Here is a 54259-nt window from a genome sequence, read left to right on the forward strand (position 1 = left end):
TGACGCAGGTGACCGGGGTCTGCGGCATTGCCCAGGTGGTGGTGTTGACTGGTTGCAGTTCGATCATCATCTGGTCTTCGCAGTTGCCGATCATGACAGTGCGGCTGCAGATCGCGGTCTTCAGCTTGTCGGCGGTCGGCTCGTCGACCAGTCCCAGCCGCAGCTCGCGGATCGACAGGTCCAGCGCGTGATCCAGCATGACCGATTTGATCGAGATGATCCCCAGCTCTGCCGCCCAGAAGAACAGGCCCAGATACAGCGGGAAGAACAGGGCGAATTCCACCGAGGCGAGGCCGCGTTCGTCCTTGCGGAACCGGCGGAAGTGGGTGCGGATGCGGCGGGTCATTGGGTCAGTTTCAGCTGGCTGATGTTGGTGGCAATGGAGCGGAAGGCGGTGCTGATCTCCAGCCCGCTGGCGTTGAAGTAATGCGCGGGCGAGCTGGCACATTTCTCGATCTCGGCGCGGCCGTTGGACGGGGCCTCAAACGCAATGCCATAGATCATCACATTGCGCGCGCCGGCCAGAGTGCAGACCTGTTGCAGCTGGGTGTTCATGGTGCCGGTGGGGGTCTGGGTGCGCATGAGGTTCATCCGGGCCGCCTGTGTGCCGCCGATGGCCCGAACGTAAAGCTGCTGCGCGACCCAGGACATGCGCAAGTTGTTTTCACTGGATGACCACATGCTTTGCCACGTTTGTCTCGTGGATCCGCTGTAGGTGGTTGTTGTCGCACTATAGCAAGCGGAGCTGGACGGCGTGGAGCCGTTCCAGGGCCGGGAATGCCAGGCGTTCAGATGCGGCACGTAGAACGGGCGGCTGTTGCACAGCTTGGTAGATGTTGACGCGTCAACCTTGGTCGAATGAAAGATCGAATACTGGTTGACCGAATTGGCGCGCCAGATCGGCGAGTCGCCGTGGCGGTAGTCTGCGGTCACCCGCTCTTCGGCGAAGTGTTCGCCATCGGTCATCAGCACGATGATTTTCATCGCATCTTCTGCGGTGTAGTCAAACGGCCGGTCGCTGAAATACGACGGCGTGTGCCCGGCCGCCACCAGCCCGGTGTACAGCCCTCTGGCCGACGGGTCGAGCAGGGCCATGCCCCATTTCATCCCGGCGTTGATCGAGGTGGCACCGATGGCGGTCAGGTTCGATATATGGCTTTTCAGCTGGGTCTTGTTGTTGGTCGGCGCGCGGATCACGTTGACCTTTGAGGGCGGGCACCAGCGGTTGCCGGTGTCCACCACTGCGTTGCTGTGGGTGGGGGCGATGTAGCTGCCGGTGGTGGTGCTTGAATAGGTGTCGGCATGGGCGGTGACCGGCATCGGCGTGGTGCGCGACAGGGTCAGGCTGTTGTAGGTCGAGGCGGGCAGGTCAAAGCAATTGACGTCTTCGACCCCATGATCGTCTTCGGCGTTGAACAGGTCCTGCATATACTGCGGCAGGTTTACTTGACCGTTGTACGGCACGATCCCGATCGAGACCCGGTTCTCGAAATCCTGATCAAGCACAGTGTCAATAAACTCACGCGCCGCCGATTTCAGGTTGGTCAGCTTGCTGCCGGCCATCGAGCCGGACACGTCAAGCACCAGCATGATTTCAATGTTGTTGATGCGCTGTTCGGCCTGCGATGCGCCTGCCGCGCTCAGCCCTTGGCCGTTGGTCAGGTCATAAAGGTTCATGAAAACCGGGTTTACGAGGGTTGCTGCCTCGGCCCGCACGGTCGAGCCGTTGAAGGTCCGCTCATACTGCACCATTTTCAGGTTGTCGCTCAGCCCGGCCTTGGCGAAATAATCGCGCACCACGTCTTCGGCCTCCAGCTCCTGCGTCAGCGAGGCGGCGGCCAGTGTGGCGCGGTCCAGCGTCTGTTGCTGCTTGGTGCGGACCGTTTCAAAATGGATGATATCCACCCCGATCCCGGCCAGCGTCAGCATCAGCGTCAGCATGACAACGGTGAAAGCGATGATATGGCCGTCCTCGTTCCTGACGAAGCGGGTCACCTGGCGGCGCGAAAGTCTTTTGGCAGCACTCAACATTCTGTGGCCCATCTCAATGTCCCTGAACGCCATGTCTCCGCCCCCACGGGGACCTGGCTGGCATAATCTGGACATAGAAAGCCTATGCAGCGCGGCAAAATTGTGGCGCTGGCCCGCGACAGGGTGTTGCACCGGGGTCGCAGGAAACGATGGCGGGAAAAGTGGCGGAATTGTCGTCCGTATCGCAACACAAGGACCGCCAAAGCAGTCTGCCACAGCTTTGATTTCGCCGTCCAGCGCGATGTCAGAGCGATTCGATTCGCTTTTTCATCACTTCGCAGCGACGTTTTGCGGTGAACTGTTCACAAACAGCCGTTAGGTTGGGGCCGGGTGCGGGTATTCGCGCCCTGCCTGACAGGAGGAATGGCATGACCAGAGATGGTGAACTCAGCTTTCGGGACTCGGTAGATCTGATGTTCAACCGCGCCGTGCGGCTGATGGATCTGAGCCCCGGGTTGGAACAGAAAATCCGGGTCTGCAATTCGACCTATACCGTGCGGTTCGGCGTGCGTCTGCGCGGCAAGATCGAGACGTTTACCGGCTATCGGTCAGTCCATTCCGAACATATGGAGCCGGTCAAGGGCGGCATCCGCTATGCCCTGTCGGTCAACCAGAACGAGGTTGAGGCGCTGGCCGCGCTGATGACCTACAAATGCGCGCTGGTGGAAACGCCGTTCGGCGGGTCCAAGGGCGGCCTTTGCATCGATCCGCGCGCGTGGGACGAGCACGAGCTGGAACTGATCACCCGGCGTTTCGCCTATGAGCTGATCAAGCGCGACCTGATCCACCCGGCACAGAACGTGCCCGCGCCCGACATGGGCACGGGCGAGCGCGAAATGGCCTGGATCGCCGACCAGTACAAACGGATGAACACCACTGACATCAACGGCAATGCCTGCGTGACCGGCAAGCCGACCTATGCGGGCGGCATTCAGGGCCGGGTCGAGGCGACGGGGCGCGGCGTGCAATACGCGCTGCAGGAATTCTTCCGCCACCCCGAAGACAAGGCCAAGGCAGGCCTGACCGGCGGGCTGCAAGGCAAGCGTGTGATCGTGCAGGGGCTGGGCAATGTGGGCTATCACGCCGCCAAGTTCCTGTCGGAAGAAGACGGCTGCATCATCACCGCCATCATCGAACGCGACGGCGCGCTGCAATGCGACACCGGGCTGAACGTCGAAGAGGTGCACCAGTGGATGGCCAAGCAGGGCACGATTCAGGGCTACCCCTCGGCCGCCTTTGTCGAAGACGGCACCTATCTGCTGGAAGCCGACTGTGACATCCTGATCCCCGCCGCGATGGAGGGGGTGATCCACAAGGACAATGCCGCCAATATCAAGGCCCCGCTGATCATCGAGGCCGCGAATGGCCCGGTGACCTTTGGCGCGGATGAGATTCTGCGGACCAAAGGCGTGGTGATCATTCCGGATATGTATGCCAATGCCGGTGGTGTGACGGTGTCATATTTCGAATGGGTCAAGAACCTGTCGCACATCCGCTTTGGCCGGATGCAGCGCCGCGCCGAAGAGGCGCGGTCGCGCCTGCTGGTCGAAGAGCTGGAGCGGTTGTCGGCCGATCAGGATCTGGGCTGGACGCTGGCCCCGGGGTTCAAGGACAAGTTCCTGACCGGTTCGGACGAGCTTGCACTGGTACGCTCGGGTCTGGAAGACACGATGCGCACCGCCTATCAGGCGATGCGCAAGGTCTGGCACGAACGCGATGACGTCGATGATCTGCGCACGGCGGCCTATATCGTGTCGATCAGCCGGGTGGCGACGGCGTACCGCTCCAAAGCCTTGTAGCCTGATATGGCCATCTGCGACAAAGCGTGTCGCAGATGGCATTGGCTTTGGCGGCGAACCTTGATTATCTGGCGCAGACCCGGTTGACTGCCGCAGGTCAGGGAAAGGTCTGCCATGCGCTATTCGGGTTTCAGGGTGATCGCTCAGGGTCTGGCTGGCAACACCGGGTGGAAACCGGCGTGGCGCGATCCGGCCCCCAAGGCCGAATATGATGCGCTGATCATCGGCGGCGGCGGGCATGGGCTGGCGACCGCCTATTATCTGGCAAAAAACCATGGGCTGACCAATATTGCGGTGCTGGAAAAGGGCTACCTGGGGTCCGGCAATATCGGGCGCAATACCACGATTGTGCGGGCGAATTACTTTTTGCCCGGCAATTCGGAATTCTACAGCCATTCCCTGAAACTGTGGGAGGGGCTGGAGGCGGACCTGAACTACAACGTGATGCACAGCCAGCGCGGGCTGATCAACCTGTTCCATTCCGACGGGCAGCGCGATGCCTTTGCCCGGCGTGGAAATGCGATGATCAATCAGGGCGATGATGCGGTGCTCTTGGACCGCGAGGGCGTGCGCGAGCTGCTGCCCTATCTTGATTTCGACAACACCCGGTTCCCGATCTACGGCGGGCTGCTGCATCCGCGCGGCGGCACGGCCCGGCATGATGCGGTTGCCTGGGGCTATGCCCGCGCGGCGGACCGGCGCGGGGTGGATCTGATCCAGAATTGCGAAGTGACCGGGATTGATATCGCTGATGGCCGGGTCACGGGCGTGCAGACCACGCGCGGGGCGATCCGGGCGAAAAAGGTCGGTATGGTGGTCGCGGGCCGGTCGGGCCAGGTGGCGGCGATGGCGGGGATGCGGCTGCCGATTGAATCACACGTGCTGCAGGCTTTTGTCACCGAAGGGCTGAAGCCGGTGATCGACCATGTGATCAGCTTTGGCATGGGACATTTCTACATCAGCCAGTCCGACAAGGGCGGTCTGGTGTTCGGCGGCGATCTGGATTTCTACGCGTCCTATGCCGCGCGTGGCAACCTGCCGATGGTGGAACATGTGATGGAGGCCGGCATGACGCTGATGCCGATGATCGGCCGCGCCCGCGTGCTGCGGTCCTGGGGCGGGATCATGGACATGACACCGGACGGATCACCCATCATCGACAAAACGCATGTCGACGGGTTGTTCATTGACGCCGGATGGAACTACGGCGGGTTCAAGGCGGTGCCGGCGAGCGGCTATTGCATGGCGCATCTGATGGCGACGGGGGAAAGCCATGCCGTTGCCGCGAAGTTCCGGCTGAACCGATTTGCAACGGGGCATCTTCTTGACGAAGAAGGCACCGGCAGCCAGCACAATCTGCATTGAGGGCGTGATGGGTCTGACCGCTTGTTCCCCTGCTCTGGCACCGGATGCCTCCGGCGGGAGTATTTCAGAAAGGTGCAAATCGCACAGGGAGCTCTTTGCATTGCAGCTTTTAAAAATACTCCGGGGTGAGGCCGCAGGCCGGGGGGCATCGCCCCTGACGACGCTGACCATAAAGAGAGGCTTTTCAAGATGCGCCTGACCTGCCCGCTGTGCGGACCGCGTGACCGGCGGGAGTTCTATTATTATGGGGCGGCGGAGTATCTGAACCGGCCCGCCGCTGATGCTGCGCCGGAAGCCTGGGATGACCATCTGCACAACCGCGACAACCCTGCCGGGGTGACGCAGGATCTTTGGTATCATGAACAGGGGTGCTGTTCCTGGCTGAAGGTCACCCGCAATACGGTGACGCATGAGATTCTGGCGGTGGAAAGTGTTGCCGGTGACAGCACCGCAGGGGGTGGGGCATGAGGATTGATGGCAAGGGCCGGATCGACCGGACGCGGCCCGTCACCTTCAGCTTCGACGGGCGCAGCTATGCCGGGTACAAGGGTGATACGCTGGCCTCGGCCCTGATGGCCAATGATGTGCGGGTGGTGGGGCGCAGTTTCAAGTATCACCGCCCGCGCGGGATTTTGACCGCCGGGTCGGAAGAACCCAACGCGCTGGTCGAGATTGTCGGCCCCGCCAACCAGACCCCGAACACGCGGGCGACCGTGCAGGAGCTGTTTGAGGGGCTGGTGGCGCGCAGCCAGAACCGTTGGCCATCTTTGCGCTTTGACGCGCTGGAGGTGAATGATCTGGCCGCGCCTTTGCTGTCGGCGGGGTTCTATTACAAGACCTTCATGTGGCCGCGCCGGTTCTGGGAAGGTATTTATGAGCCGCTGATCCGCCGGGCGGCGGGCTTGGGCAGCCTGTCGGGGCACCATGATGAGGGCGTCTATGAAAAGGCCTGGGCGCATTGTGATTTGCTGGTGATCGGGGCGGGGCCTGCGGGGCTGATGGCGGCGCTGACGGCCGCGCGCGCCGGGGCGGATGTTATCCTGGCTGACGAGTCATCCGAGCCGGGGGGGCGGTTGCTGGCGGATGACGGCGTGATCGGCGATCTGCCCGCCGCGGGCTGGGTGGCCGGGGTGCTGGCCGAACTGGCCAGCCTGCCCAATGTGCGGGTGATGACGCGCACCACGGTGACCGGGGCCTATGATGACGGCACTTACGGTGCGCTGGAGCGTGTGGGGCTGCACCGCCGCCCGCGCCCGAACCTGCCGCGCGAATGTTTCTGGCGGATCGTGGCCAAACGGTCAGTGCTGACGACGGGGGCTCTGGAGCGCGGGATTGCGTTTGAGGGCAATGACCGGCCGGGCGTGATGCTGGCATCGAGCCTGCCCGCCTATCTGAACCGCTATGGCGTGGTGCCGGGGCAGCGGGTGACGCTGTTTGGCAATAATGACAGCCTGCGCGGCGTCGCCCGCAGCCTGATGGCGGCGGGGGTGACGGTGGCGGCGATCATCGATCCGCGCGAGGATGCGCCGGACGAGCCGGGAACCACGGTACACAAGGGCGCGCAGGTGACGCGCGCCCGGGGCCGGATGGGCCTGCGCGAGGTTGTGGTGCGTGTGGGGGAGCGTGAGATTACGGTTGAGACGGATTGTCTGGGGGTATCAGGCGGCTGGAACCCGACGCTGCACCTGACCTGCCATCTGAACGGGCGGCCACGCTGGTCGGAAGAGTTGGCAGCCTTTGTGCCGGTTGATGGCGCTGTGCCGGGGATGCTGGTGGCCGGGGCGGCGAATGGCAGCTTTTCCACCCATGGCTGTCTGGCGGCGGGGGCAGAGGCGGCGCGGGCTAGTCTTGAAGCGCTGGGCCGGTCGGTCGCGGCGGCGGATCTTCCGCAGGCCGAGGATGCGCCCTACCGCATTGCACCTTTGTGGGCGGTGCCGGGCAAGGGGCGTGCCTGGCTCGATTTTGCCAATGATGTGACGGTCAAGGATGTGGCCCTGTCGGCGCAGGAGGGGTTCCGCAGCGTTGAGCATATGAAGCGCTATACCACGCAAGGCATGGCACCGGATCAGGGGAAAAACTCCAACGTGGCGGCGCTGGCGGTGCTGGCGGATGCCACCGGGCGCGGCATTGCCCAGACCGGGACCACAACCTTCCGCCCGCCCTTTGCGCCGGTGTCGATTGCCGCGCTGGGGGCCGGGGGGCGCGGCGCGGGGTTTGCGCCGCAGCGGTTCCTGACCAGCGATCAGGCCAGCCGCGACCGGGGCGCACCGATGGTGGAGGCGGGGCTGTGGTACCGGCCCGGTTATTTCCCCAAACCGGGGGAGACGACGTGGCGCGAGTCCTGTGACCGTGAGGTGCGCATGGTGCGGGCGTCGGTCGGGGTGACAGATGTCTCGACCTTGGGCAAGATCGACATTCAGGGGCCGGATGCCGGGCGGTTTCTGGATTTCGTCTATACCAACACCCTGTCCTCCCTGCCGGTCGGCAAGGTGCGTTATGGGCTGATGCTGCGCGAGGATGGGCATGTGCTGGATGACGGCACCTGTGCGCGGCTGGGGGAAGACCATTGGCTGATGACCACCACCACTGCCGCCGCCGGGCTGGTGATGCGGCATCTGGATTTTGTGAGCCAGGCGTTTTGCGCCGGGTGGCAGGTGCGCTTTGTGTCGGTGACGGAAAGCTGGGCACAGTTTGCCGTGGCCGGGCCGCTGGCGCGGGATATGGTGACATCCGCCCTTGGCCATGCGCCTGACCTGCCATTCATGGGCTGCGCGCCGGTGGTGGTGCAAGGCGTGGCGGGGCGGTTGTTCCGCATCTCCTTCTCCGGCGAGGAGGGGTATGAGCTGGCCGTGCCCACCCGCTATGGCGAGGCGCTGTTCCGAGACCTGACGGCGCGGGCCGAAACCATGGGTGGCGGGCTCTATGGGATGGAGGCGCTGAATGTGCTGCGGATCGAGAAAGGGTTCATCACCCATGCCGAGATCCATGGCCGCACCACCGCCTTTGACATCGGTATGGAAAAGATGATCAGCGGCAAGAAAGACTGTATCGGCAAGGCGTCGGCGGCGCGCCCCGGCATGACCGGGCCTCTGCGCGAGCAGATGGTGGGGCTGATGCCGCTGACCGATACCGTGCTGACGGCGGGGGCGCATCTGTTTGCCCAAGGCGCGGAGCTGACGCGCGAAGGCTCGGCGGGTTATGTCACATCCGTGGGCTATTCGCCGACCCAGCAAAGCCATCTGGCGCTGGGGTTCCTGAGGAATGGCCGCGCCCGCATGGGTGAAACGGTGCGGCTGGTCGACCGGCTGCGCGGGGTGGACGTGCTGTGCCGGGTGAGCGACCCGGTGTTTCATGATCCCAAGGGGGAGAAGCTGCGTGCCTGACCTGATTGCCAAACCCGCGCTGGGCGCGGCCCCGGTGACCCATGCCGGCACCACGCTGGCAGAAGCAGCGATGCCGCAGATGACGTCGATCGCGCCCTGGCCGGGGCACGCGGCGGCGGTAGGGCTGGCACTGGGGATGGCGTTTCCGGCCCCGAATTGCATGACCGAAGCCGGGCGCGCAAGGCTGGTCTGGGCCGGGCGCGACATGGCCTTTCTGATCGGTGAGGTGCCGCCCGATGGTCTGCCCGCAGCGGTGACGGATCAGGCTGACGGCTGGGCCGCGCTGCACCTGTCGGGCGTGCGGGCTGTGGAGGTGCTGGCGCGGCTGGTGCCGCTGGATCTGCGCGACATGCGGCGGGGGCAGGCGTTGCGCACCGCGCTCAACCACCTGCCGCTGCTCCTGATTGCCGAAGGGGAGGGGGCGTTTACGCTGCTGACCTTCCGCTCAATGGCGCGGACCGCATGGCATGAGGTTGAAGATGCGATGGTGAAGGTTGCGGCAAGGGTGGCGCTGACCCCATAAACTTTCGCGGTGGTAGGTGGCAGGAGCGCGCCGCGCTCTCTATGCTTTGCAGCTTTCACAAATACTCCCGGGGGTCCGGGGGCAGGCAGCCCCCGGGGGTGGCCGCAGGGCCTACCAGTGGCCGGTATTTTCCATGCTGACCCAGGGCTCTGCGTGGGCCAGCGCCTCACCCTTCTGCAGCAGTTCGACCGAGATGTTGTCGGGGCTGCGGACAAAGGCCATGCGGCCGTCGCGCGGCGGACGGTTGATCACCACGCCATTGGCCTGCAAATGGGCGCAGGTGGCGTAGATGTCGTCCACCTCATAGGCCAGATGGCCGAAATGGCGGCTGTCCGAGGGCAGGCCATCATCGCCGTCCCAGTTATAGGTCAGCTCGACCGGGCATTCCGGCTGGCCGGGGGGGGCCATGAAGATCAGCGAGAACCGCCCGGTTTCGCTTTCATGACGGCGGGTTTCTTCCAGCCCGAGCAGGCGGTAAAACGCCATCGACGCCTCCAGATCCAGAACCCGGACCATGGTGTGCAGGTATTTCAAAGCCATCGCAATTTCTCCTTGTACTTCCGCACCTATCTTAACGCGGTTGCCGGGAAAGGCGAGGGGCGCGGTGGCCGCTGTTCCTGTGCCGATACCCCAGCCCCCGCCTTTGCGTCGCCCCCGCCTTTGTATCAATGAATCCATGCCCCTGCAGGATGACCTGCAACAGAATGGACGCGCACCCTTGCGAGGGTTCCCCAACCTCTCGTATCCTGCGCGCCAATACGACCCACATCTTGTGAACGCCCGGATTCGAAAGGCCACCCCTATGCCGCTGTCCCCTGATCAGATCGCTGAAATCGAAGCCGCGCGCAGCACCCCGCGCCAGACCCTGCGGGCGGTGTCCGACGGGATGGAGGCGCATCTCTACCGCGCGCATGAGGTGCTGGACCACGGCTTCATCCGGGTCATCGACTATATGGGCGATGACGCGGCCATCGTGCAGGCCGCACGCGTCAGCTATGGCGCGGGCACCAAGCATGTGTCGAATGACGAAGGGCTGATCCGTTACCTGATGCGGCACTGGCATTCGACCCCGTTCGAGATGTGCGAAATCAAGCTGCACGTCAAACTGCCGGTCTTTGTCGCCCGCCAGTGGATCAGGCACCGCACCGCCAACGTCAACGAATACTCCGCGCGCTATTCGATTCTGGACCGCGAATTCTACATCCCCGCCCCCGACCAGCTGGCCGCGCAAAGCACGGTCAACAATCAGGGGCGCGGGGCTGTGCTGGAGGGCGAGGAGGCCGCCCGGGTGCTGGAGATCCTGAAACGCGACGCGGGGCAGGCGTTTGACAGCTACGAGTCGATGCTGAGTCAGGACGGCCAGCAGGGGCTGGCGCGCGAACTGGCGCGGATGAACCTGCCGATGAACACCTATACCCAATGGTATTGGAAAACCGACCTGCACAACCTGTTCCACTTCCTGCGCCTGCGCGCCGACGCCCATGCGCAATATGAAATCCGGGTGTTCGCCGACGCGATTGCGGCTTGTGTGAAGGACTGGGTGCCTTTGGCCTTCGCCGCGTTCGAAGATTACCGGATGGGCGGGGTGACGTTGAGTGCGAAGGCGGTGGAGGTGTTGAAGCGGCGGCTGGCGGGCGAAGTCGTGGGCCAGCCGGAGAGCGGGATGAGCAAGGGGGAATGGCGGGAGTTTGAGGGGGTTTGGGGGTGAGTTGCGGCCCCGGCATCGCGGGGGCGAAAGCGATCAAGCGAAGCGTTTTCAGCGGCTCGCAATTCTGTGCGCCGTTGGTTGTAGGATAGGTGCAAATGAAGCTGGAGATCACACAGGTAAGTCTTTCAACTTCAGATTTGTACTATATCTGCCAGATGGTAGATCAGGTAACGAGTGATCCATTTGGCTGGCTGAGACATATTGAAGACTTCGCTGGAGATATGTCCTGCTCACGACTGTTAAACAGCTTCCCCAAATGGACTCCCTTGCATGAGTTCATCGAGTTTGTAGTTTTGAGTGTAGCGCATGAAGATGCTATTTTAACTGCCGATGATTTTCTTGTTTCTGAGGGAGATCCAATCGAAAAGGCGCGCCGAGGTAAAATTCCTTGGATCGATACGCTTCTTGCATCAAACGGCTTCCAGCACTCGTATCGCAAGTATGTTTCTTCAGGCGGGGAAGAGTCATTTCAAGACTACTTGGACGAGATGGGGCTTGCTGGCCCGCTCGACGAACTATTGTACGGCGTGTCTCGGCAAGTCTTCCATGTTCTGTTCCAGAATCGAAAGGTGCTGCGGAACTTTGGTGAAATGATGGTACATTACGTTGCTAGTACTGGCCTTTCCCTTTATCCTGATAGCTACACTGAGCGTGGAGCGCTTAAAAGAGCTCGGCCACCAGTTTGGGCGCGAAATGCAGTGTTTCATAGAGACAAAGGATGCTGTGTGGTTTGTGGAACTGATTTAACCAAATTGATTAATCAGCGAACTCAACTCCATTTTGATCACATCATTCCTCTTGTTTCAGGTGGAATGAATGACATAACCAACCTTCAATTGCTTTGCTCTTCGTGCAATTTGTCAAAGGGAGGCCGCAACCGGAACACAAGTTTTCGTGTGGATGAGTGGTATTCCATTGAGGACGAGGAGTAACGTGACGGCTTCACCCCACCATCCTTCCCCACCTCGAGCACCATCCATCCGCCGCATCGGCGGGGTGAACCCCGCCCTACGCATGGTGCAAATGGCGCGCCCAACCTCCCCCTATCCCCCTAACCCGAATCGCCCTATGCTGCAGCGCAGAAACGGGGGTCCCTATGGGTCAGGTCATCACGGTTGCGCAGCAGAAGGGTGGGTCGGGCAAGACCACGCTTTCGGTCAATCTGGCGGTGGAGCTGGTGCGGCGGGGGGTGTCGGTGGCGTTGCTCGACACCGATCCGCAAGGCTCACTTGGCCGCTGGTTCATGGCGCGGCGCGACCGGCTGGGTGATCCGGGGATGGATCTGTCGACCGCTTCTGCCTGGGGCGTGGGCTATGAATGTGAAAAGCTGCGCAAAACCCATGACGTCGTGATCATCGACACGCCACCCAAGATCGACGCCGATCTGCGGCCCAGCTTGCGCGAGGCGTCACTCGTGCTGATCCCGGTCTCGGCCAGCCATGTCGATCTGTGGGCGACCGACGGGGTGCTTGATCTGGCCGCGCGCGAAAGCCGACCCGTCATGATCGTGCTAAACCGCTGCAAGGCGGGCACGCGGCTGGGGGAAGAGGTGGCCAATGCCGCCGGCGATCTGGCCGAGGTGGCAAGCGCGCGGCTGGGCCAGCGGGTCGGCTATGCCGAGACGATGGGCAACGGGCTGGCCGTGGCGGAGGTGGGCAAATCGCCCGCTGCGGGCGAGATTGCAGCGCTGGCCACGGAAGTGATGGCGCGGCTTCAGTCCTGAAGCGTCTTGGCCTGAGGCGATTTGGCCTGAGCCTTCAGTCCTGAGGCGTTTCGCCCTGAGGTTTGCCGGGGTTCACCGGCGGCTGATCCGACGGCGCATCCGGCCCGCGCACGATCAGCACCCAGAAGGCAAAGGCACCCAGCGCGGCCGAGATCAGGCCCCAGCCGGTGCTGCCATTCACAAACTCCACCGCCGCCCAGACCACGGGGACCAGCGCGGACAGCCAGCGCACCAACGGTCTGGCAAAGAACGGGTGATTGGGGTCGAGGAACTTTTTCATGCGCGCCTTTCCGGTGTTGTGATGGAGGTAGCGATTAAGTCCGCGCAATCCAACCCCTGAATGCCGTGAAATCTGCGCGAAGGTGCCGTTATGTTGCCCAGATCAAAGCGTCAGGCTGGTGGCATGCGTGTGCCCTTTATCCTCTTCGTGCTCTCTTTTCTGGCAGCTCTGGCGGGGCTGTGGCTGACCGGCGCGTGGGATGCCCCGCCGGTGCTGCTGGCGCTGCTGTCGGCCTTTGCCGCGATGATCCTGATGCTGCTGGCCAAGCCGGAAGCTGCGCCAAAGGTCCCGCCGCGCAGCATTGTCATCGACGGGTCCAACATCATGCACTGGAAGGATGACACCCCGCAGATGGCCACGCTGCGCGAGGTGGTGGGTTTGCTGAGCGATCAGGGGTATCAGCCCGGCGTGGTGTTCGATGCCAATGCCGGATACAAGCTGACGGGCCGCTATATGGACGACCGCCCGCTGGCGCGCGCGCTTGGCCTGCCCGCCGACCGGGTGCTGGTGGTGCCGAAGGGCGAGGCGGCGGACCCGGTGATCCTGACCGTGGCGCGCGAGCTGGGGGCGTCGGTGCTGAGCAACGACCGCTTTCGCGACTGGGCCGCGGATTTTCCCGAAGTGGCGCAGCCGGGTTACGTGCGGCGCGGTGGCTATCGCGACGGGGTGCTGTGGATGGACACCGCGCGCTAACAAACGGCGCGCTAACGCTTGCGCCGTTTGACGCCGCCGCGCTGGCCGGGGCGGCCTGCGGTGGACCGGCCCGCCATTTTCTGCGCCTCATCCACCGCATCCTCGATCACCGATTGCCGGGCCATCGGGTCATCGTGGACCGCCAGCTCTACCGCTTCCAGCCGCTTGACCTCATCGCGCAGGCGGGCGGCCTCTTCAAACTCCAGGTTTTCGGCGGCCTTGCGCATCTGCAGGCGCAGGGCATCGAGGTGGGCGGCAAGGTTCTGGCCGACCATGGGCTTGCCGACCTTTGCGGTGACGCGGGCCATGTCGGTATCGCCCTGCCACAGGCCTTGCAGCACATCTTCAACGTTTTTCTTCACCGTCATCGGTGTGATGCCGTGTTCAAGGTTATAGGCGATCTGCTTGTCGCGGCGGCGGTTGGTTTCGCGCAAGGCCCGCTCCATGCTGCCGGTGACGCGGTCGGCATACATGATGACCCGGCCTTCGGAATTGCGCGCGGCACGCCCGATGGTTTGGATCAGCGAGGTTTCAGAGCGCAGGAAGCCTTCCTTATCCGCGTCCAAGATCGCCACCAGCCCGCATTCGGGGATATCGAGACCCTCACGCAGCAGGTTGATGCCGACCAGCACATCGAACGCGCCAAGGCGCAGGTCGCGCAGGATCTCGATCCGTTCGATGGTGTCGATGTCGGAGTGCATATAGCGGATGCGGATGCCCTGTTCGTGGAAATACTCGGTCAGGTCTTCGGCCATGCGTTTGGTCAACGTGGTGACCAGCACGCGCAGATCCTGAGCCGCCACTTTGCGGATTTCGTCCAGAAGGTCATCGACCTGCATCTCAACTGGGCGGATCTCGACCATGGGGTCGACCAGCCCGGTGGGGCGGATCACCTGTTCGGTGAAGACGCCGCCGGCCTGCTCCATCTCCCACGCTGCCGGTGTGGCACTGACGAACACCGATTGCGGGCGCATCGCATCCCATTCCTCGAACTTCAATGGCCGGTTGTCCATGCAGGATGGCAGTCGGAAGCCGTGTTCGGCCAGCGTCATCTTGCGCCGGAAGTCGCCCTTGTACATGCCGCCGATCTGCGGGACGGAAACGTGGGATTCGTCGGCAAACACGATGGCATTGTCGGGAATGAATTCGAACAGGGTCGGTGGCGGTTCGCCGGGGGCACGGCCTGTCAGGTAGCGCGAATAATTCTCGATGCCGTTGCAGACGCCGGTGGCTTCCAGCATTTCCAGATCGAAACTGGTGCGCTGTTCCAGCCGCTGCGCTTCCAGCAGCTTGCCCTCACTTACCAGCTGGTCCAGCCGCTGGCGCAGCTCCTTTTTGATGCCGATCACCGCCTGCTGCATCGTCGGGCGGGGGGTCACGTAATGGCTGTTGGCGTAGATACGGATCTGTTTGAAGCTGTCGGTTTTCGCCCCGGTCAGCGGATCGAATTCCACAATCGCCTCAAGCTCTTCGCCAAAGAAGCTGAAGCGCCATGCACGGTCATCAAGGTGGGCGGGCCAGACCTCAAGGCTGTCGCCGCGCACCCGGAAGCTGCCGCGCTGAAACGCCTGATCATTGCGGCGGTATTGCTGGGCCACCAGTTCGGCCATCACCTTGCGCTGGTCGTAGGACTCGCCCACCAGCAGATCCTGCGTCATCGCCGAATAGGTCTCGACCGAGCCGATACCGTAGATGCACGACACCGAGGCGACGATGATCACATCATCGCGCTCCAACAGCGCCCGCGTGGCCGAGTGGCGCATGCGGTCGATCTGTTCGTTGATCTGGGATTCCTTCTCGATATAGGTGTCAGAGCGGGCGACATAGGCTTCGGGCTGGTAGTAATCGTAATAGCTGACGAAGTATTCCACGGCATTTTCGGGAAAGAACCCCTTGAATTCGCCGTATAATTGCGCCGCGAGGGTCTTGTTGGGGGCAAGGATAATTGCCGGTCGCTGGGTTTCTTCGATGATCTTGGCCATGGTAAAGGTCTTGCCAGTGCCGGTGGCCCCCAGCAGCACCTGATTATGCTCGCCCGCCCGCACGCCTGCGGACAGTTCGGCAATCGCCGTCGGCTGGTCACCTGCAGGCTGAAACGGTGTGGACAGCACAAACCGCCGCCCGCCTTCCAGCTTTGGCCGGGTCAGCACCTCGGGGCGTTCGGTCAGGGCGTTGGCATTGTTGTGGGGCATGGCAGCTTTCCGGTCGGGACGATTCCTTGGCAAGGCCCCAATGTATTCCGTTTTTGTTCCCATAAAAGGGGGGTGGCACCGGAAGATTAACCCTCATTGCGGCAGGGTTAAGGTATGTGATTCAATTTTAGCGAAAACAAGCCGCAAGCTTGCATCTTTTGGTTGAAAGACGGGGGCGGCTTTGGCACAGTGATCCGGCAAGCAGCAAACTGAAGCTGTCGGTTGATCGCACCACACCCCACCCACACCCCGTGATCAGCCGACAGCGGCTTGCTTGGCCCTTGCGCCCTGTGGTGCTTTTCCTGCATATATCCCCTGTCTGTACCGGAGGTTTTCCCTATGCGCGCCCGCATCTATCAGCCCACCAAGACCGCGATGCAATCGGGCACCGCCAAGACCAAAGGCTGGGTGCTGGATTTCGCCCCCGCCTCGGCGCGGGAAGTTGATCCGCTGATGGGTTGGACCTCATCAGGTGACACGCAGGCACAGGTGGTGCTGCACTTTGACACGCTGGACGCGGCCGAAGCCTATGCGCAGGCCAAGGGCATCAACTATGACGTGCAACTGCCCAAGGCGCGCAAACCCCTGATCCGGGCGCGGGGCTATGGCGAGAACTTTGCCACCGACCGCCGTGGGGTCTGGACTCACTGACGTTTGTTGTAAATCGGGACATAGTTGCTGCCGTTTGGGGTAAGGTTTTGCCGGTTACGGGCAAAGGTTTTTAAGTCGTTATTTTTGTTGGGGCTGGATTCGGAAGTCGCTCTCGCACTGCAGGTGCATTTGAACGAGTGGCCAAACAGGCGTGCAGCGTCCGAAAGTTAGATCTGGCTGGGCGCGGTCTGCCCCGAGAACGGGCGAAAGTCAGGTGAAATCCTTGAATTTGCCTGGGACCGTGCCTCAACAAGGCAGCCTGCTGGGATATGGCGCACACTGATACCCCGGTCATCAGTCGCAACGGGCTGAGATGGTGTGACCCGCCTCGGGAGTATGGCCCGCCGAAGACCCTCTACAATCGCTGGAAGCGTTGGGGCGACATGGGCGTTTTCGCACGGATGAAGGGGCTAGCCTCCGAAGGCGGCGAAGAGAAGGTCGTCATGATCGACGCGACGTACCCGACGCGACCGTTGATCGGGAAGGCCGGATCACGCCCCAAGAGTTACACGTTCCGGGGGGCAAAGTGCCAAAAAATCAGACGCACGGATATGCCGGGCCACCCGTGATCATCGCTCGGCGAAGGGCGGGCGGGCAGGATGACCGGACGCAATCACTGGCCCGATGTCGCAAACCCTGCACCCACAAGCAGGGAGGGGAGCATACACCCGCACACATTGAGCCGATGCTACGGGCCTGCGTTGGCGGCCTTGTCTCAGGGAGGAATAACATGAAGCGACATATTATCGGAACCGTTTCGGCTGCGGCGCTGCTGCTGCCGGGGGCGGCATTTGCGCAGGACACAATCAAGGTCGGCATTCTTGTGGCATTGGAGGGTGCCTTTGCCGAAGGGGGTGCGGACGCTGTGCGCAACGTCGAACTGGCGCTGCAGCAGGCGGGTGGCATGGCCGGGGGCAAGACGATTGAAACCGTGATTGCGCCCACCGACACCACGCCTGACACCGCCGTCCGTCAGGCCCGCCGGCTGATTGAGCAGGATGGGGTGGATATCATCCTTGGCCCGCTGTCCGGATCGGAAGGCATCGCGATGCGCGACTATGCCAAGACCATTCCGGACAAGACGGTCATCAACGGCATCTCCGGCGCGCTGGAGACAACATGGGTTGACCCGGCACCGAACTTCTTCCGCTTCAATCTGGACGGGGCGCAATGGGGATCGGGCCTTGGGGCCTATGTGGTCAATGAAAAGGGCTGGAACCGGGTTGTGACGGTCGCGGCCGACTATTCGTTCGGCTACACCAACTTTCTCGGCTTTGCCGTCGACTTCTGCAAATCAGGCGGCGAAATTGTCGAAAAGTTTTGGGTACCGCTGGGCAGCAGCGACTTTGGCGGCGTGATCGCGGCCCTCCCGGATGATGTGGATGCCATCTATCTGGGGATGGGTGGCACGGATGCCATCAACTTCCTGAACCAGTTCGAACAGGCGGGTGCCGAGACCAATCTGATCGGCGGTTCGATCATGGCAGATGCCACGGTTCTGGGCTCGCGCGGGCGGGCAAAGGAGGCGCTGATCGGCACGCCGACTTCGGGTCCGCTGGCCAATGACAACCCCGATGAGGCGTGGCAGACCTATCTGCAGGCCTATCAGGAGGCCTTCCCTGAAAATGAGCGGCTCCCGACGCCTTCGCTGTTTGGCGTCGGCTACTACAATGCCACGCTGGCGATGATCGCGGGGCTGAACGCTGTGAACGGCGATATGGGCGAGGGTCAGGCGGCACTGCACGAGGCCTTGTCGTCGCTGTCGCTCGACACACCGCTGGGCAATGTGACGCTGAACGAAAACCGTCAGGCGACCGGGTCGGTCTTTGTGACCGAGGTGGTCGAGGGGGCCGATGGCAATCTGACCAGCACGTTCAAGGCCCGCACCGATGGTGTGACCCAGACGCTGGGCATGACGGCGGAAGAATTCACCGCCATGGGCCTGCCGTCGCGCGACAATCCGGATTGCACCGCATTGGGCGGGAAAGGCTGATCTGCCGCTGCTGCGACGACTTGTCCGGGCGACCTTCAGGCCGCCCGGCCATTTCAGCAAGGCCGGTCGCAGAAAGCGGTTCCCAAAAGGCCGCGTCCCATGTCCCTGATCACCTATCTCACGCGCATCCATTTTGCTGACCGCGTCCTGGAAGACGCGTTGTCAGAAGAATTGCGCATTCTTAAGGTCCACCGCCCTCTTGTGGTCACAGACGATTCGAGCGGGATCGAGGATGCTTATGACCGGCTGCAGGATGCCATGCCGCGCGGTTGCACGCCGAACCGGGTCGCCGTGACGGCGGCAACCGGGGCTGTCGCGCGGTCGCTTGCGTCAACGGTTCACGGTTTTGCCTGTGATGCGGTGCTGGCCCTTGGCGGCGCGGTGGCACTTGGTCTTGCCCGCCGCGTGGTGCAGGGTCTTCCGCACCGGCCGGGCGCGCCCGAATGGCCACTTATCACCATTCCGATGACGACCGAAACCGTGGGTCTCGGGCCGTTGCCGACCTCGCTGGCCGAGGCAGGGCCGCGTCTTGGGACCGGCAAGTCCCGGCGCGGTCCGGGCATGGTTCCGACCATGGTCCTTTGCGATCCGACGCTGACGCTGGGGGCCGGGCAAGAGGCAACGGCGGCGGCCGGCATGGATGCGCTGACCCATTGTATCGAGGCCTATCTGGGCGCGGGATGGAACCCGCCCGCCGATGGGATTGCGCTGGATGGTGTGCGCCGGGCGGCGGGGCATCTTGAGCGGGCTGTCAGCGATGGCAACGACCTGGGCGCGCGGCGTGAACTGCTGGCGACCGCCCTGAATGCCGGTCTGGTCACGCAAAAGGGGCTTGGCGCGGTACACGCACTGGCCTACGCTATCGAGGCAGAGACCGGATCGCCGTACCGGCACGGCTGGCTGCATGCGTCGATCCTGCCGCCGGTGCTCAAGTTCAACGCGCCCGCAGTCGGGGACCGCTACGATCTGGTGTTGCAGGCGATGGGTGCGCCGCCGGGGGCGTCTCTGTCCGATGCGCTGGCAGCGCTGGGGGCGCGGTTGTCGCTGCCGCTCTGCCTTGGCCCGATTGCCGCGGATGTCAGCCACCGTATTGCCCGCCGGGCCGAGGAAGACCCCGCCACACGCACCAATCCGCGCCACATCACGGCGGCAGATTATCAGCGGATGCTGGAAGGGGCTCAGCGATGAAAGGGGGCATCGCACCGCAAACAGGGTTGTTTAACTGCGTCGTTACCCTAAGCTTTAACGCGGACTGCATCGCAAGATTGCGGGAGGGAGGAGAATGAGTTCTGCACTCGCCGTGTTTCACGGGCCGTTCGGTCGTGTCTGCCTGTATGGTATGGACCGGTCGATGGTGCCTCATGCCCACCGCGAAGGGCATCTGATCTTTCATGTTCAGGGCCCCCCCAGCCAGGTGGTTGTCGAAGGGCGCACATTTCCGTTTTCGGCCGGGCAGGCGGTGGCGATCAGCCCCTGGCAGCCGCATTATTACCAGACGCTGGACCACAGCACGCCCACGCTCGCGCTGGTGTGTTATATCCGCCCTGCATGGTTTCTGGAAGCCAGCCGCCGGTCGACAGCATCGCTGCGCTTTGGCCGTGTGGGGATAGAGGTGACCGATCCGCTGGCAAGGCTGGTCTATGCCAACGCCCATGCAATGCTGGATGCCGAACACGACGATCCGTTCATCGAAGAGCGTCTGTGTGCGCTGACCCAAGGGTGTTTCGACCAGTCCTGGCAATGGACCGAGCGCGGGGCGGGGTTCGTCGGGCAAGACCTGCCGATGCGCGATTTTCGTGTGCGCAAGGCCATGCGCCTGTTCCGCGACCAGCTTGGCGAGCCGTTCGACATGGACGCCGTGGCGCGCGAGGTTGGTCTGTCCCGTCCCCATTTCTTCAAACTGTTCCGCCTGCAGATCGGCGTGACGCCGAACGTCTATCTGAACGCGCTGCGGATGGAGCATGCCATCGAGCGGCTGTCGGCAGGGCAGGCTGCCGTGGCCGAGATCGGGTTCGACCTGGGGTTTTCCAGCCAGGCGAGTTTTTCGCGGTTCTTCATCGCCAATGGGGTGGTGGCACCCAGCGCCTACCGGCGCAGCGTGCAGGTCTCTGCCGCCCTGTAACGGGCTGATCTTTTCCCGACACAGGCGCATTTGCCGACCCCGGGGGCAAGGAACAGACTGTCGGGTATGCCCTTTCTTCGCCCCGCAGCCTAGCGTTTTACGGGGGAACGGCCATCCGCAGGATCGCCAAGAGGAGCAACAACGTCACCAATGCACAGGTTTGCCACGCGCCATCCGGTCTGGGCCTTCGTCATCGCCATTGCGGCGGTGCTTGTGCTGTGGCTGATCTTCGCCCCCTGGCCTGCAGGTCTGGAACAGGTGATGGGCCGCAAGCGCGTCTTTCTGAATGCAGTGTTTGGCGGCATCACGCTTGGGGCCCTTTATTTTCTGGTGGCGTCCGGATTTACACTGATCTTCGGGCTGATGCGGAATGTGAACCTGGCGCATGGGTCGCTGTACCTGATCGGCGGCTATCTGGGATATGAGGTTTCCGATGCGACGGGGTCATGGCTGCTGGCCTTTCCGGTGGTGTTTGTCGTCGTCGCGGCGCTGGGCCTTGTTTTGCAACATCAGGTGTTTCGCCGGATGGAGGGACAGGATCTGCGCCAGACCATGGTGACCATCGGCCTGTCCATCGTTCTGGCCGATATCATGCTGTGGACCTGGGGCGGGCAGTCCTACACGGTGCTGGCCCCTGACTGGTTGTCGGGGCCGGTGGAACTGCCCATCATCAGCGGGATCGGGCAGGACGGGACCCCAGCCTACTTGCGTTATCCCAGCGTGCGCATCGCCATTCTGGTGGCGGCCATCCTGATCGGCCTTGCGATGTGGCTGGTTCTGAACCGCACACGGCTTGGCATGCTGATCCGCGCCGGCGTGGACGATCGCGAGATGCTGGCGGCGTCCGGGGTGCGGATTCAGGTGGTGTTTCTGGGCGTGTTTGCCTTCGGGGCCGGGCTGGCGGGCATCGCCGGGATCGTGGGCGGCACGTTTCAGTCTCTGTCGCCCGGTGAGGATACGCGGTTTTTGCTGGCCAGTCTGGTGGTGGTGATCGTAGGCGGCATGGGGTCCATTCCCGGCGCTGCCCTCGGTGCGGTGATCATCGGGCTGGCGGAACAACTGGGCCTTGTCTATGCGCCGACCTATTCGGTCGTCTCCACCTTCCTGATCATGGCGGTTGTGCTGGCCTTCCGCCCGCAGGGATTGCTGGGAGAGGGGCGCTGATGTCCGTGGTTGACCGCGATGCACCAGCCGTGCGGCTGTCTTTGATCGAGCGGGTGGACCCGGTGTGGTGGGTTATCGGGCTTGTGTTGCTGGCCATGCCCGCCTTTGCATCGAATTTCTTTCTGTTTCAGGTCTTTGGCTGGACCTTCATCCTTGGGATGATCGCGCTCAGTCTGATGTTCCTGGCGGGTTATGGCGGTATGGTCAGCCTGTTGCAGATGACGGTTGCGGCGCTGGCGGGCTATATGGTGGCGATCCTTGGCACCTCCGGGGTCGCGCTGAGCATCGGCTTGCCATGGTGGATCCATATCCCGGCGGCCATCCTCATCGCGGCGATCTTTGCCACGCTGATTGGCGCGCTGGCGGTGCGGACCGAAGGGATCTACACCATCATGATCACCCTCGCCATTGCCTCGGCCTTCTTTTACTTCACCCGTCAGAACTACGGTGTGTTCAACGGCTATTCCGGCTTCAACCTGGTGGTCCCGCCGCGTCTGTTCGGGGTCGACTGGCGCCAGCCGGTGCCGTTCTACTATCTGACGCTGGGCTGCGCGGTTCTGTCCTATGCCGCCGTTGTCTATGTGTCGCGCGCGCCGTTCGGGCTGGCGTTGCAGGGCGTGCGCGACAACCCGCGCCGGATGGCAGCCCTTGGGTTTTCCGTCACGGCGCACCGCATCGCGGCCTATACTTTTGCCAGTGTGATTGCCGCCATGGGGGGCATTCTGCTGGTCTGGCAAAATGCGCAGATCTCGCCGGGCACAGCAGGTCTGCCGGCGGTGTTCGACATTCTGGTGATTGCCGTGGTGGGCGGACTTAAGCGGCCCATTGGCCCCTTTATCGGTGCGCTCATCTACGTGCTGTTGCGCGTGTTCTCGCCCGATGTGCTGCTGGCCTTTGGGCTGTCGGGGGAACGCTTCAAGCTGATCATCGGGCTGGGCTTTCTGCTGATCGTGTTCTTCTCTCCTGATGGTGTGCTTGGCCTGTGGGAAAAATGGCGCGCCCGTCAGGCCCGGGGGTCAGATCCCTTGCGCGGAGGGCGGCCATGACGATGCTTGATGCCGCTGCCGACCGGCTGGGGTCCGTCAGTTCCGGCAATGCGCTGGAGTTGCGCGGTGTGACCAAGATGTTCGGCGCACTGGCCGCGATTTCCGACATCACCCTGTCGGTCCGTCCGGGGGAACGGCGGGCCGTGCTGGGGTCGAACGGGGCGGGCAAGACCACGCTGTTCAATTGCGTGACCGGGGACTTTTTGCCGACATCCGGCACGATCCGGCTGTTTGGCGAGGATGTGACGGCCTTTCCCGCCCATGAACGCATCCGCCGTGGCCTGCGCCGGACCTACCAGATATCGCTGCTGTTCGGTGGGCTGACGGTGGCCGACAACGTCTACCTTGCCTGCCGGGGTGTCAGCCGCAGCCGGTTTTCCCTTGTGCGTCCGCGTCGGGGCGACCCTTTGCTGATCCGCGCGGCAGAACTGATCGAGGCGGTTCACATGACCGCCTCGCGCCATGCGATGGTGTCCGACCTGTCCTACGGCCAGCAGCGCCAGCTTGAAATCGCGCTGGCGCTGGCGGGTGCCCCGCGCTTCATCCTGTTTGACGAACCGGCAGCGGGCCTGTCGCCGACCGAGCGGCAGGAGCTGGTGGCGATCCTCACCGGGCTGCCGCGCCACATCGGGTTCATCATCATCGAGCATGACATGGATGTGGCGCTGCGCGTGGCCGAAAACGTGACGATGATGCACAACGGCCGCATTTTCAAAGAGGGCACCCCGGCCGAGATCGAGGGCGACCCCGAGGTTCAGGCGCTGTATCTCGGAGGTGGCCATGACTGAGCGCAAGGGACCCGCCGCGCTGGAGGTGCGTGGTCTGAACGTCTATTATGGGGCCAGTCATGCCCTGCAGGGGGTGGACCTGCGGCTGTCGGGCGGCGTGCTGTCGGTCGTCGGGCGCAACGGCATGGGCAAGACCACGCTGTGCAAGGCGATCATGGGGTTGGTGCCGGTGTCTTCGGGCACGATCACCTTTGCGGGCCAGCCGCTGGTGGGCAAGGGATCTGCCGAGATTGCGAACATGGGCATTGGCTATGTGCCGCAGGGGCGCCGGCTGTGGCGGTCGCTGACCGTGGACGAACATCTGCGCATGATGGCGGGCAGGCGGCCCGGCCCCTGGACCGTTGACCGGGTCTATGCAACCTTTCCGCGTCTGGCCGAGCGCAAGGGCAACGGCGGCGCGCAGCTTTCGGGGGGCGAGCAGCAGATGCTGGCAATTTCCCGCGCGCTTCTGGCCAACCCGCGCCTTCTGGTGATGGACGAGCCGACCGAGGGCCTTGCCCCGGTGATCGTGGCGCAGGTCGAAGAGATGCTGGTCCGTCTGGCCGAGGACGGCGACATGGACGTGCTGGTGATCGAACAGAACATCGGCGTCGCCTGCGGCGTGGCCGATACGGTCGCAATCATGGTCAACGGGCGGATCAACCGCATCGCCCCCGCCCGCGAACTGGCCGCCGACCGCGAATTGCAACAGCGCCTGCTGGGTGTGGGCCGCCACGGCGAGGAGGATGCGCCCGAGGCACAGGCCGCCGCGCCTCAGGCCACCGACGCGCCGAAGGCCGCGAAAATCTACATGGCCAATCCAAAGCCGCCGACCCGCTGGTCGCAGCCCGTGCCGGTGCTGCAGCTGGAACAGATGGCGCGGCTGCAGACCACGGCCCCGGTGGCGCTGGCGCAGGCCGAAATCCGCCCGCTCAGCGCCACGGGCGAACAGGTGGTGATCGTGGCCGGAACGCTGGACACCAAGGGCGACGAGCTGCGCTATATCCGCGACCTGATCCGCGCGGGTGGGCTGGCCGTGCGGATGGTGGACCTGTCCACCACCGGCGGCCATTTTGGGGCCGAAATCCCCGCCCATCAGGTCGCGGCTTTCCACCCGCGCGGGGCTGCGGGCGTGTTTACCGGCGACCGTGGCACGTCGGTTGCCGGCATGACCGAGGCTTTCACGCGCTGGATGGCGCGGGCCTCCGGGGTGGCGGGCGTGATTTCCGCAGGCGGGTCTGGGGGCACCGCGATGGTGGCCCCGGCGCTGCGCGGACTGCCCGTGGGCGTGCCCAAGCTGATCGTCTCGACCGTGGCGAGCGGCGAGGTGTCAAAATACGTCGGCCCCAGCGATATCATGATGATGCATTCGGTGGCCGATGTGCAGGGCCTGAATGCCATTACCGAAGAGGTGCTGGGCAACGCGGCACAGGCCATGATCGGCATGGTGCAGGCCCGCCGTGCCGCGCGCCCGCGCGCGGCTGGCAAACCTGCGATCGGGCTGACCATGTTCGGTGTCACCACGCCTTGCGTCCAGCAGATCACCACGGCGCTGCGCGACGAATACGATTGCCTCGTGTTCCACGCCACCGGCATCGGCGGGCAGGCGATGGAAAAGCTGGTGGATGGCGGCAAGGTTCAGGGCGTCATCGACGTGACCACGACCGAGGTCTGCGACATGATGTGGGGCGGCGTCTTTCCGGCTACCGAAGACCGCTTCGGCGCGGTCATCCGCCGCCGCATGCCATACGTGGGATCGGTCGGCGCGCTGGATATGGTGAATTTTGGCGCACCCGACACCGTGCCCGAAAAATACCGTGGGCGGCTGTTTTATGAACACAACCCGCAGGTCACGCTGATGCGGACCACGCCTGCCGAGAACACCGCGATGGGCCGATGGATCGCCGCGCGGCTGAACGAGATGGAGGGGCCGGTGCGGTTCTTCCTGCCCGAGGGCGGCGTCTCGGCGCTGGATGCGCCCGGCCAGCCGTTTCACGATCCCGCCGCCCGCGCCGCCCTTTACACCGCGATCGGGGAAACGCTGCGCCAGACCGCGACGCGCCAGCTGATCCGCCTGCCGCATCATATCAATGATCCAGCCTTTTCCCAGGCGCTTGTCGCTGCGTTCCGCAGCCTGCATGGGGCCCCGAAAACCCGCCGAAAGGATGCCCGCAAATGATCCGCCGCGACGATATCCTGCACAAGTTCCGTGGCATGATCGCCGATGGCATTCCCATCGTGGGCGGCGGCGCGGGCACGGGCCTGTCGGCCAAATGCGAAGAGGCGGGCGGGATCGATCTGATCGTCATCTACAACTCGGGCCGCTACCGCATGGCGGGCCGGGGCTCGCTCGCAGGGCTGATGCCTTATGGCGACGCGAACGGCATCGTGGTCGAGATGGCCGCCGAGGTTTTGCCGGTGGTGAAGCACACCCCCGTTCTGGCCGGCGTCTGCGCCACCGACCCCTTCCGCCTGATGGATGTGTTTCTGGACGACCTCAAGCGGATCGGCTTTTCCGGTGTCCAGAACTTTCCCACCGTGGGGCTGATCGACGGCACCTTCCGCGCGAACCTTGAAGAAACCGGGATGAGCTATGCGCTGGAAGTGGAGATGATCGCCAAGGCCCGCGCCCGCGACATGCTGACCACGCCTTACGTGTTTGACGCGGCATCGGCGGCCGCCATGGCGGGGGCGGGGGCCGATATCATCGTGTGTCATCTGGGCCTGACCACCGGCGGCAGCATCGGGGCGGAAACCGCGCTGAAACTAAGCGATTGCCCGGCACTGGTTGATGACTGGGCCGCGGCGGCTCTGGCGGTGAACCCTGATGCCATCGTGCTGGTCCATGGCGGGCCGGTGGCGATGCCGGAGGATGCCGAATACGTCCTGAAAAATACAAAGCACTGCCACGGCTTCTACGGAGCCTCTTCCATGGAGCGGCTGCCGACAGAGATGGCGCTGACCGAACAGACCAAGCGTTTCAAACAAATTCAAGGCCGATAGGGAGCATGACATGACCGGGCAACTGATCGGACAACTGATCTTGTGGCTGATTGTGGCGATTGTCGCCATCGCAATCCTCTACTGGGTGATGCAATGGCTGTTTCGCAGGTCCACCAAGGAAGTCGCCTTTGTGCGCACCGGATTTCTGGGCGAAAAGGTGGTGATCGACGGCGGTGCCTTCGTCTGGCCGATCATTCACGATATCACGCCTGTGAACATGAACGTGCTTCCGCTCAAGGTCAGCCGCACCAAAGGGGCCGCGCTGATCACCAAGGACCGGATGCGCGTGGATGTGGAGGCAGAATTCTACGTCCGCGTGCGGCCCACCCCGGCCTCGGTTGCCACTGCGGCCTCGACCCTTGGCCGCCGCACACTGGAACCCGAAACGCTGCATGCGCTGCTGTCGGGCAAGTTCGAAAGTGCGCTTCGTGCGGTTGCCGCCGAGATGGAAATGGGTGCCATGCACGAGACCCGCGCCACCTATGTGGCCCGCGTGCGTGAGGCGGCACAGGAAGATCTGGAGAAGAACGGGCTTGAACTGGAATCCGTGGCCATTCTGGACATTGACCAGACCAGCCTGGAATTCTTCAACCCCTCCAACCGGTTCGATGCCGAAGGTCTGACCGTCCTGATCAAGGACATCGAGGCCCGCCGCAAGATCCGCAACGACATCGAACAGGATGCGATGATCCAGATCCGCACCCGCAACCTTGAGGCCGAAAAGCAGGCGCTGGAGATCGAGCGGGCATCCGAGGAAGCGCGCCTTGAGCAGGAACGCGATGTGGAATTCCGCCGCGCCCGGCAGCGCGCCGAACTGGCCCGTGAACGTGCCACCCGCGAGACCGAGGCGGAAGAGGCCCAGATCACCTCACGCGAGGTGATCGAGATGGCACGCATCGCCAATGAGCGCACCATTGCCGAGGCCCGGATCGCATCGGAGCTTGATATCCGGGGCCGCGAGATTGCACGGCAAAAGGCGGTCGATGCCGATGAGCTTGCCGCGCGCGAAGACATCGAACGCGCGCGGATTCTTCAGGAACGTGCTCTGAAAGAGGCGCGCATCACGAATGAACAGGAAACCAGCACACAGGAAATCGCCCGCGCCCGCGCGCTGGAGGCCGCAGAGATCGAGGCACGCGAGGCCACCGAACGCGCCCGTATCGCGCAGGAAAAGGCGCTGACAGAGGCGCGCATTGCCAAGGACCGGGAAACTCAGGCCCTTGAAATCGCGCGCCAGCAGGCCACCGCCCAGGCCGAGATCGAGGCGGCCGAGGCCACTGAGAAGCGCAACATGGCCAAGACCTTGCTGATCAATCAGACCCGCATCCGGGGCGAGGAAACCATCCGCAAGCAGGAGATTGACCGTCAGAAGTCGTTGGACGAGGCCGAAATCGCCGCCCATGAGGCGACTGAACGGCTGCGCATCGTACAGGCAGCGCAGGTGTCCGAGGCGCGCATCAGCGAGGACCAGCGCATCCGTGAGATGGAAATCAGCCGCCAGCAGGCTATCGAGGCGGCCGAGATCGCCGCCGGTCAGGCCGTCGATGCCGCACGCATCGCACGCGAAAAGGCGGTGGCCGCAGAACGCATCGCCGCAGACCTTGCGACCCGCAGCACCGAGATTGCGCGCGACACCGCGCTGGATCAGGCGCGCGTGGCGTCAAGCCAGACCGTCGATCAGGCCCGCATTGTCACCGAACAGGCGCTGGACGAGGCGCGCGTCGCCGCCGAACAGGCGGTGGAGGCCGCCCGCATCGCCCAGAAACGCAGTCTGGAGGCTGAACGCATTACCGCCGAACAGGCGGTGCGCACCCAGGCCATCACCCGCGATAAGGCGCTGGAAGCGGCCGAGATTGCCCGCCGCGAGGCGGTGGAGCGCGCCCGTATTGCCGCCGATCTGGCGCTGGAACAGGACCGCATCAGCAGTCAGAAAACCCGCGAGGTCACCGATATCGACCGCAAGCGCGAGGTCGAGGCCGCCGAAGATGCACGCGTGGTCGATCTGGCCACGGCCAAATCTGCCCGCGCCGCAGCCGAGGCCGAGGTCCGGCGCGCGCAACTGGCCGCGCAGGCCTCTGTAGAGACCGCTGAGGTGGAGCGCGACCGCGCCGTCGAGACCGCCCGCGTGGAACGCCGCCAGTCTTTGGAGCAGTTGGAAATCGCCCGCGTGCAGGCCCTGCGCGAAGCCGAGATCGAGTCACAGGAAGATGTGGAACGCACCCGGATCGCTTCGGAACGCGGCCTCGACGAGATCCGCATCGCCCATCAGACCGAACGCCGCCGTCTGGAGGTGGAGCGCGAGCGCAGTGTGGAAACGGCCCAGATGGAAAAGGCCATTTCCCTTTACCAGAAGTCACTGGAGGAAAGTGCCGCCCGGGCCGAGGCCGACGTTGCCCGCGCTCTGGCAGCGCAGGCCGAGGAAAAGGTCAAGACCGTGCGCGAAACCGAAGTGGCCGAGCGCCGGAAATCCGTCGATGTGCTGATGGCCGAGAAAGCCGCAGCAGAGGCACGGCTGATGGCCGAGGCGGCGCAGGTCCGCGCCGTGGTCGAGGCGGAAGCGGCCAAGCTGATCAACGAAGCCGAAAACATCCTGACCGACGAAGCGCGCCATTCGTTGTTCAAGCGCAAGATGCTGGAGCATGTCGAAGGGATCGTCGCCGCATCGGTGAAGCCGTTGGAGAAAATTCAGGACATCAGGATCATGCAGCTTGACGGCATGGGCGGCGGCGGTGGCAGCGGTGGCAGCCCCACCGATGAGGTCATCAACTCTGCCCTGCGCTACCGGGTGCAGGCCCCGCTGATCGACAGCCTGTTGTCTGACATCGGGATCGAGGGCGGCACCCTTGCCAAACAGGGCGGCCTGATCCGCGAGGCTTCTGATCTGGGCCGCATCGCTGCTGAGGCGTCGAAGAAAAGGCCCGAGGAGAAAAAGCCCGAGGAGAAGAAATAGATGCCGCGCGTATATATCTCTTCGGTCATCGACGCGCCCGCGGCAAAGGTATGGGACAAGGTCCGCGATTTCAACGGATTGCCGCGCTGGCATCCCCGTATCCGCGACAGCCGGATCGAGAATGGCGAACCCGCAGACCGGGTGGGGTGCGTCCGCGACTTTCACCTGCAAAACGGTGACCGCATCCGCGAAAAGCTGCTGGGCCTGTCGGATTTCGATCTGTTCTGCACCTATGCGATCCTCGAATCCCCGATGCCCCTGACCGGCTATGTTGCGACCCTGCGGCTGACGCCGGTTACGGATGGCGACCGGACCTTTGCGGAATGGACGGCCGAGTTCGACTGCGAGGATGCGGTGGCCGAAGATCTGGTGTCAGGCATCGGCACGAATGTCTTTCAGGCCGGTTTCGACGCGCTCAAGCGCCAGATGGCGGGTTGAGCGATGGTAAAGGTGGTCAAAAGCACGGTCATGCAGGCCCCCGTCGAGGCGGTCTGGGATGTGATCCGCGATTTCAACGGTCATGACCGCTGGCATACCATCGTGGCGGAAAGCCATGTGGAAAAGGGCTGGCCCTCTGACCGGATCGGCTGCGTGCGCAATTTCCGCCTGACGGACGGGGCGAACCTGCGCGAGCAGCTCCTGACCCTGTCAGATGCAGACATGGCGTTCAGCTATTGCCTGCTCGACACGCCGGTGCCGCTTCTGAACTACGTCGCCCATGTGCGGCTGTCGCCCGTCACCGATGGCGACCGCACCTTCTGGCATTGGGAAAGCCGCTTCGACACGCCGCCGGGACGCGAGCGGGAATTGCACGACATGGTGGCAGAGCACGTCTATCAGGGCGGCTTTGATGCCGTCCGCGCCCATATGGGGCTGGAGGGATCATGACGATACAGGTGGAAACCTATACCACGCTGGCCGAGGCGGCGCGCGCCATGGGGACGGATGCCACCTATCTTGGGGGCGGTACGCTGGTCATGCGCGACGTGAATGCCGGCGTGGCCCCGGCGCGGATCCTGCGGGTGACAGACCCGACCTTACAACAGATCCGCACGCAGGGGGACGGGGTATCCATCGGGGCCGGGGTGACGATGGCAGCGGTTCTCGCCGCGCGGGAACTGGACTGGCTGCACCCGGTCGCGCGGTCCGTGGGCGGGCCGCAGGTGCGCAACATGGCCACGGTGGGGGGCAATCTGTTTGCCGCCCATCCTTACGGCGATTTCACCGCGGCACTGCTGGCTTTGGGCGCGCGCGTTGTGGCGGTCGGGCAGGGCGCACGCCCGCTGGAAGACCTGCTGCGCGACCGTGGACGCGCCGCGCTGATCGCCAGCATCGAGGTGCCGCGCCCGCGCAACCCGGCTGACTTTGCCTTTGCCAAGGTCAGCCGGATCAAGCCCAAGGGCGTGTCGGTTCTGTCCATTGCCGTGCATCTGCCGCGTGAAGGCGGGCGGATACGGGGCGCGCGCGTGGCTTTCGGTGCCATGGGGCCGACGCCGCTGCGCGCGGCGGCGGTGGAGCGGGTGCTGGAAGGGCAGGCGCTGGACGCGGCCACGATCGCGCGAGCGGCGCAGGTGGCATCCGAGGGGCTGGACCCGCCGACCGATGCCATCGCCAGCGCATGGTATCGGCGCGAGGTGGCGGGGGTGCATCTGCGCCGCCTGCTGGAACGGATGGGGGGCCGCTAGATGGCGAAACGACCTGTGACATTCACCCTGAACGGACACGACCGCGCGGCCTTTGCCGATGACGGTCAGAACCTGCTGGACTTTCTGCGCCGCAGTGTCGGCGACATGTCGCCAAAATATGGCTGCGGTCAGGGCACCTGCGGTGCCTGCACCGTCACCATCGACGGAGCCACGCATCTGGCCTGCCTGACGCTGGCCGAGGCGGTGCAGGGCTGCCGGGTCGAGACCGCCGCAGGGCTGGCCACACCCGCATTGCACCCGCTGCAAGAGGCGTTCATGGAACATTTCGCGGCCCAGTGCGGCTATTGCACGCCCGGCATGCTGATTTCGGCCAAGGCGCTTCTGGACCGCAATCCTGCGCCCACGCGCGATGAGGTGATCGAGGCGATCAGCGGCAATATCTGCCGCTGCACCGGGTATGAGCCGATTATCTCGGCCATCCTGTCGGTGGCTGGCGGGAGGGTGCGGGCATGACCGGCGGCAACGGGATCGAATTCCGCAAGGAGTTTTTCGCGGATGAGCGCGACGACAATCTGAATGAAGTGGGCAAGCCCACGCGCCGACAGGATATTCCCGGCCATGTCACCGGCCGTTCGCCCTTTTATGACGACCACAGGTTCGACGGCCTGCTGCACATCCGCTGCGTGCGCTCGCCCCATCACCACGCCCGCATCCGCCGCATCGATACCACTGACGCGGCCCGCATGCCCGGCGTGCGGCGGGTGCTGGTGGGCGCGGATGTGCCGCGCAACCTCAACACCCTGCTGTCGCTGCTGGATTTCGGCCTCGACGACGAACCGCTGCTGGCCGAAACCAAGGTGGCCTACAAGGGAGAGCCGGTGGCGGCGGTGATCGCCGAGACAGAGGCGCAGGCCCGCGCGGCGGTGGCACGGGTGCGGGTGGACTGGGAGGTTATGCCCCATGTCCTCGACGTCGAAGAGGCGATCAAGCCGGGGGCCCCCACGGTGTGTGAGGTCTATCCGACCAACAAGTTCATCTATCACGGCAAGTATGACCACCAGAAGCTGCGGTTCGGCGATGTGGAGGCGGCCTTCGCCCGCGCCGACCACATCGTCGAGGGGCGCTATCAGATGTCGCCCATCGAACAGGCCCCGATCGAGACCTGCGGTGCCATCGCCGCCCCCGAACAGAACGACCGCTATGTCTGCTATACCTCTACGCAGGCGCTGTTCTTCTCGCTGGGCACGGCGGCCAAGGTGCTGACCATGCCATCCTCGCGCCTGCATTTCATCGGCGGCACCGTGGGCGGCGGCTTTGGCGGCAAGGTGGACAGCATCCACGAACCCATCGCGATTCTGGGCGCCATGCTGACCGGGCGGCCCTGCAAGTTCATGTGGGACCGCGAGGAAGAGATGCAGGTGGGTGCCCCGCGTGGGGCCGAACGCTGGTATCTGAAAGATGCCGTCATGCGCGATGGCCGGATCATCGCGCGCAAGTTCACTGGCTATTTCGACAGCGGCGCCTATACCCGCCTGTCATCCTACGCGATCATCAAGGGCGTGGGGCACCTGCCGGGCCCCTATACGATCCCGAATGTGCATGCCGATGTCTACTGCGTCTATACCAACCGGACGCCTGCGACAGCGATGCGCGGCTTTGGCATCACCGGTGTCGATTTCGCCATCGAAACCCATATGGACAAGGTGGCCGATGTGGTCGGGATGAACCCGGTCGATCTGCGCATCCTCAATGCGTATCGCGACGGCGACATGAAGGCGCATCGGCGTCTGGCCAAGAACACCGCGCTGATCGAATGCTGTCAGGTGGTGGCAGACAAGGCCGGCATCGCCCTTACCCCCGCGTCCCGCGCGGCCTCGTCGCTGAAAGACGGCGGGGGAGAGCGGGCCGCGCTGCCATCGCATACCGTGACCGATCAGGCGGGCCGGGTTCAGGGGTTTGATACCGGCAGCTATGCCAGAAAGGGCGCGAAACCCGCACCCGAGGCGATGATGCCGCCAGCCTCCCCCCGCGTGCCCCCCACCCCCATCCCCTTCCCAACAGGGGGAGGGGAGGTGCCGCCGCCGCCGGTCGCCCCCACACCGGCCCCCAAACCGAGCCCCGCGCAGGCACCCGAAACCACGCCCGCACCCGCCCGCACCGGCGCGTTGCGCTTTTCGTCCCTTTCCGGTTTCAGGAGGCGCTGATGACCCTGCACCGTGGCCGCGGCTTTGCCGCCATCAACTATCCCATCGGCATGAACCTTGGCGGTGACCCGAGTCAGGCGCTGGTCCATTCCAACCCTGACGGCAAGTTCACCGTGGCCCTGTCGGCCATCGACCTGGGGCAAGGGATGAAATCGGTCACCCGCCAGATTGCGGCCGAAACCCTCGGGGTGCCGGTCGAGGATGTCTATGTCGACACCGCCGACAGCGACACCGGCCCGCATGACATGGGGTCTTTCGCCAGCCGCGGCACGCACCGGATGGGCAATGCGGTGATCATGGCCGCACAGGAAGCCCGAGGCGTGATGCTGGAGGCCGCAGCGGAAGAGCTGGAGGTGGATGCGGCTGACCTTGTTACCGACGGGCGCGGCAACATCCATGTGAAGGGCGCGCCGTCGCGGTCCATCACCACCATGGCCGCGGCGCAGGCCGCCCAGTTCCGTCAGGGCCGCACCATTGCCGGGCGCGGCATTTTCCTCATCCCGCTGTCCGAGGTCGATCCGGATACCGGCGAGATGACCCCGGTGTCGTGCTTCGCCCATGCGGCCCTGCTGGTCGAGATCGAGGTGGATGACGAGACGGGGGAAGTTTCGGTGCTCGACATGCAGTCGGCTTATGAGGTCGGCCGCGCCCTAAATCCGCGTCTGGTGGAACAGCAGTTGCGCGGCGGTGCCTGGATGGGGATGAGCCATGCGCTGTGGGAAACCACCGAACCGCATTATCCGTCGCGTGACCATGGGCCGATCGATTTCAACACCTATCTGATGCCCGGCCCCGGTGACCTGGCCCCGCACCACATCTCGGTGCTCGAACGCCCCGCGCCCGATGGCCCCTATGGGGGCAAGGGCCCGGGCGAGATGTGCGCCAATCCGGTGCTGCCTGCGGTCGCCAACGCAGTCTATGACGCGGTGGGCGTGCGTATCGACGATCTGCCGATCACGCCCGAAAAAATCCTGCGCGGGTTGCAGGCCCTCGGCGGTGCCAAACCCCGCAACCGGCTGGGGCGGTAGGCGCATGGTCATCCGCCCCTCCATCCTTGGCATCGACGGGCCGGCTCCGCTGGCGCAATCGCTGCGCGACGCGCAATACATCGCGGACGAGGGGCTTTCGACCGCTGCCTATCTGGCGCTTGCCCTTGGCAAACCTTTGTTGCTTGAAGGGGCACCGGGGGTGGGCAAGACCGAAGCTGCCAAGGCGATTGCTTCGGTGCTGGGCCGCGAACTGGTGCGGCTGCAATGCTATGAAGGGATCGATTCCGCCGCAGCCCTGTATGACTGGAACTTTCCCCGCCAGATGCTGGCAATCCGGCAGGCGGGCGACGGCTACATCAACCTTTATGCCGACGACTACCTTCTGGCGCGCCCGATGCTTCAGGCCCTGCAGGCCCCCCGCGACTGTGTCCTGCTGATCGACGAGATCGACCGCGCGGATCATGAGTTCGAGGCGTTCCTGCTCGAATTCCTGTCCGATTTCACCATATCGATCCCCGAACGCGGCACCATCCGCGCGACGGAACCGCCCGTCGTGGTTCTGACCTCCAACCGCACGCGCGAGTTGCACGAGGCCCTGCGCCGCCGCTGTGTTTATCACTGGATCGGCTATCCCGATCCGTCGCTGGAGGCGCAGATCGTGATGATGCGCGCCTCGACTGTCGCGCAGGATACGGCGCACAGGGTCGTCGCCGCCGTCAACCGCCTGCGCGCCGAACCGCTGGCCAAGCCGCCCGGCGTGGCCGAAACCGTTGAATGGGCCGAAGCCGCCACGCTGTTGCAGAAACAGGGGGCACCATGGCCCCGGGCCTTTGCCCGCGCCATCGGCGTGGTTCTGAAGGATCAGGATGATCTGACCTATATCGCTCCCCGCCTCGACGCGCTGTTGCAGGGGACGGCGGCATGATCCAACCGATCTGCATTTTCAGTCCCGCAAATATCCTCGGGGGGAGGCCGCAGGCCGGGGGGCAGACAACCCCCCTGCACGGGTTGCCACGGGGAGGGCGGCCATGACGCGCGCCATGCCACTTCCACGCGCTCTTGCCCCCTTTCTCACCTTCGCACAGGTGCTGCGCGGCCATGGCTTTCTGGCCGCGCCAGACCAGACCCGGACCTTCATTGCCGCCACCGGCCTGCTTGGCCCCGCATCCCTGCGCGACATCCGCCGCGCAGCACACGCGACCTTCGGCCCGCCCCCCGAACGCCACGCGGAATTCGATGCGCTGTTTGACAAGGTCTTTCTTGGCATGGCTTTTGCCGCCCCCGCGCCGGGCGAGGCCGAAGATCTGCCGACCGCCTATGATGCGGGCGATGCGGCGCTTTTGCCCGAACCTGAAGACGAAGATCCATCGGGTGCCGAGGCGACGGCCCTTGAACGCCTGACCGCGCGGGCGTTCGCTGAGGATGCGGATGGCCTGCGCGCCTTTGCCCGCGCGGTGCCACGCGCTTTGCCACGCCGCCGGGCCCGCCGCTTGACCCCGGGCAGGGGCCGTGCCCCTGATCCGTCGCGCACCTTTCGCGCCATGCTGCGTCATGACGGCGAAATCACCCGCCTGCCACGCCGGACCCGTCAGACCCGGCAGCGGCGCGTGTTGCTGCTGATCGACGTGTCAGGCTCGATGAAAGCGGGCACCGAAGGCGCGATGCGGCTGAGTCACGCTCTGGTGCAGGCGGGGGAACGGGTGGAGGTCTTTACCCTTGGCACCCGGTTGACCCGCGTCAGCCGTGCCCTGCGCCACCGCAACCGCGATCAGGCGCTGATACGGGCGGCGGGGCTGGTGGCCGACTGGGACGGCGGCACGCGGCTGGGTGAGGCGCTGCAGGTCTTCCTCGCCGTGCCACGCTTTGCCGGCTTTGCGCGGGGTGCCTTGGTGGTCGTGCTGTCCGACGGGCTGGAACGCGGCGGGCCGGAGGCGCTGGTGCAGGCCATGGACCGGATGCGCGGCCTTGCCTGGTCGGTGCTGTGGTTGTCACCGCTGGCCGCCGATCCGGCCTACCGGGTTGAGACCGGGGCGATGCGGGCGATTGCGCCGATGATCGACCGGCTGGGCAACGGGGCCACCCCGCAGGCCATCGCGGCCGAGATCCTGACTTTCGCAAAGGGAGCACGCGCGGCATGAGGGTGATCGACGCACATTTCCACGTCTGGCGGCAGGCCGATCTGCCCTGGCTGTCAGGCCCGATGCAGCCGCGTATCTTCGGCCCCTATGAGCCGATCCGGCGCGACTATCCGATGACTGAATATCTGGCCGATGCCGTGCCGCAGGGCGTGGAGCGGGCGGTCTATGTGCAGGCCAACTGGCCTGTTGAAAGGGCTTTGGACGAAGTGGCCTGGCTGGAGGGGCTGGCGCAGGACACCGGCTGGCCGCACGGCATCGTGGCCTTTGCCGACATGACGGTGGCCGATGCCCGCCCGGCGCTGGACCGCCTGATGCGCTTTCCCCGCCTGCGCGGCATTCGCCAGCAACTGCATTATCACGATAACCCGCTCTATCGCTTTGCCTCGGGGCCGGACCTTTGCGAGGATAGGGCAGTACAGAAAAACATTGCAACCTTAGGCGGTTACGGCCTGACCTTCGACCTTCAGGTCTTTCCTGCGCAGATGGCCGGGGCAGCGCGTCTGGCGCAGGCTTGTCCTGCGACGACATTCGTCCTGCAACACGCCGGAATGCTGGAGGATACCACCGATGCCGGACGCGCCGCATGGCGCGAGGCGATGGCCACGCTGGCCGCCTGCCCGAATGTGGTGGCAAAGCTGTCCGGCTTCGGCACCTTCATCCACCGCAACGATCCGGCCCATATCGGCTGGCTGATCTCGGAAACCATTGGCCTGTTCGGCGCTGACCGCTGCCTCTGGGGGTCGAACTTCCCCATCGAAAAGCTCTGGACCGGCTATGCCGCGCTGCTGTCTGCGCACCGCGCGGGGGCTGCTGCCTTCACCCAGTCCGAACAGGACGCGATCTTCTGGAACACCGCAGCCCGGGTCTACCGGCTGACCTGACACTCAAGGGAGAACCATCATGGCGCTAGAAATCCGCATCCTCGACTTTGGCGATATCGAGCTGGAATCGTCCTTTCTGGTGCTTGGCCGCGATTGCGGGCGGGTGCGGCGGGTGCCGGTTTACGGGTTTCTGATCCTTGGCGGACAGTATCCCATCGTCGTCGATACCGGCTACCGCGACAATGCGATCATGGAAACGCTGGGGATGCGCGGCCTGCAGTTTCACGAGAACATGGTCGAACGGCAACTGGCCAAACACGGCGTCAAGGTGGGTGATGTGCGCTACATCCTGCACACCCATCTGCATATCGACCATGCCGGCAAGGATGACTGCTTTCCGATGAACACCACCGTGGTGATCAACCGGCGCGAGCTGGAATATTCTGTATCGGGCCTGATGCACCCGCAATATCCCAAGCCCGACATCATCCACCTGATCGAACGCCTGCACCATCCGGGTGCCCTGCGGCTGGAGGATCTGGAAATTTCGGGGCCGGTCGAGCTGATGCCCGGCGTCGTGCTGGAGGCGGCTGGCGCGCATACCGAAGGGTCGATGAACGTGCATGTGCAGACCGCCGAAGGGCTGGCCACGATCTGCGGCGACGTGATCTATGACTTCAATGACCAGGTGATCGAGCCCCTGCGCAGCTTTGGCCCCGAGGAATATCAGGTGACGGGCAATCACAGCGGGTCCAAGCGCGCCGAAAAAGGGCAGGTGCGCAAGCTGATGTATTCTGGCGCAAAATTCATCCTGCCGGTGCATGACAAGCCCGCAAAGGTCGAGGGCGGGCGCGTCGTGGGGCGGCTCGACATGGTGGTGCCCGGTCCGGTCAGCCAGTCGGTGCCGCGGCGCGACTGGTTCCCGGCCTGAGGGGGCGGCCATGGCCCATGCAGCCCATGATCCCGCCTTCCGCCGCCTGATTGACGAACACGCCCCCGTCCGGCAGGCGGGCAGCGGATTCACCTTTACTGAAGGCCCTGTCTGGCATCCGGTGGACCAGTATCTGCTGTTTTCCGACATGCCGGCCGATGTGCGCCGCCGGCTGGACCGTGCCGGGGTGCGCGAGGTGATGCGCCCGTCGCACAAGGGCAATGGCATGACCTATGATGCCGACCTCAACCTGATCGTCTGCGAACATGCGACCAGTTCCGTCGCGCGCTTTCGCCCTGATGGCACGCGCGAGGTACTTTGCAGCCATTTCGAGGGGCGCGAGCTGAACTCTCCCAACGATCTTTGCGTGAAATCCGATGGCTCGATCTGGTTCACCGACCCGTGGTACGGGCGGATGCCGCATTTCGGGGTAGAGCGTCCGCGTCAGCTTGGCTGGCAGGGTGTGTTTCGTCTGCCCCCCGGGCACCGCCCCGGCGATGAACCGCAGCTTGTGGTGGATCGGTATACCTTCACACAGCCGAACGGGCTGTGCTTCTGCCCGGATGAATCGAAGCTCTATGTGAACGACACCGAACAGGCCAGCATCCGTGTCTACCGCGTGCAGCAGGACGGCACCTTGGCCGATGGCCGCATCTTTGCCAGCGGCATCCGCGACAGCCTTTTGCCGGGCGTGCCGGATGGCATGAAATGCGATGCCGAGGGCAATGTCTGGGTGACCGCGCCGGGGGGGCTCTGGGTCTATGCGCCGGACGGGCGGCATCTGGGGCGCGTGTCCCTCCCCGAACTGCCCGCCAACCTGCACTGGGGCGGGCCGGACTGGCGCACGCTTTATGTCTGCGCATCCACCAGCGTCTACACGGTCGATGTGAAGGTGGGCCCGCGCGCCGAGCCGTTCATGAAGGCCAAGGCGATGGCGAAAGCGGCACCTGCGGACGAGGGACTGCGGCTGGACCCGGCGCGCTGTGCGCTGATCATTCAGGACATGCAGAACGATGTCGTGATGGAGGGCGGGGCCTTTGCCGCATCGGGCAGCCCGGCACATTGCCGCGAACAGGGGGCCATTGGCAACGCCGGGCGGCTGGCGGAACGCGCGCGGGCGCTGGGGATGCCGGTGATTCATGTCTGGTTCGTGCGCCGCGCCGACGGGGCCGACATGACCCTGAACGCGCCGCTGTTCGAAGGTGCGGTCGACGCGAATGCGCTGATCGAGGGCACATGGGGCGCAGAGCCCGTGCCGGGGCTGGAGGCGAAGCCCGGCGATTACATCGTCACGAAAAACCGCATGAGCGCCTGGGAGGGCACACGGCTGGAGACGATTCTGAAAGCCACCGGGCGCGACATCCTTATCGAGACCGGGGCCTGGACCAACATGAGCATCGAACACACAGCACGGACCGGGGCCGACAAGGGATTTGTCATGGTCATCCCCGAAGACGGATGCAGCACGATGAACGCCGACTGGCATCGCGCCAGCATCGACTACGCGCTGCAGAACGTGGCGCTGGTGACAACGACGGCAGAGGTAATCTCGGCGCTGGGCTAGGGGCGGGGTCATCAGCGGCGGAAGGTGGTAGCAGATGTCAGGGGCAGGATACATGAACACATATGATCTGGCCGGTCAGGTGGCCGTAGTGACCGGCGGCGCACAGGGCATCGGCCTTGCGGTGGCGCGCAGGTTGCATGCGTCGGGCGCGCATGTCTGTCTGTGGGACATGGACGCGGACCTTGCCGCCGCCAGTGCCGCAGCGCTGGGCGGGCGGGCCGAAGGCGCGGGCCTTGATGTGACCGATGCCTCGGCCACGCAGGCGCTGGCCGATGCCACCTTTGCGCGGCTGGGCCGCCTGGATGTGCTGGTGAATTCAGCCGGGATCGCGGGGTCTAACGGGCCGCTTGAGGCTTATCCGGTCGAAGAATTCCACCGCATCATCGAGGTGAACCTGCATGGCACATTTCACGCCTGCAGGGCAGTCCTGCCCCATATGCAGGCGCGCGGCTATGGCCGCATTGTCAACATCGCCTCGGTCGCCGGGAAGGAGGGCAACCCGAACGCGGCCCCCTATTCCGCGTCTAAGGCAGCGGTGATCGCGCTGACCAAAGCGATGGGCAAGGAAAACGCAGGCACCGACATCGCGGTCAACTGCGTGACCCCGGCAGCGGCCCGCACCCGGATTTTTGATCAGATGAGCCAGTCGCATATTGACTTCATGCTGTCCAAAATCCCCCGCGCCCGGTTTCTGGAGGTGGACGAGGCCGCAGCCATGATCGTCTGGATGTGCACGAAAGAAAACTCCTTCACCACCGCAGGCGTGTTCGATCTTTCAGGCGGTCGCGCAACCTATTGACGCGTCCGGTGGCGCTGTCAGAGGAAAATTCGGCACGGCACGGCGGAGCGCGTTGCCTGATGACCCACGCGCACTGTTCAGGTACTTCAGGAGGCGCCCTGAGACCGTCCGTCTGGCGGCATTGCTCCATCCGGTGCCCGCTGTCGAAGCGCAACGACGAGGATTTCCTGCACGAGCGGGGTTCTGCGGTAGAGGGGTTTGCAAGCTGAACGCCGTCGACCCTTGCGCCTTTGCAGGAGCGGTTGGCGGATCTGGGTTTGGGGGATGTCGGCAGCGCTTGCGATGAAGGCCATTTCCCGCCTCAGCCCGTCGATTGGCGGAGCAGCAGGTCTGGTGAGATGGCCAGTCTGGCCGGTGTGCATTGTCTCCCATCCAGCACGTCGAGGATCAGCGCTGCGGTGCGGGTGCCGATTTCGCGCGGGAAGGGGTTGATGGTGGTCAGGGCCGGAACCGCGATGCCGGCGATCTCGTAATCGCCGAAGCCTGCGATCCAGACGCGGCCCGGCACCTCGACCCCACGCCTCTGGCATTCGGTCAGTGCGCCAAAGGCCGACAGGTCGGACACACAGATCACCGCCTGCGTGTCGGGCAGGGTTTCCAGCAGGCGGGCCATGGCATCGGCCCCTTCGCGCATCGAAATGGGCGGGGGTCCGGCTGCGATCAGGCGGGTGGCGTCCAGGCCCTGCGCCTGCATGGCGGCGACAAATCCGGCGCGGCGGTCGGCGCCGCGCGTATCCCGCGTGGCATCGCCGCCGATAAAGCCAATCCGCGTCAGGCCCCTGGCCACAAAATGATCGACCATGCCCTGCACCGCCCGGGCGTTGGAAAAGCCGACCACATGGCCGATCGGATCATCGGGCAGATCCCAGATCTCGACCACCGGGATGTCCGCATTTTCCAGCAACCGCCGGGCGCGCGGCGTATGGCGGCCCCCGGTCACGACAACCGCCTCGGGCCGGCGGCGCAGCAACTGGCCGATCAGGTGTTCCTCTTCTGCCATGTCGTAATCGGTGTAGCCCAGCAGAACCTGCAACCCGCGCGGTTTCAGCCCGTCTGACAGGCCCCGGACCGTTTCGGCAAAGTTGGCGTTGTTGATCGACGGGATGGTGACGGCGATAAAATCCGTGCGCTGTGACCGCAGGTTTGATGCCGTGCTGTCAAAGACATAGCCCAGATCATCCGCAGCCTTCAGGATCGCGCGGCGCGTGGCCGCGCTGACCGGACGGTCGGTCCTGAAGGCGCGGCTGACCGTCATGGGAGAGACCCCCGCAAGGCGGGCAACATCTGCCATGGTCGTGGTTCTGCGCGGCGGGATCACGGCGCAGCGGTGGTGCCGTGGCAGGGATGGCTAGACCAGATCATGATCATGCGCTGTGGTGATGTGGTGGTGGATGCGCCCGGTGAAAAAGCGCGCGAGCACAGCCTCGGTCGCGGCCTTGCCCTCGGCCCGGACGGGGCTGGCAAGGGCCGCGTCAACAGCGGCAAGGTCGGGGTAGCTGATGGCAAGGATCAGCGGATACTCCGGCGCGCCCTCATCCCGGCTTTCGGCAAAGGTCACCCGCACGGCAAGCGCGCCGGGAAACGCCTTCCACTTCGGCAGCACCTCGGTCAGGATCGCCTGGCGGAAGGCTTCGGTCTGGCCGTCGTGGATGCGGCCCTCAAACAGGGCATAGCGGGTGATCATTCGAACATCTCCTTTTGCGGTCCTTTGAAAAATTCCATCAGCGCCGCCTGATCTTCGCCGCCCAGACCAGCGGCGGTCAGCATGCGGTGAATCTCGGCACACAGGGCGGTCAGCGGCATCGGCGTATGGGTCAGCCGGGCCAAGTCGGCGGCGCCGTTCAGATCCTTGACCATGTTGTCGATGCGGCCGGTGCGGCGGTAGTCGCGCGCGGCAAAGCGGGGCATGTATTCCTGCAAGATGGCAGAATCGGCGCGGCCGCCTTTGAGCGCCTTGGGGATCATACCGGCATCGACCCCGGCGGCTTCGGCCAGGGCCGTCGCCTCGGCAACCGCCAGAAATCCAAGACCGCACAGCACCTGATTGATCAGCTTGGTGGTCTGGCCCGCGCCGGGCCCGCCCATCCGGGTCTGGTTTGACGCAACCCGTGACAGGATCGCCTGTGCGGCGGCCACATCCTCGGGCGCGCCGCCCTGCATCAGGGTCAGCTCGCCGGTTGCAGCCTTCGGGATGCCGCCGGACAGCGGGCTGTCAACCCAGGCCAGACCCTTTGCGGCGGCGTCAGTGGCAAGCGCCTTGGTCGCTTCGGGATCGATCGAGGACATGTCGATGATCAGCGTGCCGGGTGCTGCGCCATCCGCAACCCCGCCCGGGCCGAACACCGCCGCCCGCACGATATGGGGTGCATTCAGCGACAGGATGACGGCCCGCGCGCCGCGTGCGGCGTCGGCGGCGGATGTGGCAGCCGTCGCCCCCGCCTCGATCAACGCGGCCAGCTTTGCGGGATCAAGGTCGAACACGGCAAGCCGGGTTCCGGTGGCGACCAGACGGGCACCAATCGCGCCCCCCATGGCACCTGCGCCGATCAGCGCGATGGTATCGGTCATAAGCGGGGTCCTTTCAAATATGTGGCAATGGTGTCGATCAGCGCGGGCAGGGGCTGGTCGATGGCAACGGTCTGCGCCTCCTCCGGGCCCGGGGGTTCAAGCGCGGCAAACTGGCTGTCGAGCAGGCTGGCCGGCATATAATGGCCCGTGCGCGCCGCCATGCGTGCGGCAATCAGATCGCGGCTGCCGGACAGGTGGATAAACTGCACCGACCCGCCCGCGCCTGCGCGCAGCCGGTCGCGATAGCTGTGGCGCAGGGCTGAACATCCGACAATCACCGGCGCTTCCTGCGCCAGCACGGCCGCAACCCGGTCCAGCCATGGCCAGCGGTCTTCATCGGTCAGCTGTATCCCTGCGCGCATCTTGTCGACATTCTGTGCCGGATGCAGATCGTCGCCATCGCGGTAGGCGATGCCAAGCCGCGCCGACAGACCGTCGCCCACCGAAGATTTGCCGCAGCCCGCAACCCCCATGATCACCACCCGCAAGGTCATAGCGAGGCTGTGATGCCGCCGTCGACGTAAAGGATATGGCCGTTGACGAAACTGGCGGCATCCGAGGCGAGGAAGATGCAGGCACCCTGCAATTCCTCAACCTTGCCCCAGCGCCCGGCAGGGGTGCGCTTTTCCAGCCATGTGGTGAAGGCGCGGTCGGCGATCAGCGCCGCGTTCAGCGGTGTGTCAAAATACCCCGGCGCGATGGCGTTGCAATTCAGCCCGTGTTTCGCCCAGTCGGTCGCCATGCCCTTGGTCAGATTGCCGACAGCACCTTTGGTGGCGGTATAGGGCGCGATGCCGGGCCGGGCGAGGGCAGTCTGCACGCTGGCGATGTTGATGATCCGGCCACGCCCGCGTGCGATCATGTGGCGCGCAACCGCTTGTCCGACATGGAAGACGCTGGCGATATTGGTCTGCAACAGCCGCTCGAACGCATCGGCGGGAAACTCCTCCAGCGGGGCACGGTGCTGCATCCCGGCGTTGTTCACCAGAATGTCGATGGGCTTGCCCGAGGCCTCGAACCCATCAACCGCGGCGCGCACGGCGCTGTGGTCGGTGGCGTCGAACGCCAGCACCTCTGCCCCCGGGATGCGCGCAGCCGCCTCGGCGAGTTTGGCCGCATCCCGCCCGTTCAGCACCACCTGCGCCCCCGCCGCGACCAGCCCCTGCGCCAGAGCAAAGCCGATGCCCTGCGACGACCCGGTGATCAGCGCCCGCCGCCCGGTCAGATCAAAAAGCTGGTGTCCCAAGGTTTGCGTCCTTTCAGGTTGCTGGCAACAGATGTCGCTCTGCAGCCTATGTTATCGATAACATAGGCTGTCAAGCCGCGACCGTAAAGCGCGTGGCAACACCGGGGTCTGGCAGAGAGCGGGCCGGGGGCAGGGGCTGACCGTGCCGCATGACACCAGTGTAACGTCGCGTCAGACGGCCCCGGTTGCCCGATCCACGTCGCCATTCCGCCTTATTTCTTCCCAAACCGACTGTTAGTTGAGCGGCATGTAACCTGTTTATCCGTTTGGAGATGATGATGTTGAAGACCTTTGCAGCACCGCTTGCTGTGGCTCTGTCGCTGATGGCGGGCATTGCCCCGGCCGCGACAGTGCTTGAAAGCGACGTGGGTGATTTTTCCAATGCCTGGAAGACCCCGACGGCCATCGCTGCCGGGGTCACATCGGTGTCCGGCACGTGGTCCGGTTCCAATGATCATGACATTCTGAGCTTCGGCTTTCTGCCCACCGGAAAGCAGATCCTGACTTTGGTGTTCGAGGCCATGCCCGGCTTTGGCTACAGCTATTCTGCCGGTGGGCAGGTCCTGTTCAGCACCTCGGCCTTTCGCTGGGCGTGGGACGGCATCTACGCAGCGGGCGGCGGTGTGAGTTTCAACTACAACAACGCCGGAACCCCGATCGTGCGGACAATCGAGCTGGGCGATGACTTTGCCGGCCAGCTGTGGCTGGGGCTGTATGGCACAAATAACAACCCGCTGAGCTACACCATCTCGTCCACCGCCTGGGCCCCAGCTCCTGATCTTTCCCCCGCCGCTGTGCCGGTTCCTGCCAGCCTTGGCCTGATGCTGACCGCTTTGGGCGGGCTTGGGGCGCTGGCCCTGCGCCGCCGCCGCACCGCTGCCTGAGATCAGCGGACCCTTTGCGTCAAAGCACTTGAAGCGGCACCGGACCATCCGGTGCCGCTTTTTCATCTTGCGCCGCCCTTGCGTTCCACGGCCTCCGCCCTTGCCGGATAGTGCAATTGGTCTGATTTGCCGGTTGCGGCCAGCCACTCCGCCTCTGCCATGTCGCTTTCGCGTGTCGTCAGGGACGGATCGGCAAAGGCGGCAAAGATTGGCCCGGCCAATCCGTCACAGGCTTCGGGGATCAGGTCCGTCAGCGGAATGTCTGTGCCCTAGCCAAGCCCAGCATTTCAACGTGTGATGGCAGCATGTGAAGCAGGGAACCTGCAGACCTGTTCCAGCAATGGAAGAAAGTCTGCACGCCTCCATGCCACCGCCTCAGGTTTTTCAAACGCCATGCCCGGATCCTGCACCCGTCAGGAACCAGAACCGCAGCCTCCGCACTGTCTGTAACCCGACCTTTGGGGGCGATGTTGACGGCATAGGCAGGCGAGGTGCATCCGCAGCCAGTGCCAAGCGTTTTCACGTGGTGGGCCTGGATGATGGGCATATAAGAAAATGCCCAAAACAATCAGAGGGGAGTGGCGGAGAGGGTGCCCGCCATTGATAGAATGCTTCCCGTTGCATCCCGTAGTGGAATGTGGTCGGCAACTCTATGATTCAACGTTAGTTACCTCAGAACTTGGATTTATCCCATTGCAACTCATTGCACCCTGTCGTTTACTCTTTGATGGGTAGTAGGTGGGGTGTGCAGGAATGCCAAAGATTGCCGAGGAACTGGGGCCGCTGGATGTTAAGCGGCTGACTCATGCCGGGGGCAAGGGTAATGCGTTGGTCGCGGTTGGTGGTGTTGCTGGCCTTTACCTGCAGCTGACCCCCAAGAACGGCAAGACGTGGATTTTGCGCATGAGGATTGGTGACCGTCGCCGCGATATCGGCTTGGGCGGTTTTCCTACCGTGACCCTTGCCCTTGCCCGTGAGAAGGCACGCACAGCACGCGCCAAGGTGGAAGCTGGCATAGATCCCGTAGAGGAACGCAAGGCCGCCCGCGCTACGTTGGTGGCAGAGCGCAAGCGGGGCATGCTGTTTTCCGATGCTGTAGACAAGGCGCTGGGCGCAAAGCTGGATGCCTTCAAGAACGAAAAGCACCGCAAGCAATGGCGTGCCACCCTTGATGCCTACGCTTTGCCCGAACTTGGGCAGATGGCGGTGCAGGACATTGGGGTGCAGGACGTCCTGCGAGTTCTGCAACCGATCTGGCAAACCAAGACAGAAACCGCATCCCGCCTTCGCGGGCGGATTGAAGCTGTTCTGTCATGGGCCACAGTTTCGGGCCACCGTTCTGGCGACAACCCGGCGCGATGGGGTGGCAATCTGAAAGAGCTGTTGCCTGCCGCATCGGCGGTGGCGGTCACGGGCAATCATCCTGCCTTGGCGCTGGGCGATGCCGCCGCGTGGTTTGCCGACCTTCGCACCCGTGAAGGGTTTGGCGCGCGGGCTGTAGAGTTTGCCGCTCTGACTGCCGCCCGATCCGGCGAGGTGCGCGGCGCGGTTTGGGATGAAATCGACCTGGAGGCCGCAATCTGGACTATCCCCGCCGCCCGGATGAAAATGAAGCGCGAACACCGCGTGCCTCTGACCCCTGTAGCCGCGGCCTTGCTGGAAGCCCTGCCGCGCCTTGACGGCACAGCACTGGTATTCCCTGCCGCCAAGGGTGGCCAGTTGTCAGACATGACCCTTTCGGCGACCATGCGGCGCATCCATGAAGCCGCCAAGGAAGGGGCAGGGGGCGGGGATGACACAGGGTACCTCGACCCGCGCAACAAGCGCCCAGCCGTGCCGCATGGCCTGCGCTCGACGTTCCGCGACTGGGCGGCAGAGAAGACGCAATATCCCGGCGACATGGCCGAGGTGGCATTGGCGCACCGCATATCTAGCGCAGTGGAAGCCGCCTATCGGCGTGGCGACATGGTGGAAAAGCGGCGGCGCATGATGGCGGACTGGGCAGATTTTCTGACCGGGCGCGCGGTGGGCGGCAATGTTGTGAGGATTGGCGCATGACCAAGAAAAGCAGCGTCGTTGAGGCTCTTGTGAACCAACAAATTGCCGCCGAAACTGCCGGGCTTGAGCGGCTTCTGCGGCATTTCAGGCTGATGGATAAACTGGCCGCTATTATCATGCCTTTGGGCATACCCTTCGACCTGAAAAACAGCTTTGTTGCGGCGCATGCGTGGTATTTGATCGGCCCAGAACTGGCGTCTGATCACCCTGTTTATTTGGGCAGAGGTAGAGGCAGGCCCAAGCGTGTGGCCAGCAAGCATGTTGTGAGGCATGCATTTGTCGAACAAGTTCGACTGGAGATTCAAAAGGCAGGATTTTCCATTACGGACGTTGAAATCATCGAGCTGGCGCAGGAGCATAAAAGCCCACTGTTTGCTCATAGCACGGTCAGGGGCCTGAAAAACTCGGTCACAAAGGGACGAAATATTTTGAGAAAGCCGTCCGAGGAATAAAGCCATTTATCTTTTGCATTCTGCTTTCTGTCACCTTTTATTCGGATGAATTTAGGGTGACTGCATTTTGCACTCACTTAGTCCAAGTTGCATCCCATGAAGTCACGCTGACATGAGGGATGCAGACAATGCCCAAGCACATTCAAGCACATACCGACCGGCCCGCCTATGTGGCTGACATAGCTCTTGCCGCGCATTTTGGCGTAAACCGTGCGACTATCTGGGGATGGGTGAACCGCAATGGCTTTCCGGCCCCGGTGAAGCTGTCACCCCAAATGACACGTTGGAAATGGTCCGAGGTGGAAGCGTGGGAAGCCACGCAAGCACAGGTCGCCGCATAAGAAAACCGCCACCCGAGGGCGGCGGCGTATTCGAGATGCGGTATGAGGATACCCCATACGATACCACCACTTGCCCGAGGCATCAACAGCCGAGGCAGATACAATGAAAATCAATTGGGCGCTTACCGCCTTCGATATCACAAAAACCGATGGCCAGACCTTCCGGGCACTGGTGAAAGGTCGCGACCTCTGGGCGCTGCAGAACCTGATTGCAGCGGGGGCAAATGGCTGCACACCAATAGATCACCCCGGCCCCAGATGGTCTGCATACGTCAAGAATTTGCGCGATGCTGGCTTTGAAATCGACACCATCACCGAGACCCACAAAGGCGAATTCCCCGGCCATCATGCCCGCTATGTGCTGCGCTCGAGCGTTAAATGCGCTTTCGACTCCATGCAGATGGAGGGTGCAGCATGAGCAATGTCGAAAAAATACCGACCGCCCCAACATCTTATTACACCGTGGAAAAGACCGGGAATTGCTGGTTCACGGTATTAGTAACCCCGACTGGCGATAAATCCATCAGGACCAAGATTTGCAAGTTTTCCAGCCATGAGGCAGCAATTGCGCGGACGAAGGAACTTGCCGCCGCACCGCAGCGCCCTGTCAAACTCCCCGGCGCACGCAGCGCGACCCATATTCAAAAGATGTATCTGCGCCGCCTGCATGGATTGAACGATAGCCAAGCGCAAACCGTCGCCTCTCTGATCTGGGGAGGCATGATTTGGCCGACACCGTAAACAACGTCATCGCATTGCTTCCCAGAACGCTGCCGGGCGGTTTTCGGGTGGAGTATTCCCCCGAGGTATCCGAACTAGGCGGGCTGCAGGTTATCATTTGGAAGGATGCCGCACGCAATGAAGGCTTTTGCTTCAGCGCGCCGACGCCCTTTGACGCTTATCGGATCCTGACCAAAATTGCGGAGCAATCCAAGAGGCGCGCGCATGGGTGAAGCCTTCCCGATCCGACAAGAGGCCGCGCTATCACAGATGCCCGCTCAAAACGCGGCAAGCTGGGCGCGGGCTGGCTTCCCGGTGTTTCCTTGTGGGCCGAGCAAGCAACCCTTGACGCCGCACGGGTTCAAGGATGCGACCGCCGATCTGGGCGAAGTCGCAGCATTCTGGCAGGCGCACCCCAAGGCGCTCGTGGGCATCCCCACCGGGGGGGCAAGCGGGTTATTCGTGGTGGACCTCGACACCGACCGCGACACCGGCGAGGCCATAGGGGAGGCTTCCTTTGGCGCGCTGGGCCTGTCCTACTTGATCGGCAGCGTTCCGACCGTCGCAACCCCAAGCGGGGGGCGGCATCTGTATTTCCGTGCCTGCGGGGTTGGAAGCACCACCGGCAAACTAGGCCGGAAAATCGACACGCGGGGCGATGGTGGATACATCATTGCGCCCGGCTCTGTAACGCCGCTGGGGGCCTATCGGCTCTTGAACGGCTCAATCACCCCTGACGCCCTGACAAGCGTTCCTGCGGCCATTCTGGAACCCCTGCGGGGCAAGCCTTCAGACACCGCTGCAACGCTGTTTCAGGTCGCCACAGAAGGCCACTATTCTTTTGTTGGCGACCGTCACAAGGCCGACCAGACCGAGGTGCAGGAAATCCTCTCCTACATCCCGCCAGACTGCGGGTATGACGAATGGTGCGGGGTGCTGATGGGCCTGCATGACCATTTCAGCGGATCGACTGCGGGCCTCGACCTTGCCGATGGATGGAGTGCGCAGGGGTCAAAGTATCAGCCTGGCGAACCCGCTGCAAAGTGGAACAGTTTCAAGGCTGGCGGCGGCAAGGGGTGGGGCAGCGTCTGCGAGTTGGCCCGGCAGAACGGGGCCGATCTGGCAGATATTGCTCGCCGCCACAGAGGGCGGCAGACAACGCCAATGTTTAGCGCGGCAGCGGGCCGAGGCGGCGGCATCGAGGCTGCGCCGAAGGCCGCTAGGTCAAAGCGACAAGACCGCGTGAAGTGGTGCGCCGATGTCGCCTGCACCATTTTGGAGGAAAGCCCCGACTGGGCGGAGGTGCTAGCGCATGATGAATTTACCGGGCTGGATATGCTCTTGAAGCCTATCCCCGGAACGACTGTGCCGCGCTCGACCTTTGCCGCCCGCCCCCTGACTGACAACGATATCACGGCGGCGGTGCGTTGGTTTAACCGCAACGGCTTTCCCGATGCCACGAAGAACGGCACTGCGGACGCCCTTTTTCTGGTAGCGGGGCAAAACATCATTTCCCCGGTGCGCCATTTCCTTGAGGGGCTGGCGTGGGATGGTGTTCACAGGGCGGGGGATTGGCTTACCCGGTATTGTGGCGCGGAACCTGCTGACCTGACCGCAAAGGTGGGCAAGGCTTGGCTGGTGGCGGCGGTGGCGCGGGCCTTGAGGCCCGGTTGCAAGGCCGATTGCGCATTAGTGCTGGAAGGCAGACAGGGGGCCGGAAAGTCATCCATCCTGCGCGCCTTGGCCGGGGATGACTGGTTTAGCGATAGCCTGCGCGACATGCACGGCAAGGATGCCAGCGCTGCGCTGCGAGGCAAATGGATTATCGAATTGCCGGAACTGTCGGCAATGCGCCGATCCGACACCGAAGCCGTCAAAGCATTCCTGAGCCGCACCGAAGAACGCTACCGCCCCGCCTATGGCCGCACAGAGGTTATCGAACCCCGGCGGTGCATCTTTGCCGGAACCACCAACCGCAATGATTACCTGACCGATGACACAGGGGGGCGGCGGTTCTGGCCGGTTGTGGTGGGTGCGGTGGATCTGGATGGCCTGACCCGCGACCGGGAACAACTCTGGGCCGAAGCTGTGGCGTTGTATCAGGCCGGGGAACGCTGGTGGCTCGACCGTGCAGACGAAGGCACAGCAGCGGCAGTGGTGGCGACACGGGCGGCGGATGACCCTTGGGCGGCTGATGTGCTGCGCGTAGTCGATGGCCTGTCAGAGGTAAGCACCCGCGATGTGTTTCAGCTTTTGGAAATCCCGTTGGATCGACGCAACAAGGCCGACGCCATGCGGATTACCGGCATCATCACCCGCGCGGGCTGGGCACGTTCTGGCAAGTTTACGAGCGGGCCGAGCCGTGACCTGTCGCGGTTCCTGCCACCGGGGGGGGCGGCAAGCCATGTATGAGAGCGGAACCTTGTGCGGAACCTCATGCGGAACCTGCCCTGAAAAACCCTGTAAAAACAGACATACCCCGCAAATGCGGAACCTCGCGGAACCTTTTCCCACACATTTCACCAGAACATCTAACCAACTGAAAATAATGAGGTAATCGGGTATATGTCTGTTCCGCAGGTTCCGCACTTAAGGGGGTTTGGTGGTTCTGGACGAAATGTATGGAAAAAGGTTCCGCAGGTTCCGCACTCCCAGACGCAGGCACGTTCAAAACAGAAGGAAAGCGACCATGACGACCGAAGAAAAGCGACAGGATCTCATAAGACAACAGCAGGCGGCAATTGCTCGCGCGGAGAGACGCATCGCCACACAACAGACGCAAGGCGGCGGCGGGGGCATTGACTACGATGCTCTTGCGGAGAAAGCGCTGGCTGCGCGTAAAGCCCAGCCCGCAGGTACAGCGGTTAACCCGTTTGCGGAGTTTGCGCCTAAGCCCAACCCGTTTGCAAAGTTCGCACCCGAGAGTCCCATCTCCGGTCAGAGCATGAATCCGGAACAGATAGCCGCGCGCGCCCGCGCGCGCCGTAGGCTCGCTGAGCAACAAGCACAGGCGCAGGCACTGGAAGGCCCAAGCGTCTCCAGTGTGGCGGGAAACTTTGGAGCGGGAACGCAAACTGGCATCGCGCAAATGGCTGGCTTCCCAGTCGATGCCGTCACCGGCGCAATCAATGGCGTGGGCGAGATGACAGGCATGTGGGGGCCGATTGAAAGCCCATTGGGCGGTTCCGCCAGCATAGACGCTGCGCTACAGCCCTTTCGGGCGAACATCCCTGAACCACAGAACACCACAGAGCGCATGGCACGGCGCGTAGGAGAGGAAGTAGGGGCGTCGGTTGTCGCTGCGCCCGTGGCAATGGGCAGCGCCGCTGTACGGGCTGCTCCGGGCTTGTTCGCGGGCACTGAGGCGGCGTCTGCCATCGGTTCGGGCGCGGGAGCGGCAATTGCCAATGAGATTGCGCCTGGCAGCACGACTGCGGAAATCGTCGGGCTCCTTGCTGGTGGCGTTCCTGCGGGCTATGCGGCGGGCCGCGCGCTGGGTGCCAACGGATCAGATGCTGTGGTGCGCGGTGGGATTGAAGACCAACGTATGATGGCAGCGGACGCATATGCGCCCGTGCGGGCAGACACTCGGGTTCTGCCTCAAGATTCAGTTGATAACTTTGCGCTGGGCATTTCAAACCGGATGAGTGCGGAACGGATCAACTCCCGCCTGCAGCCGTCATCGTCTGCGGTTCTTGATGCAATTGTGGCTGATACTGCAAACCCCATGCGGATTGAGGATATTGAAAACCTGCGTCGCCTGACTGAGAGCAGTATTCCTGGCACCGCTGCGCCAGCGGATCGTCGCCTTGCTGGCATCATGAAAAGCGAAATCACCGACTACCTGAACAACTTGAACGATCCGATAGCCGATAGCTTGCGAGAAGGCCGGGACGCGCATCGCCGCGCAACAGCGGCGCAATCCATTGATGACGCTTCCACAAAAGCGGTGCGGCGCGCTGCCAGCACAGGAAGTGGCGGAAATGAAATCAACGCCATGCGGCAAAATCTGCGCAGCATTCTGGACAACCCGCGCAAAGCTCGATCCTTCAAGCCGGAAGAACTGGCCTTGATGGAGCAAGTCGTTCGCGGAACAGGCGGGCAAAATGCCCTGCGCAGCCTTTCGCGCCTCGCCCCGACCAGTGGCGGGCTTTCGGCCATGCTTGGCGTCGGGGGCGTGATGGCAAGCCCTGCCGTGGCGCTACCAATCATGGCCATAACTGAACTGGCAAAGGCTGGGGGGGAGCGGTCAACACGCAGGGTTGTTGACGCGCTTATGCAGAGCATAGCCCCTGACCGAGTGCTGAAAACCGGCGAGACAGGTATAAACTCGGTTGTCAGAGCCTTGCTGGCAGGCCGCGCTATTGCTGGGGGCGAGTGACATGGCATTGCCGAAGAAAAGTCCCCAACGAGAAAAGAAACTCGCGCCTTTTACCCCATCCCCAACACTTATGGGCGGGGCAGACATCAAGCCCGAACAAGATGAAGCCGTTTTTGATGGGTTGACCGAGGCCGAAAGAGAAAAGGTCAAACAAACGCTTGCGAAAGCTCGCGCACGAACCAATGGCCCGCCAATGGGTCTGAAGATGGAAGATGGCGTTCTAAACGTCTTGCACAGGGCATCACACAACGAAGCCGCGACGGGTTTATTGTTGATGGCCGATCTGGGGACAGCAGACCCCCATTTTCACGCCGGCGTCACAGGACAGGTTGCGACTCTGGGCTCACATGGCAAAAAGCTGGACGAAGTTAACAGCAACTTTGTCTTGTCGGTCGTCAGAGCAGTTGAACCGCGCGACGAGTTGGAAGCCATGCTCGCTGTCCAAATGGGTGCTATCCATGCAGCCACAATGATGATGGCGCGAAAGTTCAACCATGTTGACACCATCCCCCAGCAAGACGCGGCAGAACGGGCCTTGAACAAGCTGGCGCGCACCTATGCCATGCAGATGGAAGCCCTGAAACGATACCGCACTGGGGGGCAGCAAAAGGTGACGGTGGAGCATGTGACGGTTAACGCGGGCGGGCAGGCGATTGTCGGGGCTGTCGCGCATGGGGTGGGGGGGCAGCATGAAAAGTGACGATAACCCCATGCACCCCGCACAAAGGCTGATGGATGCGCCCAGATGCTGTGCGAGGTCGAAGCGCAGCGGGGAACCATGTAAGGCCCCAGCGGTCAAAGGCTGGGATGTGTGCCGGATGCATGGCGCGGGTGGCGGTGCGCCTGCAGGCGAGGGCCACGGCATGTGGCGGCACGGTGGACGAACTAAGCAGAGCGACGATATCCGGTTGATAACACAAACTGCGGGGCGCTGGGCAAAGTGGCTGGGGCAGATGGCTTAGCGGCCAAGGGGTGTCGTTCTAACCGACATTCCCCAAGTGGCCTGCCGCTTGACTTCAAGATCGCCTGATTTTGCTCGCTGGGCAAGCGTTCTTCGCCCCGAGCGGTGTCTGTCGTCGCGCAAACGGCCGAAGTCGGGTGGATCAAGCCTCGAACCCGCAGCA

Annotated in this window: 52 protein-coding genes and 1 pseudogene (1 of these 53 cut by a window edge); 42 read left to right on the forward strand and 11 right to left on the reverse strand. The window is 63.6% G+C overall.

The window, feature by feature from the left end:
- A protein-coding gene (locus Q7J44_RS03365; protein ID WP_304876981.1) for a TadE/TadG family type IV pilus assembly protein crosses the window boundary here: on the reverse strand, positions 1–346 show its 5' portion. It extends 191 nt beyond the left edge of the window; the window shows 346 of its 537 coding nt (coding positions 1–346); its start codon is at positions 344–346; the stop codon falls past the left edge of the window.
- Complete coding sequence (locus Q7J44_RS03370) at positions 343–2043, reverse strand: VWA domain-containing protein (RefSeq protein WP_304876983.1); 1701 nt, start codon at positions 2041–2043, stop codon at positions 343–345. Before Q7J44_RS03370 ends, Q7J44_RS03365 begins: the two co-directional genes overlap by 4 nt.
- Before the next feature lie 356 nt (positions 2044–2399).
- On the opposite strand from Q7J44_RS03370, the gene Q7J44_RS03375 reads away from it, so the two are divergent.
- The 5 genes from Q7J44_RS03375 to Q7J44_RS03395 all read left to right on the forward strand — a co-directional run bounded on the left by Q7J44_RS03375 (position 2400) and on the right by Q7J44_RS03395 (position 9101).
- Positions 2400–3830: a Glu/Leu/Phe/Val dehydrogenase gene (locus tag Q7J44_RS03375; protein ID WP_304876985.1), complete on the forward strand. Its 1431-nt coding sequence runs from the start codon at positions 2400–2402 to the stop codon at positions 3828–3830.
- Between the two features lie 114 nt (positions 3831–3944).
- The gene (locus tag Q7J44_RS03380) at positions 3945–5195 is read left to right on the forward strand and encodes a sarcosine oxidase subunit beta family protein (protein WP_304876986.1); all 1251 of its coding nucleotides are present in this window, start codon (positions 3945–3947) and stop codon (positions 5193–5195) included.
- A gap of 189 nt (positions 5196–5384) precedes the next feature.
- The gene (locus Q7J44_RS03385) at positions 5385–5663 is read left to right on the forward strand and encodes a sarcosine oxidase subunit delta (protein WP_304876988.1); all 279 of its coding nucleotides are present in this window, start codon (positions 5385–5387) and stop codon (positions 5661–5663) included.
- Positions 5660–8578 (forward strand): sarcosine oxidase subunit alpha family protein, encoded by a 2919-nt coding sequence (locus Q7J44_RS03390; protein ID WP_304876989.1) that lies wholly within the window; start codon positions 5660–5662, stop codon positions 8576–8578. Before Q7J44_RS03385 ends, Q7J44_RS03390 begins: the two co-directional genes overlap by 4 nt.
- A complete protein-coding gene (locus Q7J44_RS03395; RefSeq protein WP_304876990.1) occupies positions 8571–9101 on the forward strand; it encodes a sarcosine oxidase subunit gamma in 531 nt (176 codons plus the stop codon). Before Q7J44_RS03390 ends, Q7J44_RS03395 begins: the two co-directional genes overlap by 8 nt.
- Before the next feature lie 111 nt (positions 9102–9212).
- On the opposite strand, the gene Q7J44_RS03400 is transcribed toward Q7J44_RS03395, so the two are convergent.
- Positions 9213–9641, reverse strand: a complete 429-nt coding sequence (locus tag Q7J44_RS03400) for a VOC family protein (RefSeq protein ID WP_304876991.1) — start codon at positions 9639–9641, stop codon at positions 9213–9215.
- A 262-nt stretch (positions 9642–9903) separates the two neighbouring features.
- Between Q7J44_RS03400 and thyX the strand changes: the two genes are divergently transcribed.
- The 3 genes from thyX to parA all read left to right on the forward strand — a co-directional run bounded on the left by thyX (position 9904) and on the right by parA (position 12532).
- A complete protein-coding gene (thyX, locus tag Q7J44_RS03405) occupies positions 9904–10809 on the forward strand; it encodes an FAD-dependent thymidylate synthase (protein ID WP_304876993.1) in 906 nt (301 codons plus the stop codon).
- A 95-nt stretch (positions 10810–10904) separates the two neighbouring features.
- Complete coding sequence (locus Q7J44_RS03410; protein WP_304876994.1) at positions 10905–11741, forward strand: HNH endonuclease; 837 nt, start codon at positions 10905–10907, stop codon at positions 11739–11741.
- A 164-nt stretch (positions 11742–11905) separates the two neighbouring features.
- Positions 11906–12532, forward strand: coding sequence for a ParA family partition ATPase (gene parA / locus Q7J44_RS03415; RefSeq protein ID WP_304876995.1), 627 nt, complete (start codon positions 11906–11908; stop codon positions 12530–12532).
- A 34-nt stretch (positions 12533–12566) separates the two neighbouring features.
- Here the strand turns inward: parA and Q7J44_RS03420 are convergent, their stop codons facing one another.
- Positions 12567–12812: a hypothetical protein gene (locus Q7J44_RS03420; protein ID WP_304876996.1), complete on the reverse strand. Its 246-nt coding sequence runs from the start codon at positions 12810–12812 to the stop codon at positions 12567–12569.
- Between the two features lie 123 nt (positions 12813–12935).
- Here Q7J44_RS03420 and Q7J44_RS03425 point away from each other — a divergent pair, with 123 nt between their 5' ends.
- The gene (locus tag Q7J44_RS03425; protein ID WP_304876997.1) at positions 12936–13505 is read left to right on the forward strand and encodes a hypothetical protein; all 570 of its coding nucleotides are present in this window, start codon (positions 12936–12938) and stop codon (positions 13503–13505) included.
- An 11-nt stretch (positions 13506–13516) separates the two neighbouring features.
- Here Q7J44_RS03425 and uvrB read toward each other — a convergent pair whose 3' ends face one another.
- Positions 13517–15697, reverse strand: a complete 2181-nt coding sequence (uvrB, locus tag Q7J44_RS03430) for an excinuclease ABC subunit UvrB (RefSeq protein ID WP_304876999.1) — start codon at positions 15695–15697, stop codon at positions 13517–13519.
- 339 nt (positions 15698–16036) lie between these two features.
- Here uvrB and Q7J44_RS03435 point away from each other — a divergent pair, with 339 nt between their 5' ends.
- From Q7J44_RS03435 to Q7J44_RS03545, 23 genes and pseudogenes are all read left to right on the forward strand, one after another.
- Positions 16037–16348, forward strand: a complete 312-nt coding sequence (locus Q7J44_RS03435) for an ETC complex I subunit (protein WP_304877000.1) — start codon at positions 16037–16039, stop codon at positions 16346–16348.
- Positions 16349–16641: 293 nt separating this feature from the next.
- Positions 16642–16809, forward strand: a pseudogene (locus Q7J44_RS03440) (IS5/IS1182 family transposase); the annotation flags it as partial.
- A gap of 269 nt (positions 16810–17078) precedes the next feature.
- Positions 17079–18341, forward strand: a complete 1263-nt coding sequence (locus Q7J44_RS03445; protein ID WP_304877002.1) for an ABC transporter substrate-binding protein — start codon at positions 17079–17081, stop codon at positions 18339–18341.
- Positions 18342–18440: 99 nt separating this feature from the next.
- Positions 18441–19529, forward strand: a complete 1089-nt coding sequence (locus Q7J44_RS03450) for an iron-containing alcohol dehydrogenase (RefSeq protein ID WP_304877004.1) — start codon at positions 18441–18443, stop codon at positions 19527–19529.
- A 94-nt stretch (positions 19530–19623) separates the two neighbouring features.
- Entirely contained in the window at positions 19624–20463 is an 840-nt protein-coding gene (locus tag Q7J44_RS03455) for a helix-turn-helix domain-containing protein (protein ID WP_304877006.1), read from the forward strand.
- 150 nt (positions 20464–20613) lie between these two features.
- Positions 20614–21627, forward strand: a complete 1014-nt coding sequence (locus Q7J44_RS03460) for a branched-chain amino acid ABC transporter permease (protein ID WP_304877008.1) — start codon at positions 20614–20616, stop codon at positions 21625–21627.
- Positions 21627–22673 (forward strand): branched-chain amino acid ABC transporter permease, encoded by a 1047-nt coding sequence (locus tag Q7J44_RS03465; protein WP_304877010.1) that lies wholly within the window; start codon positions 21627–21629, stop codon positions 22671–22673. The genes Q7J44_RS03460 and Q7J44_RS03465 overlap by 1 nt, the downstream gene beginning before the upstream one ends.
- Positions 22670–23461, forward strand: coding sequence for an ABC transporter ATP-binding protein (locus Q7J44_RS03470; RefSeq protein ID WP_304877012.1), 792 nt, complete (start codon positions 22670–22672; stop codon positions 23459–23461). Before Q7J44_RS03465 ends, Q7J44_RS03470 begins: the two co-directional genes overlap by 4 nt.
- Positions 23454–25619: an ABC transporter permease gene (locus tag Q7J44_RS03475; protein WP_304877014.1), complete on the forward strand. Its 2166-nt coding sequence runs from the start codon at positions 23454–23456 to the stop codon at positions 25617–25619. Before Q7J44_RS03470 ends, Q7J44_RS03475 begins: the two co-directional genes overlap by 8 nt.
- Positions 25616–26443: a phosphoenolpyruvate hydrolase family protein gene (locus tag Q7J44_RS03480; RefSeq protein WP_304877016.1), complete on the forward strand. Its 828-nt coding sequence runs from the start codon at positions 25616–25618 to the stop codon at positions 26441–26443. The genes Q7J44_RS03475 and Q7J44_RS03480 overlap by 4 nt, the downstream gene beginning before the upstream one ends.
- 10 nt (positions 26444–26453) lie before the next feature.
- Complete coding sequence (locus Q7J44_RS03485; protein ID WP_304877018.1) at positions 26454–29393, forward strand: flotillin family protein; 2940 nt, start codon at positions 26454–26456, stop codon at positions 29391–29393.
- Positions 29394–29831: an SRPBCC family protein gene (locus Q7J44_RS03490; protein ID WP_304877020.1), complete on the forward strand. Its 438-nt coding sequence runs from the start codon at positions 29394–29396 to the stop codon at positions 29829–29831.
- Positions 29832–29834: 3 nt separating this feature from the next.
- Positions 29835–30281, forward strand: coding sequence for an SRPBCC family protein (locus Q7J44_RS03495; RefSeq protein ID WP_304877022.1), 447 nt, complete (start codon positions 29835–29837; stop codon positions 30279–30281).
- The gene (locus Q7J44_RS03500; protein WP_304877024.1) at positions 30278–31078 is read left to right on the forward strand and encodes a xanthine dehydrogenase family protein subunit M; all 801 of its coding nucleotides are present in this window, start codon (positions 30278–30280) and stop codon (positions 31076–31078) included. Before Q7J44_RS03495 ends, Q7J44_RS03500 begins: the two co-directional genes overlap by 4 nt.
- Positions 31079–31552: a (2Fe-2S)-binding protein gene (locus Q7J44_RS03505; RefSeq protein ID WP_304877025.1), complete on the forward strand. Its 474-nt coding sequence runs from the start codon at positions 31079–31081 to the stop codon at positions 31550–31552.
- On the forward strand, positions 31549–33243 hold the full coding sequence (locus Q7J44_RS03510) for a xanthine dehydrogenase family protein molybdopterin-binding subunit (protein ID WP_304877027.1): 1695 nt from the start codon (positions 31549–31551) through the stop codon (positions 33241–33243). The genes Q7J44_RS03505 and Q7J44_RS03510 overlap by 4 nt, the downstream gene beginning before the upstream one ends.
- Positions 33243–34271: a xanthine dehydrogenase family protein molybdopterin-binding subunit gene (locus Q7J44_RS03515; protein ID WP_304877029.1), complete on the forward strand. Its 1029-nt coding sequence runs from the start codon at positions 33243–33245 to the stop codon at positions 34269–34271. The genes Q7J44_RS03510 and Q7J44_RS03515 overlap by 1 nt, the downstream gene beginning before the upstream one ends.
- 4 nt (positions 34272–34275) lie before the next feature.
- Positions 34276–35157 (forward strand): MoxR family ATPase, encoded by an 882-nt coding sequence (locus tag Q7J44_RS03520; protein ID WP_304877031.1) that lies wholly within the window; start codon positions 34276–34278, stop codon positions 35155–35157.
- A 103-nt stretch (positions 35158–35260) separates the two neighbouring features.
- Entirely contained in the window at positions 35261–36370 is a 1110-nt protein-coding gene (locus Q7J44_RS03525; protein ID WP_304877033.1) for a VWA domain-containing protein, read from the forward strand.
- On the forward strand, positions 36367–37251 hold the full coding sequence (locus Q7J44_RS03530; RefSeq protein ID WP_304877035.1) for an amidohydrolase: 885 nt from the start codon (positions 36367–36369) through the stop codon (positions 37249–37251). The genes Q7J44_RS03525 and Q7J44_RS03530 overlap by 4 nt, the downstream gene beginning before the upstream one ends.
- Before the next feature lie 19 nt (positions 37252–37270).
- Positions 37271–38122, forward strand: coding sequence for an N-acyl homoserine lactonase family protein (locus Q7J44_RS03535; RefSeq protein ID WP_304877036.1), 852 nt, complete (start codon positions 37271–37273; stop codon positions 38120–38122).
- A 10-nt stretch (positions 38123–38132) separates the two neighbouring features.
- Positions 38133–39686 (forward strand): isochorismatase family protein, encoded by a 1554-nt coding sequence (locus Q7J44_RS03540; RefSeq protein ID WP_304877037.1) that lies wholly within the window; start codon positions 38133–38135, stop codon positions 39684–39686.
- Between the two features lie 52 nt (positions 39687–39738).
- On the forward strand, positions 39739–40485 hold the full coding sequence (locus Q7J44_RS03545) for an SDR family NAD(P)-dependent oxidoreductase (protein WP_304877039.1): 747 nt from the start codon (positions 39739–39741) through the stop codon (positions 40483–40485).
- Between the two features lie 301 nt (positions 40486–40786).
- Here Q7J44_RS03545 and Q7J44_RS03550 read toward each other — a convergent pair whose 3' ends face one another.
- The 5 genes from Q7J44_RS03550 to Q7J44_RS03570 are packed head-to-tail and all read right to left on the reverse strand — an operon-like array spanning position 40787 to position 44299.
- The gene (locus tag Q7J44_RS03550; protein WP_304877041.1) at positions 40787–41776 is read right to left on the reverse strand and encodes a LacI family DNA-binding transcriptional regulator; all 990 of its coding nucleotides are present in this window, start codon (positions 41774–41776) and stop codon (positions 40787–40789) included.
- Between the two features lie 57 nt (positions 41777–41833).
- The gene (locus Q7J44_RS03555; RefSeq protein WP_304877042.1) at positions 41834–42169 is read right to left on the reverse strand and encodes a hypothetical protein; all 336 of its coding nucleotides are present in this window, start codon (positions 42167–42169) and stop codon (positions 41834–41836) included.
- A complete protein-coding gene (locus Q7J44_RS03560) occupies positions 42166–43053 on the reverse strand; it encodes an NAD(P)-dependent oxidoreductase (protein WP_304877044.1) in 888 nt (295 codons plus the stop codon). Before Q7J44_RS03560 ends, Q7J44_RS03555 begins: the two co-directional genes overlap by 4 nt.
- A complete protein-coding gene (locus Q7J44_RS03565) occupies positions 43050–43547 on the reverse strand; it encodes a gluconokinase (RefSeq protein ID WP_304877046.1) in 498 nt (165 codons plus the stop codon). Before Q7J44_RS03565 ends, Q7J44_RS03560 begins: the two co-directional genes overlap by 4 nt.
- The gene (locus tag Q7J44_RS03570; RefSeq protein ID WP_304877048.1) at positions 43544–44299 is read right to left on the reverse strand and encodes an SDR family oxidoreductase; all 756 of its coding nucleotides are present in this window, start codon (positions 44297–44299) and stop codon (positions 43544–43546) included. The genes Q7J44_RS03565 and Q7J44_RS03570 overlap by 4 nt, the downstream gene beginning before the upstream one ends.
- 278 nt (positions 44300–44577) lie before the next feature.
- On the opposite strand from Q7J44_RS03570, the gene Q7J44_RS03575 reads away from it, so the two are divergent.
- Positions 44578–45183: a PEP-CTERM sorting domain-containing protein gene (locus tag Q7J44_RS03575; protein WP_304877050.1), complete on the forward strand. Its 606-nt coding sequence runs from the start codon at positions 44578–44580 to the stop codon at positions 45181–45183.
- A 62-nt stretch (positions 45184–45245) separates the two neighbouring features.
- On the opposite strand, the gene Q7J44_RS03580 is transcribed toward Q7J44_RS03575, so the two are convergent.
- On the reverse strand, positions 45246–45404 hold the full coding sequence (locus tag Q7J44_RS03580) for a hypothetical protein (protein ID WP_304877052.1): 159 nt from the start codon (positions 45402–45404) through the stop codon (positions 45246–45248).
- A gap of 532 nt (positions 45405–45936) precedes the next feature.
- Between Q7J44_RS03580 and Q7J44_RS03585 the strand changes: the two genes are divergently transcribed.
- The 9 genes from Q7J44_RS03585 (at position 45937) to Q7J44_RS03625 (ending at position 53835) form a co-directional block, all read left to right on the forward strand.
- The gene (locus tag Q7J44_RS03585) at positions 45937–47241 is read left to right on the forward strand and encodes a site-specific integrase (RefSeq protein ID WP_304877054.1); all 1305 of its coding nucleotides are present in this window, start codon (positions 45937–45939) and stop codon (positions 47239–47241) included.
- Entirely contained in the window at positions 47238–47693 is a 456-nt protein-coding gene (locus tag Q7J44_RS03590) for a hypothetical protein (protein WP_304877055.1), read from the forward strand. Before Q7J44_RS03585 ends, Q7J44_RS03590 begins: the two co-directional genes overlap by 4 nt.
- Before the next feature lie 128 nt (positions 47694–47821).
- The gene (locus Q7J44_RS03595; RefSeq protein WP_304877057.1) at positions 47822–48034 is read left to right on the forward strand and encodes an AlpA family transcriptional regulator; all 213 of its coding nucleotides are present in this window, start codon (positions 47822–47824) and stop codon (positions 48032–48034) included.
- Between the two features lie 70 nt (positions 48035–48104).
- Entirely contained in the window at positions 48105–48452 is a 348-nt protein-coding gene (locus Q7J44_RS03600) for a helix-turn-helix domain-containing protein (RefSeq protein ID WP_304877058.1), read from the forward strand.
- Complete coding sequence (locus tag Q7J44_RS03605; protein WP_304877059.1) at positions 48449–48775, forward strand: hypothetical protein; 327 nt, start codon at positions 48449–48451, stop codon at positions 48773–48775. The genes Q7J44_RS03600 and Q7J44_RS03605 overlap by 4 nt, the downstream gene beginning before the upstream one ends.
- Positions 48760–48987: a hypothetical protein gene (locus Q7J44_RS03610; protein ID WP_304877060.1), complete on the forward strand. Its 228-nt coding sequence runs from the start codon at positions 48760–48762 to the stop codon at positions 48985–48987. Before Q7J44_RS03605 ends, Q7J44_RS03610 begins: the two co-directional genes overlap by 16 nt.
- Before the next feature lie 37 nt (positions 48988–49024).
- Positions 49025–51166: a VapE domain-containing protein gene (locus tag Q7J44_RS03615; protein ID WP_304877061.1), complete on the forward strand. Its 2142-nt coding sequence runs from the start codon at positions 49025–49027 to the stop codon at positions 51164–51166.
- 277 nt (positions 51167–51443) lie between these two features.
- Complete coding sequence (locus Q7J44_RS03620; RefSeq protein ID WP_304877062.1) at positions 51444–53135, forward strand: hypothetical protein; 1692 nt, start codon at positions 51444–51446, stop codon at positions 53133–53135.
- Position 53136: 1 nt separating this feature from the next.
- Positions 53137–53835: a hypothetical protein gene (locus Q7J44_RS03625; protein WP_304877063.1), complete on the forward strand. Its 699-nt coding sequence runs from the start codon at positions 53137–53139 to the stop codon at positions 53833–53835.
- Positions 53836–54259 lie beyond the last annotated feature (424 nt).

Source organism: Pseudotabrizicola sp. (genome assembly GCF_030656345.1).
Taxonomy (GTDB): Bacteria; Pseudomonadota; Alphaproteobacteria; order Rhodobacterales; family Rhodobacteraceae; genus Pseudotabrizicola.

What these genes read in the sequence shown, in the direction of transcription:
- Q7J44_RS03565 (WP_304877046.1), bottom strand. Translation starts at nt 43,547, where the DNA reads ATGACCTTGCGGGTGGTGATCATGGGGGTTGCGGGCTGCGGCAAATCT.
- Q7J44_RS03615 (WP_304877061.1), top strand. Translation starts at nt 49,025, where the DNA reads ATGCCCGCTCAAAACGCGGCAAGCTGGGCGCGGGCTGGCTTCCCGGTG.
- Q7J44_RS03375 (WP_304876985.1), top strand. Translation starts at nt 2,400, where the DNA reads ATGACCAGAGATGGTGAACTCAGCTTTCGGGACTCGGTAGATCTGATG.
- Q7J44_RS03465 (WP_304877010.1), top strand. Translation starts at nt 21,627, where the DNA reads ATGTCCGTGGTTGACCGCGATGCACCAGCCGTGCGGCTGTCTTTGATC.
- Q7J44_RS03490 (WP_304877020.1), top strand. Translation starts at nt 29,394, where the DNA reads ATGCCGCGCGTATATATCTCTTCGGTCATCGACGCGCCCGCGGCAAAG.
- Q7J44_RS03585 (WP_304877054.1), top strand. Translation starts at nt 45,937, where the DNA reads ATGCCAAAGATTGCCGAGGAACTGGGGCCGCTGGATGTTAAGCGGCTG.
- Q7J44_RS03510 (WP_304877027.1), top strand. Translation starts at nt 31,549, where the DNA reads ATGACCGGCGGCAACGGGATCGAATTCCGCAAGGAGTTTTTCGCGGAT.
- Q7J44_RS03550 (WP_304877041.1), bottom strand. Translation starts at nt 41,776, where the DNA reads ATGGCAGATGTTGCCCGCCTTGCGGGGGTCTCTCCCATGACGGTCAGC.
- Q7J44_RS03515 (WP_304877029.1), top strand. Translation starts at nt 33,243, where the DNA reads ATGACCCTGCACCGTGGCCGCGGCTTTGCCGCCATCAACTATCCCATC.
- Q7J44_RS03560 (WP_304877044.1), bottom strand. Translation starts at nt 43,053, where the DNA reads ATGACCGATACCATCGCGCTGATCGGCGCAGGTGCCATGGGGGGCGCG.
- Q7J44_RS03455 (WP_304877006.1), top strand. Translation starts at nt 19,624, where the DNA reads ATGAGTTCTGCACTCGCCGTGTTTCACGGGCCGTTCGGTCGTGTCTGC.
- Q7J44_RS03445 (WP_304877002.1), top strand. Translation starts at nt 17,079, where the DNA reads ATGAAGCGACATATTATCGGAACCGTTTCGGCTGCGGCGCTGCTGCTG.
- Q7J44_RS03495 (WP_304877022.1), top strand. Translation starts at nt 29,835, where the DNA reads ATGGTAAAGGTGGTCAAAAGCACGGTCATGCAGGCCCCCGTCGAGGCG.
- Q7J44_RS03555 (WP_304877042.1), bottom strand. Translation starts at nt 42,169, where the DNA reads ATGATCACCCGCTATGCCCTGTTTGAGGGCCGCATCCACGACGGCCAG.
- Q7J44_RS03605 (WP_304877059.1), top strand. Translation starts at nt 48,449, where the DNA reads ATGAGCAATGTCGAAAAAATACCGACCGCCCCAACATCTTATTACACC.
- Q7J44_RS03475 (WP_304877014.1), top strand. Translation starts at nt 23,454, where the DNA reads ATGACTGAGCGCAAGGGACCCGCCGCGCTGGAGGTGCGTGGTCTGAAC.
- Q7J44_RS03625 (WP_304877063.1), top strand. Translation starts at nt 53,137, where the DNA reads ATGGCATTGCCGAAGAAAAGTCCCCAACGAGAAAAGAAACTCGCGCCT.
- Q7J44_RS03540 (WP_304877037.1), top strand. Translation starts at nt 38,133, where the DNA reads ATGGCCCATGCAGCCCATGATCCCGCCTTCCGCCGCCTGATTGACGAA.
- Q7J44_RS03545 (WP_304877039.1), top strand. Translation starts at nt 39,739, where the DNA reads ATGAACACATATGATCTGGCCGGTCAGGTGGCCGTAGTGACCGGCGGC.
- thyX (WP_304876993.1), top strand. Translation starts at nt 9,904, where the DNA reads ATGCCGCTGTCCCCTGATCAGATCGCTGAAATCGAAGCCGCGCGCAGC.
- Q7J44_RS03620 (WP_304877062.1), top strand. Translation starts at nt 51,444, where the DNA reads ATGACGACCGAAGAAAAGCGACAGGATCTCATAAGACAACAGCAGGCG.
- Q7J44_RS03385 (WP_304876988.1), top strand. Translation starts at nt 5,385, where the DNA reads ATGCGCCTGACCTGCCCGCTGTGCGGACCGCGTGACCGGCGGGAGTTC.
- Q7J44_RS03485 (WP_304877018.1), top strand. Translation starts at nt 26,454, where the DNA reads ATGACCGGGCAACTGATCGGACAACTGATCTTGTGGCTGATTGTGGCG.
- Q7J44_RS03590 (WP_304877055.1), top strand. Translation starts at nt 47,238, where the DNA reads ATGACCAAGAAAAGCAGCGTCGTTGAGGCTCTTGTGAACCAACAAATT.
- Q7J44_RS03380 (WP_304876986.1), top strand. Translation starts at nt 3,945, where the DNA reads ATGCGCTATTCGGGTTTCAGGGTGATCGCTCAGGGTCTGGCTGGCAAC.
- Q7J44_RS03460 (WP_304877008.1), top strand. Translation starts at nt 20,614, where the DNA reads ATGCACAGGTTTGCCACGCGCCATCCGGTCTGGGCCTTCGTCATCGCC.
- Q7J44_RS03520 (WP_304877031.1), top strand. Translation starts at nt 34,276, where the DNA reads ATGGTCATCCGCCCCTCCATCCTTGGCATCGACGGGCCGGCTCCGCTG.
- Q7J44_RS03575 (WP_304877050.1), top strand. Translation starts at nt 44,578, where the DNA reads ATGTTGAAGACCTTTGCAGCACCGCTTGCTGTGGCTCTGTCGCTGATG.
- Q7J44_RS03370 (WP_304876983.1), bottom strand. Translation starts at nt 2,043, where the DNA reads ATGGGCCACAGAATGTTGAGTGCTGCCAAAAGACTTTCGCGCCGCCAG.
- Q7J44_RS03450 (WP_304877004.1), top strand. Translation starts at nt 18,441, where the DNA reads ATGTCCCTGATCACCTATCTCACGCGCATCCATTTTGCTGACCGCGTC.
- Q7J44_RS03420 (WP_304876996.1), bottom strand. Translation starts at nt 12,812, where the DNA reads ATGAAAAAGTTCCTCGACCCCAATCACCCGTTCTTTGCCAGACCGTTG.
- Q7J44_RS03535 (WP_304877036.1), top strand. Translation starts at nt 37,271, where the DNA reads ATGGCGCTAGAAATCCGCATCCTCGACTTTGGCGATATCGAGCTGGAA.
- Q7J44_RS03480 (WP_304877016.1), top strand. Translation starts at nt 25,616, where the DNA reads ATGATCCGCCGCGACGATATCCTGCACAAGTTCCGTGGCATGATCGCC.
- Q7J44_RS03400 (WP_304876991.1), bottom strand. Translation starts at nt 9,641, where the DNA reads ATGGCTTTGAAATACCTGCACACCATGGTCCGGGTTCTGGATCTGGAG.
- Q7J44_RS03500 (WP_304877024.1), top strand. Translation starts at nt 30,278, where the DNA reads ATGACGATACAGGTGGAAACCTATACCACGCTGGCCGAGGCGGCGCGC.
- uvrB (WP_304876999.1), bottom strand. Translation starts at nt 15,697, where the DNA reads ATGCCCCACAACAATGCCAACGCCCTGACCGAACGCCCCGAGGTGCTG.
- Q7J44_RS03470 (WP_304877012.1), top strand. Translation starts at nt 22,670, where the DNA reads ATGACGATGCTTGATGCCGCTGCCGACCGGCTGGGGTCCGTCAGTTCC.
- Q7J44_RS03530 (WP_304877035.1), top strand. Translation starts at nt 36,367, where the DNA reads ATGAGGGTGATCGACGCACATTTCCACGTCTGGCGGCAGGCCGATCTG.
- Q7J44_RS03525 (WP_304877033.1), top strand. Translation starts at nt 35,261, where the DNA reads ATGACGCGCGCCATGCCACTTCCACGCGCTCTTGCCCCCTTTCTCACC.
- Q7J44_RS03595 (WP_304877057.1), top strand. Translation starts at nt 47,822, where the DNA reads ATGCCCAAGCACATTCAAGCACATACCGACCGGCCCGCCTATGTGGCT.
- Q7J44_RS03505 (WP_304877025.1), top strand. Translation starts at nt 31,079, where the DNA reads ATGGCGAAACGACCTGTGACATTCACCCTGAACGGACACGACCGCGCG.
- Q7J44_RS03410 (WP_304876994.1), top strand. Translation starts at nt 10,905, where the DNA reads ATGAAGCTGGAGATCACACAGGTAAGTCTTTCAACTTCAGATTTGTAC.
- parA (WP_304876995.1), top strand. Translation starts at nt 11,906, where the DNA reads ATGGGTCAGGTCATCACGGTTGCGCAGCAGAAGGGTGGGTCGGGCAAG.
- Q7J44_RS03435 (WP_304877000.1), top strand. Translation starts at nt 16,037, where the DNA reads ATGCGCGCCCGCATCTATCAGCCCACCAAGACCGCGATGCAATCGGGC.
- Q7J44_RS03390 (WP_304876989.1), top strand. Translation starts at nt 5,660, where the DNA reads ATGAGGATTGATGGCAAGGGCCGGATCGACCGGACGCGGCCCGTCACC.
- Q7J44_RS03425 (WP_304876997.1), top strand. Translation starts at nt 12,936, where the DNA reads ATGCGTGTGCCCTTTATCCTCTTCGTGCTCTCTTTTCTGGCAGCTCTG.